This window comes from Sphingomonas sp. GV3 (assembly GCF_031082075.1).
GTDB classification, from domain to species: domain Bacteria; phylum Pseudomonadota; class Alphaproteobacteria; order Sphingomonadales; family Sphingomonadaceae; genus Sphingomonas; species Sphingomonas beigongshangi.
In genome coordinates, this window is record NZ_JARWLE010000001.1 from 2480850 (window position 1) to 2535721 (window position 54872).

The window sequence follows — 54872 nt, forward strand, 5'->3', positions numbered from 1 at the left end:
GACGGATCCGCGTCATAGCCCGTCACGCGCACGGTCGGGCTGTAGGCGCGCAGGGCCCGCGCGATCGACGAGCCGATCAGCCCCAGACCGATGACGGTGACCCGCGCGAACGGCACCATGGTTATGCCTTGCCAGCCTCGGCGCGCAGCACCTCGACCACCGCGCGCATGTCCTCCTCCGAACCGATCGTGATGCGCAGGGCGTCCGGAAGGCCCTGACCGGGCAGCCAGCGCGTCGCATAGCCCGCGGCCATCAACGCCTGATAAGCCGTCTCGGCGCGCAGCGGCCCCGCGAAGGTCACCAGGACGAAGTTCGCCTTGGACGGTACGGCGCGCAGGCCGGGAATGCTCTCGACTGCATGCGCGAACCAGCCGCGCCATTCGCGATTGTGCTCGCGGCTGCGCGTCACGAAATCGGTGTCGGCGAGCGCAGCGATGGCGGCGCGCTGCGCGCCGATACCGAACGAGAAGGGCGCGCGGATGCGATGCATCGCGTCGATAATGGCGGGGGCGGCATAGCCCCAGCCGATCCGCTCCGCAGCAAGGCCGAAGATCTTCGAGAAGGTTCGCGTGACGAGGACGTTCGGCTCGATACGCGCCAGGTCGAGGCCGCCGTCGTCGTCCTCCGACTCCAGATATTCGGTATAGGCCTGGTCGAGCACCAGCAGGATGTCCTTGCGCAGGCCCGCGTGCAGCCGCGCGATGTCCGCCCTTGGCGTGTAGGTGCCGGTCGGATTGTTGGGATTGGCCACGAACACGACGCGCGTTCGGTCGGTCACCGCGGCCAGGATCGCGTCGACGTCGGTCGCATAGTCTGCGTCGGGCGCGATCACCGGCGTCGCGCCGACGCGACGCGTGGCGATCTCGTAGACCGCGAAGCCGTACCGGACGTGGATGATCTCGTCGCCGACCCCGGCGAAGGCGCCAGCCGCGAGGTGCAGCACCTCGTCCGAACCGGTACCATAGACGATCCGATCCGCTTCGATGCCATAATGCGCCGCGATCTTGGCGCGCAGTTCGACGGCGGCGGCGTCCGGGTAGCGTTCCAGCTCGGTCGCGGCGCTGCGATAGGCGTCGCGCGCGGACTCGGGCGTGCCGAGCGGATTCTCGTTGGAGGACAGCTTGATGACGCGGCGCCCATCGTCCGCGGTGGCGCGGCCGGGCACATAGGGAGCGATGCCGAGGATCCAGGGCTTGGGAGCAGGTGCGGTCATGGCCGCGTGCTCTAGGCGGGATTGCGGGGCAAGCCAATCCTCGCGGGGCGTTCGCAGGCGCGGCGCGACGCGTCTTGTATTGCCCCGCGCGCCGCCGTAGCGAACCGTCCATGTCTGACGATCAGCGCTTCGGGCTGTCCCGCCGTGCGACGCTGCCCGGGCCGCTGCGGCTCGACGGGGGCGCACTGCTGTCGCCCGTCGACATCGGCTACGAGACCTATGGCACGCTTGCGCCCGACGGCGGGAATGCGGTGCTCGTCTGCCATGCGCTGACGGGCGACCAGCATGTCGCCTCCGTCCACCCGCGGACCGGCAAGCCGGGCTGGTGGACGCGGCTGATCGGCCCCGGCAGGCCGATCGATCCGGCGCGAGATTTCGTCATATGCACCAACGTCATCGGCAGCTGCATGGGCTCGTCCGGCCCGGCGACGGACAATCCCGCGACCGGCCGGCCATGGGCGATGGGCTTCCCGGTCATCACGATCCGCGACATGGTGCGGGCGCAGGCGCTGCTGCTCGATCACCTCGGGGTCGCTACGCTCAAGGCGGTCGTCGGCGGTTCGATGGGCGGGATGCAGGCGCTCAGCTGGGCCGCGACCTTCCCCGATCGCGTGCGCGCCGCGGTGGTGATCGCCTCGACCGCCCGGCACTCGGCGCAGAACATCGCCTTCCACGAAGTGGGCCGGCAGGCGATCATGGCCGACCCCAAATGGAACGGTGGCGACTATTATGGCGGCGAACCGCCCGCGGCGGGCCTCGCCGTGGCACGGATGGCGGCGCATATCACCTACCTGTCCGAGGCGGGACTGACGGAGAAGTTCGGACGGCGGTTGCAGGCGCGCGACGCGAAGAGCTTCGGGTTCGACGCGGATTTCCAGGTGGAAAGCTATCTGCGGCATCAGGGGCTCGCCTTCGTCGACCGCTTCGATGCGAACAGCTACCTCTATATCACGCGCGCGCTCGACTATTTCGACCTGGCGGAGGAACACGGCGGACTGCTCGCCAACGCCTTTCGCCGCACGGCGACGCGGTTCTGCGTGATCAGCTTCGATACGGACTGGCTGTATCCGACGCTGGAATCGCGCAACATCGTGCAGGCGCTCAATGCCGCCGGCGCGGCGGTGAGCTTCGTCGAACTGTCCAGTCCCTATGGCCATGACGCCTTCCTGCTCGACGCGCCGGAGATGAACCGCGTCGTCGACGGCTTCCTGAGGGGCGGCCGCGCATGAGCCTGCGTCCCGATCTCGCGGTGATCGCCGGCCATGTCGCGCGCGGCACGCGGGTCCTGGACGTCGGCTGCGGCGACGGTGCGCTGATGGCGGCGCTTCGCGACGAACGCGGGTGCGACGCGCGGGGGCTGGAGATCGACGCCCGCAACGTCGCCGCCGCCGTGGCGCGCGGACTCTCGGTGATCCAGGGCGACGCGGACGTGGACCTCGCAGGCTATCCCGACGACAGCTTCGACTATGCGATCCTCAGCCAGACGCTGCAGACCGCCCGCGCGCCCGACGTGGTGCTCGACCATCTGTTGCGGATCGGGCGCCGTGCCTTCGTCAGCTTCCCCAATTTCGCGCAATGGCGCGTGCGGCTGTCATTGCTGTGGGGAGGGCGGATGCCGGTGACGCGGCAGCTGCCGCAGCAATGGTACGATACCCCCAATATCCACCATCTGACGATCGACGATTTTCGCGCCTTCCTGCAGGATCGCGGCATGCGGGTGGAGGGCGCGTGGTTCCTCTCGGGGGATCGGCAGCGCAGCTCGGCCGCCGCCAACCTGCTCGCCCAGCACGCCGTGTTCCTGCTGCAACGCCCGCCGGGGAATTGACCGACATTTCCGACCGGCTCGGAACAAAGCGTGCGTCGCGTGGTTTGGCCATGCCAAAGCCGGAAAGATTGATGACCAAGACTGCCCTGATCGTCGAAGATGAGATTTTCGTCGCGCTCGATCTGGAGCGGATTCTGCTCGATGCCGGCTATCGTGTCGCGGCAATAGCGGCGGACAGCGAGAGCGCGATCGAGGCTGCGCCCGAATGCGGTTTCGCGTTCGTCGACGTCAACCTGCGCGACGGAGCCACCGGGCCGGAGATCGCACGCCGCATCGCGCAGGACTATGGCGTGAAGGTGGTGTTCGTCACCGCCAATCCCGCGCAGATCGACGGCGCGGCCGAATGCGCACTAGGCTATATCCGCAAGCCGTTTAGCGAGGCAGCGATCCTTGCCGCGGCGGCGCTGGCGACGGACGATCACGAATCGCACGACGCGGTCAACGACGACGTCGTAATGCTGAGATCTAGTGTGTAATCCAGCAACGCTGGATCGGCGCGGTACCGCTTCCACGCACGCGGATCAGCCTCTAGCCACGGCTGAAGGACGGCAGCGGCACCGTCACCGTCGCCGCCAGCCCGTCTTCGTTCCAGCGCCGCGCGACCGTCCCGCCAAGCTGGCGGACGGCCGATAGTTCAATCAGCTGGCTGCCGAAACCGTCCGACCGCTCTGGCGCTGCGACGGGTGGGCCGCCATGCTCGACCCATTCCAGCGTCACCTCGTCATCGGAACGCGCGATGGTGACGATCACCTCGCCGTCGTCCGCCGACAGCGCGCCATATTTGCTCGCGTTGGTGGCGAGCTCGTGGAACAGCAGCGCAAGCGGCGTCGTGGATCGGTCGTCGATGACGATGTCGTCGCCTGCAATCCGGATCGGCAGGCGGTCGCCACGCCGGTAGGGCTCGAACAGCTCCCCCAGCAGGCCGTGCAGGCTGTCCTGCTGCACCGCGGCCCGCGCGCTCGTCGCGCTGTGCGGGCGGACGAAGTCATGGGCACGGCCGAGCGCGGTGATCCGTTCGCGAAGGTCCGCCGCGGTCGCGGCGAATTCCGGCTTGCCGCGGGCGGCGAAAGAGATGAGGCCGGAGACGACCGCGAAGATGTTCTTGATGCGGTGCGACAGCTCCTGGCTGACGATCTCCCGCTCTTCCAGCGCGAGTTTCTGCTCGTGGATGTCGGTGCAGGTACCGAACCAGCGCGTGATGCGGCCCTCCGCATCGCGGATCGGCAGCGCGCGCCCCAGCACCCAGCGGTAGGTGCCGTCGTGGTGGCGCAGGCGATATTCGATCTGATACGGCGCGCCCGTCTCCAGGCTGTGCCGCCAGATCGTCCAGGCGCGGTCCTGGTCGTCGGGATGGAACATGTCGTTCCAGCCCTCGCCATCGGTCGACCCCGGCGGCGTGCCGGTGAATTCATACCAGCGCGCGTTGTAATAATCGTGATAGCCGTCGGGCAGCGTCGACCATACCATCTGCGGCATCGTGTCGGCGAGCGTGCGGAAGCGATCCTCGCTGTCGGTCAGCGCGCGCGCGGCGACGTCCGCTTCGTCACGCCGCTGCGTCGCATCGCGATGATCCGAAAGGCGCGCCATCACATTGGCGGCGAGCACCTCCAGCCCCTGCATCTGCAACGGGGTGAGTCCGTCGCGCGGCTTGTCGTCGAGGACGCACAGCGCGCCCAGCGGTACGTCATTGTCTCCGCGCAGCGGCACGCCCGCGTAGAACCGGACGAAGGGAGCATCCGTGACGAGCGGGTTGGCGACGAACCTGAGATCGTCGTGCGTATCGGGTACGATCAACGCGCGCTCGGTCCGGATCGTATGGTCGCAAAAGGAGATGGCGCGCGACGTCCCTTCCAGCGCCAGTCCCGTTCTGGCGAGGAAGAGCTGTTCCTGATCCTCGACCAGGGTGACCAATGCGATCGGCGCGTCGCACAGCGCCGCCGCGAAATCCGTGATCTGCTTGAGCGCGACGGATTCACGCAGCGCGCGCGGCTGGTAGCTGGCGAGCATCGCCAGGCGCGCGCGTTCGTCGATCCGCCAGCCGGGCGCCGTTGGCGCGGGAACCGTGTCCACGATCAGAACGGCACGTCATCGTCGAGATCGTCGGCGAATCCACCCGGCTGGCCCCCGCCGAACCCGCCGCCGCCACGGTTGCCGCCGGACTGGCCGCCGCCGCGGCTTCCGCCGCCACCGCCACCAAAGCCACCCGACGAGCCGCCGCCGAAATCATCGCCGCAGCCCCATTCGTCGCCGCCGCTACGGCCGCCACCGCCTCCGCCCTGGCCGCCACCGGGGCCGTCGAGCATCGTCAGCACGGAGTTGAATCCCTGCAGCACGATCTCGGTGGAATATTTGTCGTTGCCCTGCTGATCCTGCCATTTGCGGGTCTGCAGTTGGCCCTCGATATAGACCTTGGAGCCCTTGCGCAGGAACCGCTCGGCGACGTTGGCGAGACCCTCGTTGAAGATCGCCACCGAATGCCATTCGGTCTTTTCCTTGCGCTCGCCGGTGTTGCGGTCCTTCCACGATTCGGACGTCGCGATCCGCAGGTTCACAACCTTGCCGCCGTTCTGGAACGAACGCGACTCGGGGTCGCGCCCCAGGTTGCCGACGAGAATGACCTTGTTGACGCTGCCTGCCATGAGATCCTCTTAGAGGCCGGCAAACGTCGCCAGCCAGAATGTGATCCCCGCCATGACATAGGCCGCCGCAAAAAGGTAGCCGACCATGAACAACGGCCATTTCCAGCCGTTGGTTTCACGGCGTGTCACCGCGATCGTCGAAATGCACTGCGGCGCGAAGACGAACCACATCAGAAAAGCAAGCGCGGTCGGCAGGCTCCAGCGCCCGCGGATCTGGTCGGTGATCCGGTCGGTGCCCTTCCCGTCGCTGTCGTCGATCGCATAGACGGTGCCGATCGCGGAGACCGCCACCTCGCGCGCCGCCATCGCCGGCAGCAGGGCAAGCGCGATGTCGCGGTTGAAGCCGATCGGCTTCACGACCTGCTCGATGCCATGGCCGATCCGGCCGGCGATCGAATAGTCGACCGGGCTGATGCCGCTGCCGACCGGCGGCTTCGGGAACGAGAGCAGCAGCCACAGCACCATCGTCGTCGCGGCGATGGTCGTGCCCGCGCGCTTGAGGAAGACGAGCGCGCGCTGCCACAGACCGAGCGCGATGTCGCCGAGGCGCGGCATCTGATATTTGGGCATCTCCATCATGAAGCCCGACGACGCGCCCTTGGTCACCGTCCGTCGCAGCACGAGGGCGGCGACATAGGCGCCGACGATGCCGATGAGCAGCAGCCCGAACATGACGAGGCCCTGCAGCCGGACGAAGGGAAGCACCTGCGTGTCGGGGATCATTGCGCCGATGATCAGCGTGTAGACGGGCCAGCGCGCGCTGCACGTCATCAGCGGCGCGATCAGGATCGTGGTCAGCCGGTCCTTCTCGTCCTCGATCGTCCGCGTCGCCATGATCCCGGGCACCGCACAGGCGAAGCTGGAGAGGAGCGGGATGAAGGCGCGGCCCGACAGGCCCACGGTCGCCATCAGCCGGTCCATCAGAAAGGCCGCCCGCACCATGTAGCCCGAGGATTCGAGCACGAGGATGAACAGGAACAGGATCAGGATCTGCGGCAGGAACACGACAACCGCGCCGACGCCCGCGATCAGGCCGTCCGCGAGCAGCGAGCGCAGGAAGCCGTCGGGCAGGTGCGCGGCGACCAGCCCCTGCAGCCCGGCGAAGCCGGCGTCGATCGCATCGGCCGGGATCTTGGCCCAGGTGAAGACCGCCTGGAACATGACGAAGAGGATCGTCGCCAGCAGCAGCGGACCGCCGATGGGGTGCAAGGCAACCGCGTCGAGCAGATGCATCCAGCGCCGGCCGCTCGTCTCCGCCACCGTCGCCGCGGTGGCGATGCGCCGTGCGCGGCGCTGCAGGGTGACGATGTCGTCCTGCACGCTGCCGTCGGAGGGTCGAAGCGGCACGACGCCCGTCACCGGCACGACGGCGCGTGCGAGCGCCTCGCGCAAATCCTCAAGCCCGCGTCGGCGCACCGCCACGGTGGGGATGACCGGCACGCCCAGTTCGCGCTCGAGCACCGCCGCATCGAGCGTCAGGCCGTCGCGTTCCGCGAGGTCGATCATGTTGAGCGCGACGACCACCGGCAGGCCGAGCGCGATCAGCTGGAGTGTGAAGCGCAGGTGATTGTCGAGATTGGCGGCGTCGACGACGACGATCAGCGCATCGGGGAGCCGCTCCAGCCCGCTCTTGCCGGTGACCACGTCGCGCGTGACCCGTTCGTCTGGGCTCGACGGGTCGAGGCTGTAGGCGCCGGGCAGGTCGATCAATTCGACGGGGCGGCCGTCCGCGAGGGCGAGTCGGCCCGAATGGCGCTCCACCGTCACGCCGGGATAATTGCCGACCTTCTGCCGCGCGCCGGTCAGGGCGTTGAACAGCGCGCTCTTGCCGGCATTGGGGTTGCCGACCAGCGCGACCAGCGGCGGATGTTCCATCGCGGGGTGAGGCTTATTCGGCAGGCAGCGGGATCGTCACCTGGATCGCGGCGGCGACCGCACGGCGCAGCGCCACCGTCATCCGGCCGATGCGGCAGGCGATCGGCCCGCCGCCCAGGCGCGCGCGGTGCAGCACCTCCACCGGCACGCCCTCGTCAAAGCCCAGTTCGCGCAGGCGGCGCGCTTCCGGCGGCGAAAGACGGGTCCAGTCGATGGCATCGACCGTGGCGGCGTGATGGCGCGGCAGCGTCTCGAGGTTCAGCTTGGACAACACCAGGCCTGTATAAGCACAATGAGATTGATTATCAATTACCGTCCGTCGCATCGTACCCGGCCGTGCGGGACGGGGCGCCCGGGATCATACGACCGGATACCGCAGCCGTCCGATGAAGCGGGACAGGCTGGGGCGATGGTCGGCGCGACGGATCATGCCCGCCTTCGCTTTTTCGAACCGCATGATCCCCTCGATCCGCCGGCCGAGGAACGCGCGCGTCTCGGCGAAGCCGTCGCTCTCGTCGTCGAGAAACACCGTCACCGTCGCGGCATAGACGCCGAGCAGGATCGTCCGCTTGGTATAGTGATTATAGTCGGTGGCCGTGTCGCCCGCCTGGCGCCATATCGCGTCGACGCTGCGCCAGCCGAGTCGGGCTGCGCGCGCGACGTTCTGCGGCATCGCCAGGATCGCGAGCGCGCGGCGCAGCGCCTCGCGGTCCTGCGCCATGGCGGTCAGGCGCGCGGTGACGAGTTCGCTGATCCGGGCACGGATCGGCATCGCCTTCAGCGATTCCGGCGGCAGGGCGCGCGTCATTTCCGCGTCGACATGCGCGAACCAGGCGTCGATCATGCCGACCGCGCCGTCCCGGAACGCGAGTCGCGCGATGTCGCGGTCGATGCCCGCCGCGTCCGCCGCCATGTCGCGCGCGGCATCGCCCCAGCCATCGAACGCCGCATTGGCGGCGATGCCCGGCGCGAGCGCCAGGCGGATTTCGTCGAGCGTCAGATCCTCGGTCATGCCAGTTCCTCCTGCGCCTCCAGCGCGCGCGGCGCAACCTCGCCCCGGCGGACGAGCACCAGTGCCGCCGCCACCAAACCGACGCCGATCCAGTCGGCTCCGTGCAGCCGCTCGCCATAGGCGATCCAGCCGACGGTGCCGGCGACGATCGGCTGGAGCAACAGGGCTATGCCGACGACGAGCGGCGACAATTGGCCGATCGCGAAGATCATCAGTCCCTGGCCGATCACCTGACTGACCAAGGCGAGGCCGATCAGCGGGGTCCAGGCGTGCGGCATGATCGCCTCGCCGAGCACGGCGGCATAGATGAAGAGCGGCAGCACGCTGGCCATGGAGGCGAGGGCGAGCGCGGGGAGCGACGCCATGGTTTCGCGGATGCGCGCCATCAGCGCGATATAGATCGTGTAGAGCAGGCCTGCGAGGATGCAGAGCAGGTCGCCGGCCAGATTGCGCGGATCGAGCTGGTACGAGCGGCCGAGCAGCAGGGCGGCGCCGGCGGCGGCGAGCGCGAGCGCGAAGGCCTGTCCGCGCGTCGGCCAGGCGCGCGCGACGAGAAAGCCGTACAGCGGATAGACCAGGATCGCGCAATTGCCGAACAGGGTCGCATTGGCGAGCGTCGTGCGGACGATGCCGAGGTGCCAGCTGCCGAGGTCGCCGGCGAATCCGATCCCGGCGATGACGAGCAAGGCGACCAGGCCGCGCGGCAGCCGCATCGGCCGCGCGCCGCCGGCGAGGGCGAGCATCGCCAGGAACGGCACCGCCAGCGTGATCCGCCAGAAGGCCGCCGCGACGGGGCCGACGTCGGCGATCCGCACGAACCACGGACCGAAGGCGAGCATCACGTTCGCCATGACGAGAGCGGCGAAGGCGAGTGGATGCGCGACCGGGCTCGCCGCTGGCACGACCGTCCCCCCGTCGGCCCGAGACGACAATGCGGACCCGCTTCCCCTGATCTGCGTTACCCGGCTAACAGTTTTTCTTTGCCACCGATCCTGATGCATGCCTTGCTGTAGCGTCCTATCTGCCGTGCGTCAGGCAACAAAAGGGAATGTCCGATGCCAACCCTCTTCGATCCTATCCAATTGGGCGATATCGCCGCTGCCAATCGCGTCGTCATGGCGCCGCTGACCCGCGGCCGTGCGACCGATGATCACGTGCCGACCGAAGTCATGATCGACTATTACCGCCAGCGCGCGGGCGCGGGGCTGATCATCACCGAGGGAACGGGCGTCAGCCGGCTTGGCCTCGGCTGGCCCAATGCGCCGGGCCTTTGGACCGACGCGCAGGTCGAGGCGTGGAAGCCGGTGACCGAGGCGGTGCACCAGGCGGGCGGCAAGATCGTCGCGCAGATCTGGCACATGGGCCGGTTGGCGCGCCCGGACGTGACCGGCCAGCAGCCGCTGTCGTCGTCCGCGACGCGCGCGCCCTATCACAAGCCCGAGAATCCCTATGCCGAGGCGAAGGCGGCGACGCTCGACGACATCCGCCGCGCGCAGGACGAATATGCCGATGCCGCCCGTGCCGCGATTCGCGCCGGTTTCGACGGCGTGCAGCTGCATGGCGCGAATGGCTATCTGATCGACCAGTTCCTGCGCGACGGGACCAACCAGCGCGACGACGATTACGGCGGCAGCCCCGAAAACCGCATCCGCTTCATGCAGGAGGCCGTGGCGCGCGTCATCGACGCGATCGGCGCCGGCCGCACCGGCATCCGTCTGTCGCCCAACGGCGAGACGCAGGGCGCGGACGACAGCGATCCCGCCAGCGTCTTCATCCCCGCGGCGAAGGCGCTCGACGCGCTCGGCATCGCCTTCCTCGAATTGCGCGAGCAGGGTCCGGACGGCACGTTCGGCAAGACCGACGTGCCCAAGCTGAGCCCGCAGATCCGCAAGGTGTTCGGCGGCCCGCTCATCCTCAACCAGGATTACGAGAAGGACAGCGCGCAGGCGGATCTCGACTCGGGCGTCGCGGACGCGATCGCCTTCGGTCGCAAGTTCATCGCCAACCCCGATCTGGTCGAGCGCCTGCGCCGGGACGCGCCGTTGAACCAGGACGATCCGAAGACCTGGTATACAAAGGGGCCGGAGGGGTACACCGACTATCCGGCGCTCGAAACCGAAGCGGCCTGACGCAGTCCCCCCTTCCGCGCGCGGGAGGGGGATCAGCCTGCCTGGCGGGCGCGATCGTCCAGCCAGGCGGTGACGGGGCGACGGATCGCTGCGCGCGGCTTGTCCTGGGCCAGCACCGGCAGGATCAGCAGGATCGCGGGCCAGAAGATGGCCGTGACGATCAGGGCGGTCGCGGCGAGCACGGTGGCCGCCGCCGCGATCCCCGCAATCCGCGCGCTTGCCGGGTCGAGCTGCACCGTCCTCGGGCCGTGGTCATCATAGAGCCGGTGCGTGGTCAGTTCGCTCGACCCGTCGAAACTGATCTTGCGAAGCCCGGTCAGGGACGTCTTCGTAACTGGGGCCGAACCGCGCGCGGCAGGCGGTTTGGCTAGCCTGCGCTCATCCGCGCCCGCGCGCAGGTCGATGACCTCCAGCCGCCGGCCGCGCTCCACCACCTTCCAGCGGGAGGGCGGCGGCGTCATCATGCGCGGCGCCGCGCCCGCCAGTCTGCCGCATCCTGCCCCCAGGCGTCGACGCGATACGCCTCGAGCGGCGGCGGCAGCGTCACCGGGCCGCCGTTGGTCGACCCCAGCCGCTTGGCCAGCGCGATCGAGCCGTGGTTGTCGGGATCGATCGTGTGGATGATCCGCGTCCAGCCGAGCACGTCGACGGCATAGTCCATCGCCGCGCAGGCCGCCTCATGCGCATAGCCGCGACCGGCGAAGCGGCCGAGGATGCCCCAGCCGATCTCTGTGCCCGGCCAGCCTTCGGGTTGGTGCGGACCGACGCGGCCCACCCAAGCACCGCTGTCGCGCTCGATGACCGAGAACATCGAGAAGCCGCGCACCATCCAGGCACCGGCCATGGTACACAGATGGCGCCACGCCACCTCGCGCGGCTGGACGCCGCCCAGAAAGCGCATGGTTTCCGGTTCGCCGTAGAAGGCGACATAGCCCTCAAGATCCTCGCCGTTCAGCGGCCGCAGCATCAGCCGCGGCGTAAAGAGGACGGGGCCGAGCACCGTTCAGGCGAGCCGGTGCTTGAGGGCGAGCATCGCCAGCGCCGCCAGCGCCGCGCCGCCGCCCTTGTCGAGCTGCGCCGGATCGGCGCGGCGGATCGCCTGCTCCTCGTTCTCGGTGGTCAGGATGCCGTTGCCGATCGGCAGCCCGTCCATCGTCAGGGCCATGATGCCGCGCGCGCTCTCATTCGAGACGATTTCGAAATGATAGGTTTCGCCGCGGATGACGACGCCGAGCGCGACATAGGCGTCATATTGCCCGGTCTCCGCCGCCATCGCGAGCGCGCCGGGCACCTCGAGCGCGCCGGGGACGGTGACGGTGGCGTGGCTGTGTCCCGCCGCCTCGATCGCCGCGCGGGCGCCGGCGAGCAGCATGTCGTTCAGATGGTCGTAGAAGCGCGCTTCCACGATGAGCACATGGGCCATGAGAATTCCTTCGGTCAGTCGATCGGCCGTTCGCCGACAATCGACAGGCCATAGCCGTCGAGCCCGACGAGCGTGTGATGCGTGTTGGTCAGCAGCACCATCTCCTCGACCCCGAGTTCGGTCAGGATCATCGCGCCGACACCGTAATCGCGCAGTTCGTCCATCTCCGCGGGCGCAAGCGTCCCCGCCTTCGCCTGCAGCGCGACGGTGAACTGGTCGGGCCGGGGGCGATTGATGACGACGACGACGCCGGCACCTTCCTCGCCGATGATCTCCATTGATCGGCGCAGCAGCTCGGCGCGACCGCCGCGCTCGCCGAAGATGTCGGCGAAAGGCGACAGGGCGTGCATGCGCACCAGCGTCGGCCTGGCAGGATCGACCTTGCCCTTGACCAGCGCGATCTGTTCGGAGCCGGTCGCCTTGTTCCAGAAGGTCATCGCGGTCCACTCGCCGCCCCAGTCGCTGACGAACCGGGCCTCGGCGCGCTTCTCCACCAGATGATCGTGGCGGCGACGATAGGCGATCAGGTCGCGGATCGTGCCGATCTTCAGGTTGTGGCGCTGCGCGAACGCGACCAGGTCGTCGAGCCGCGCCATCGTCCCGTCCTCGTTCATGATCTCGCAGATCACGCCCGACGGATTGAGGCCGGCGAGCCGCGAGACGTCGACCGCCGCCTCCGTATGACCCGTGCGGACGAGGACGCCGCCGTCGCGCGCGACGAGTGGAAAGACGTGTCCGGGCGTCACGATCTCGTCGCGCCCCTTGGACGCGTCGATCGCGACCGCGATCGTGCGTGCGCGGTCCGCGGCGGAGATTCCCGTCGTCACACCGTCACGCGCCTCGATCGAGGTGGTGAAGGCGGTCTCGTAGCGCGTGCCGTTGTTGCGGCTCATCAGCGACAGGCCGAGTTCCTCGACGCGACGCTTGGTCAGTGCAAGGCAGACAAGGCCGCGGCCGTGCATCGCCATGAAGTTGATCTTCTCCGGCGTCGCCATCTGCGCCGGGATGACGAGATCGCCCTCGTTCTCGCGGTCCTCGTCGTCGACCAGGATGAACATCCGGCCGTTTCGGGCCTCGTCGATGATCTCCTCCGGCGAGGAGAGGAAGGCGTGGCGCAGCGACGCCACCTTAGCGGGACTGGCCACGGTAATGCTCCATGCGTTGCAGATAGCGGGCGAGAACGTCGATCTCGATGTTGACGCGCTGGCCCGCCGCCAGCGTGCCGAGCGTCGTGACCGCCTGGGTGTGCGGGATCACGTTGACCGCGAAATGCGTCGAGTCGTCCCTGTCCTCCACCGCATTGACGGTGAGGGAGACGCCGTCGACGGCGATCGACCCCTTGGTGGCGATGAACGGCGCAAGCTCGGCGGGCACCGCGAAGCCGATGCGATGCGAATCGCCGTCCGGGCAAATGCCGATCACGGTCGCGACACCGTCGACATGGCCGGTGACGATATGGCCGCCGAGTTCGTCGCCCAGCTTCATCGCGCGTTCGAGGTTGAGGCGCCGACCCTCCTGCCACTGATCGGCCGTGCGCGCGATCGTCTCTCCAGAGACGTCGACCGCGAACCAGCCTTTGCCGTCGGGGCCCAGGCCCTTGTCGACCACGGTCAGGCAGACGCCGGAACAGGCGATGGACGCGCCGAGGTCAATCCTCGCCGTGTCATAGGACGTGGAGATGCGGAAACGGGCGTCGCCGCGGTGCTCCACCGCCTCGATCGTTCCGATGTCGCTGACTATGCCGGTGAACATGGGATGCGCTCGTAGACCTCGAGCCGATCGCTGCCAAGCGCGCGCGCATCCTGGCATCGCCAGCGGCCGTGCGCCCCTGCCAGATCGGCAAGACCGATGTCGCCGATCGCCGGCAGCCCGGCGCCGATGACGATCGGCGCGCGGTACAGGAGCAGACGGTCGACGAGGTCCGCCGCGAGGAAGGCGGCCGCGGTGGCCGCGCCGCCCTCGACCAGAAGATGATCGCCCGGCAGGTCGGCTATCGCGGTCGGATCGGCGATGACGAGGGGGCCGGGTGCGTCCCCCGCTGCGTCGAAGGCGAGATGCGGCGAAGCCGTCACCGACTCGGCACGCGACGTGAGGACCACCCGCCGGGGGCTGCGTCGCTCCAGCCCGGGCAACCGCACGTCGAGGACCGGCCGATCGGCCTGCCAGGTGCCGCGACCGACGAGGATCGTCTCATGCCGGCTGCGTTCGAGATGCGCGTGCGCGCGTGCCGCCGACCCCGTGATCCAGCGGCTGGTGCCGTCCGGCAGCGCGATCCGCCCGTCGAGCGAGGTGGCAAGCTTGAGCGTCACATACGGACGGCCGAGCCGCCGGCGCGTCAGGAACCCCACCATGCTGCGCGCCGCATCGTTCGCGCCGATCCCATGTTCGACCGCAATGCCGGCCTGCGACAACAGGACGAAACCGGCGCCGTCCGTGCGCGGATCCGGGTCTCGCAGCGCGGCGACGACCCGCGCCACCCCCGCCGCGACGAGCAGCGCCGCGCAGGCGGGGCCACGGTGGCTGGCATGCGCGCAAGGTTCCAGCGTGACGAAGGCCGTGGCGCCACGGGCGTCGTCGCCGGCCTCGGCAAGCGCCATCGCCTCGGCATGGGGACGGCCGCCCGGCTGCGTCCAGCCACGCCCGACGACGCGGCCGCCACGCACGAGGACACAGCCGACATTGGGATTGGGCGCCGTCGCCCCGCGAGTCCGCTCGGCCAGCGCGAGTGCTGCCGCCATCCATCGCGAATCGCCTTGGGCGGTCGTGGTGTCGCCCGCCCTTACAGCCCCCATTTGTTCATGGCGTCATCCGCCTTCTTGAACTGCGCGCGCATCTTGTCGACGCGGGCATTATATTCGTCGATGCGCTTGTCCTGCGCGACCTTGTCGATCGCCTGCTGGGCGCGGATCTGCGCGTCGGTGCGATCGGCGGTCCACTGCTGGACATAGATGATCTGCGGCGGCTTGGGCGGGATATCGTAATCGTTGCGCGCGAAGGCGTAGACGAAGAATCCGGTGATCGCGACCGCTGCGGCAAGGAAGCCGAGCTCGTGCCGCTCGCGGCCGGCCAGGAACAGGCGCAGGTCCTTATAGGCACGAACCGGCGAAAAGCGGCTGAAGAACTGCATGGCACCAAGATAGGAGGACCGGCGCGCCGCGACCAGCCCTCCCGCGTCTGGTCAGGATTCCTCGAGGACGAAGCGCAACGTCATCGTCCGCCACGCCTCTTCGGGCACGCCGCCGCGCGTCGCCGGCCGGAACCGCCAGCGCGACAGCGCCTGCGTCCGGGCCGCGTTCCAGAATGCGTCGCTCGTCGCGTCGACGCGTTCGATCTGCTTGACGCGGCCATCGACGCCGATCAGCACGCGCACCGTCACGCGGCCCTCGCGCCCGGCGCGTCGTTCCGCAGCGGGATAGGGCGGCTGGAGCGCATCGGCGTAGCGCGGATCGACACTCGGCGCGATCAGCGGCGGCAGCGGCGCCGCGGTCGGGCCGGGATCGGGCTTCGCGACGGTGTCGGTGCCGATCCGGTCGGTGAACGGCTGCGGCACGACCGGCGGGTCGACGACGGGCATCACGGGGTCGGTAATCGTCTGCACGATCTGCTTGGGCGCGACGATCGTCTCGTCCGGTACGCGCGCCCGAACATCGTGCGGCTTGGGCTTCGATTCGGGCGGCGGCGGTGGCGGGTCGGTCGGCACGGTGAAGATGTCGATCGGCGCGCCCTTGGGCGGCGCGGTCATGACGTGCGGGGCGGCGAAGATCAGCGCGGCGACGAGGCCGGCATTGATCGCGACGGCGGCGGTGAGTCCCGAAGGACTGAAGCGGGTCGGCTTGGCGTAGCGGTCGGCGTACATGAACCCTCTCCTCGATTGACAATGGTATGCGTCGTCCAATCTCCTGCAGGAAATGAAATGTTACATCATCACGCTTAGAGGTCAAGCGGCGTCGGACCGGCCCTCGGCGGCTGCTTGCGGCCGCCCGGCGGACTGTCAGCGGGCGATGCGGGCGGCGGCCGCGTCGAGGGCGCGGGTATGACCCGCACGCTCGGCGGCGCTGAGGAATCCTTGCATGCGGACTTCGTCGGCGATCGCCTGGCGGACGCGACGCAGATCCCGGTGCAGCATGGCCGCGCGATGCGGCGGCAGATATCGCGCGTCGATCGTGCGCGACAGGCTGGCGATCCGCTGGCCAAAGCGATCCTGCTGCGCGCGGTCGACCTGCCAGGCGTTGCGGGTCCTGTTCGCCTCTAGCCCGGTTCCGCGGACCGAGTGAACCAACAGCGCGTCCGTGGCCAGGCGGCCGCGCAGGCGCGGTGCGGGCAGCGCGCCGAACCGCGCGGGATCGAACCGGACGAAACACCCTGTCGTATGCGCCAGCGCCTGCAGTCGCTCGTCCATCCGCTGCGCCGGCCAATCGACCGTGAATGGACCGGACGTGCACGCCGCGGCGGCCGGCGCGGCGACGAGCAGGCCGGCGGACGAAAGCGCGAGGGCAAGCAGGTGGCGCATGGGCGGACTCCGCATCACGAATGGATATCAGGTCGAACGTGTCGGCGGCGTGAGCGCTCCATTAGGCTCCCGTCATGAAGCGGCACGGCGCAGGCGCTCCACGCTGCGCCCCGCGCCGATCAACGGCAGCAGCGCGGCCATGTCCGGACCCTGGTCGCGACCGGTAAGCGCCTGCCGCAGCGGAAGGAACAGCGCCTTGCCCTTTCTGCCCGTCGTCTCCTTGAGGCTGTTGGTCAGGGCGTGCCAGGGGTCGCCCGCCCAGTCGATCGTCTCCGCCGCCTTCGCGGCCGCGGCCAGATAGTCCCGCGTCTCCGCGTCGAATGCCGGTGCGTCGACGGGACCCTCGATGACCTGCCACCAGTCGTCCGCATCGGCGATGCGCGTCAGATTGGGGCGCACGGCGTTCCACTCCGCCGACCCCATTCCGGCGGGCAGACGCGATCGCACCGATTCATAAGGCAACTGATGGACGATGCGTGCGCTGATCTGCGCGAGTTCCGCTTCGTCGAAACGGGCGGGCGCGCGGCCGTACCGCGCGAAATCCAGCGTCGCGATCAGCGGCGCGGGATCGACCATCGGCTCGACCGGATCACTGGTGCCCAGCCGCGCCAGCAGGGCGATGACCGCCTGCGGCTCGATGCCTTCGTCGCGGAAATGATCGACCCCGAGCGAGCCGAGCCGCTTGGACAATTTGCCTTCCGCGCCTGTCAGCAGCGCGGCATGCCCGAAGCGCGGCGGCGCGACGCCCATCGCGGCGAACATCTGCAGCTGCAATGCCGTGTTCGAGACATGATCCTCCCCGCGCACGACATGGGTGATGCCGAGGTCGGCGTCGTCGATCGCCGACGGCAGCATGTAGAGCCAGGACCCGTCCGCGCGGCGGATGACCGGATCGCTCATCGTCGCAGGCTCGAACCGTTGGGTCCCGCGGATCAGGTCGTCCCAGACGATCGACGCGTCGTGATCCAGCCGGAACCGCCAGTGCGGCCGGACGCCGTCGGCCTCCAGCCTCGCCCGGTCGGCATCGCTCAGGCGGAGCGCCGCGCGGTCGTAGACCGGCGGCAGGCCGCGACCCAGCAGCACCTTGCGCTTGAGGTCGAGTTCCTGCGCGCTTTCATAGGCCGGATAGATGCGCCCGGCGCTCACGAGCGCATCGAAGCGCGTCTGGTACAGGGCGAACCGCTCCGACTGCCGCACCTCCAGGTCCGGTGTCAGCCCGAGCCAGGCCAGGTCGGCGCGGATCGCCTCGACATACCGCTCCTCCGAACGCTCCGCGTCGGTATCGTCGATCCGCAGCACGAAGCGGCCGCGGTCGCGCCTCGCGAGCATCCAGTTCTGGAGCGCGGCGCGGATGTTGCCGACGTGAAGCAGGCCGGTGGGGGAGGGCGCGAAGCGGGTGACCGTCATGCCCGTCCGCCTAGTCAGCCCGGGCGACGCGAACAAGCATGCTTCCGCTTCGCGGCGGGGACGCCTAAGGGACCTCGCCATCCGAACGGGTGGAGCGACGCATGAAACTGATGACCGGCAATTCGAACCTTCCGCTGGCGAAGGCGATCGCGGGCTATCTGGAGCTGCCGCTGACCGAGGCGCTGGTGCGCCGCTTCGCCGACGAGGAAATCTTCGTCGAGATCCAGGAGAACGTGCGCGGCGAGGACGTTTTCGTCATCCAGTCGACCGGTTTTCCCGCGAACGACAATCTGATGGAGCTGCTGATCATCATCGACGCGCTGAAGCGCGCGTCGGCGAAGCGGATTACTGCGGTCATCCCGTACATGGGCTATGCGCGCCAGGACCGCAAACCCGGCCCCCGCACGCCGATCTCGGCAAAGCTGGTCGCCAATCTGATCACCGTCGCCGGCGCGGACCGCGTGCTGTCGGTCGACCTGCATGCCGGCCAGATCCAGGGATTCTTCGATATCCCGACGGACAACCTCTATGCCGCGCCAGTGATGAGCGCCGATATCCATGCGCGGTTCGCGGGGCGGAACCTGATGGTCGTCTCGCCCGACGTCGGCGGCGTGGTGCGGGCGCGCCAGCTCGCCAAGCGGCTCGACAACGCGCCGCTCGCCATCGTCGACAAGCGGCGCGAGCGCGCCGGCGAGTCGGAGGTGATGAACATCATCGGTGACGTCGAGGGACGCTTCTGCATCCTGATCGACGATATCGTCGACTCGGCGGGTACCCTGTGCAACGCCGCCGCGGCGCTGCGCGAAGCGGGGGCGGAGGATGTCGTCGCCTATGTGACGCACGGCGTGCTGTCCGGTGGCGCCGTCGCGCGGGTGGAAGGATCGGCGCTGCGCGAGCTGGTCATCACCGATTCGATCGGCAACCACGATTCGATCGGCAAGGTGGACAGGATCCGTCATCTTCCTATCGCGCCGCTGCTGGGCGAGGCGATCAAGCGGATCGCGGACGAGACGAGCGTGTCGTCGCTGTTCGACTGAGGGCGTCGTTTCCCGGCTTCCGCGCCGGGTCTCGGCTCAGCGCTGCGACAGGGCGATGATGTGCTCGAAAACCGCCGGGTGCAGTGGCTTGGCGAAGGCGCACCCATATTGGAACTTGTCGCGCCACGCGACCACGGCTTCCAGTCCTGCCAGCCCGGGAAGCGTCAGCCACACGACGGTGCCGGGCCATAGCGTGAAGCTGGTTTCTGCGCGGAAGCCGGACAGCGAGAGGTCGCTGACGTCGATCTCGAACCGCGTCTGGCCGCGATCGCGCAGGTGCGCGCGCATTCGGACGACCTTGCGCAGCGATTGGCGATGGTCGCCGCCATCCAGCGATTCGATCGGCCCGGTGAAGCTCGGCTGTTCCATAGCCGCCGGCATAACCCGCTGAAGGTTACTTTTCTGCCAACGGTCTTTCGAGCCGCGCGGCGGCGGGCGCCCGTACCCCCGCGCGGTGCCGGCGCTTCAGTTCCGCCTTGAGCGACTCGGGTTTCGGGGCGACGAGAAAGCCGAAGCTCACCGTGCCGTGCTTCGTCTCCACGACGTGATGCAGGCGGTGCGCCTGGATGATTCGCTTCATATAGGCGGATTTCGGCAGGTAGCGGGTCGGCAGCCGCTTGTGGACGATGACGTCGTGGAAACTGAAATAGATCGCGCCATAAGCGGCGATGCCCGCGCCGATCCAGGTAAAGCCCGGCCACCAGCCGAGCTGCACGCCGCCCAGAATCATGACGAACGACGGCACCGCGAAGATCGCGGCATACAGGTCGTTGAGCTCCCAGTTGCCGTGACGCGGTCGGTGATGGCTCTCGTGCAGGAACCAGCCGGGACCGTGCATGATCCAACGGTGTGCGGCATAGGCGAAGGCCTCCATGCCTATCACGGTCGCGAGGAATAAGAGGAGGCCGACGACCCAGGACATAGGTGTTCCAACTACTGCGATGCACTTGCAATAAGACGGGCAATGCCCGAAAATGCGGGGTGGATTCGAGTGGCCGCCTGTGCGAAGGGCGTGCGCAACTCTCCATATAGTAGCATGAGGCGAGGCAGGCCATGAACATTCACGAATATCAAGCCAAGGAACTGCTGGCGAAGTTCGGCGTGCCCGTTCCGGCCGGCTTCGCCGCGATGAGCGTCGAGGAGGCGGTCGAGGCCTCGAAGAAGCTGCCCGGGCCGCTCTACGTGGTGAAGGCGCAGATCCACGCCGGCGGCCGCGGCAAGGGCAAGTTCAAGGAACTGCCCGCCGAGGCCAAGGGCGGCGTCCGCCTCGCCAAGACCGAGGACGAGGTCCGCCACGCGGCGACCGAGATGCTGGGCAACACGCTGGTCACCATCCAGACCGGCGAGGCCGGCAAGCAGGTCAACCGCCTGTACGTCACCGACGGCGTCGACATCGCCAAGGAATTCTACCTCGCGCTGCTGGTCGATCGCGCCACCGGCCGCGTCGCCTTCGTCGTGTCGACCGAGGGCGGCATGGACATCGAGGAGGTCGCGCATTCGACCCCCGAGAAGATCCACACCTTCGCCGTCGATCCCGCGACCGGTTTCCAGCCGCACCACGGCCGCGCGGTCGCGAAGGCGCTTGGCCTGACCGGCGACCTCGCCAAGCAGGCGCAGAGCCTGGCGTCGAAGGTCTATGACGCCTTCCTCGGCACCGACGCCGCCCAGATCGAGATCAATCCGCTCGCCGTCACCGATGACAACAAGCTGATGGTGCTCGACGCCAAGGTCGGCTTCGACTCGAACGCGATGTTCCGCCACAAGGACCTCGCCGCGCTGCGCGACGAGACCGAGGAGGATCCGGCCGAGATCGAGGCGTCGAAGTACGACCTCGCCTATATCAAGCTCGACGGCGACATCGGCTGCATGGTCAACGGCGCCGGCCTCGCCATGGCGACGATGGACATCATCAAGCTGAACGGCATGTTCCCGGCCAACTTCCTTGACGTCGGCGGCGGCGCCAACAAGGAGAAGGTCACCGCGGCGTTCAAGATCATCCTCAAGGATCCGAACGTGAAGGGCATCCTGGTCAACATCTTCGGTGGCATCATGCGCTGCGACATCATCGCCGACGGCATCGTCGCGGCGGCGAAGGAAGTGAACTTGCAGGTTCCGCTGGTCGTCCGCCTCGAGGGGACGAACGTCGAGAAGGGCAAGGAAATCCTCGCCAATTCGGGGCTCGCCATCGTGCCGGCCAACGATCTCGGCGACGCGGCGAAGAAGATCGTCGCGGAGGTCCAGAAGGCGGCGTGATGCTTCCCGTCTCCTGACCGATCAAATTGCACGGGCTCGGACACCATGTCCGGGCCCGATGCGTTTGGCGGGCAAGGATGCCGTAGCGGCAGCCACGCTTTTCCGTACTGAACTTGCGAAAACGGCGGAAAACCGCCATATACGCCGCCGATACGGAGCCTTCGAACGGCTCCGGCGGCCAAGACTGGAAGGACGCTGATGAAGGTGCTGGTCCCGGTCAAGCGCGTGCTTGACTATAACGTGAAGCCCCGGGTGAAGGCGGACGGGACGGGGGTCGACCTCGCCAACGTCAAGATGAGCATGAACCCGTTCGACGAGATCGCCGTCGAGGAAGCGATCCGTCTGAAGGAAGGCAAGAACGGGGGAGGCGTAACCGAGATCGTCGTCGTGTCGATCGGCGAGCAGAAGGCGCAGGAGACGATCCGTACCGCGCTGGCGATGGGCGCCGATCGCGGCATCCTGGTCACCAGCGACGAGAAGGTCGAGCCGCTCGGTGTCGCCAAGATCCTGGCGAAGATCGTCGAGGAGGAACAGCCCAGCCTCGTCATCCTCGGCAAGCAGGCGATCGACGACGACAACAACCAGACCGGCCAGATGCTCGCCGGCCTGCTCGGCTGGGGACAGGGGACGTTCGCGTCCAAGGTCGAGCTGGCCGCCGACAGCGTCACCGTCACGCGCGAGGTCGACGGCGGCCTCGAGACGGACCGGTTCACGCTGCCCGCGATCGTCACCACCGACCTGCGCCTCAACGAGCCGCGCTACGCCTCGCTGCCCAACATCATGAAGGCCAAGTCGAAGCCGCTCGCAACGAAGACGGCGGCCGATTACGGCGTCGACGTCACCCCGCGCATCAAGACGCTCAAGGTCGTCGAGCCGGCCAAGCGCAGCGCCGGTGTCAAGGTCGCCGACGTCGACGAACTGGTCATGAAGCTGCAAGCGATGGGGATTGCCAAGTGAAGACGCTCGTCTGGGTCGAACACGACGGCACGGCCGTCAAGGATGCCACGCTCGCCGCGGTCACCGCCGCGTCGAAGCTGGGCGAGGTGCATCTGCTCGTCGCCGGCCAGGGCGTCGACGGCGTCGCGCAGGCGGCGGCGAAGATCGCCGGGGTGGGCAAGGTCCATGTCGCCGACGACGCGGCCTATGCGCACCAGATCGCGGAGAATGTCGCGCCGCTCGTCGTCCAGCTGATGGGCGATCACGACGCGTTCGTGGCCGCTGCGACGACCACCGCCAAGAACCTGTGCCCGCGCGTCGCCGCGATGCTCGACGTCATGCAGATCAGCGACATCCTGTCGGTCGAGGGTGAGGACACGTTCACGCGTCCGATCTATGCCGGCAACGCGATCGCGACGGTGCAGACGTCGGACACCAAGAAGGTGATCACCGTGCGCGGCACCGCCTTCGAAAAGGCGGCGGCGGAAGGTGGCAGCGCGACGATCGAGGCGGTGTCCTCGACCGGTGACAAGGGCATCGCGACCTTCGTCGATGCGGAGATCGCGCAGAATGCGCGTCCCGAACTGACCAGCGCCAAGATCATCGTGTCGGGCGGCCGGGCGCTGCAGAACGGCGAAAACTTCCACGCGCTGATCGAGCCGTTGGCCGACAAGCTCGGCGCGGGTGTGGGCGCCAGCCGCGCCGCGGTCGACGCGGGCTTCGTCCCCAACGATTATCAGGTCGGCCAGACCGGCAAGATCGTCGCGCCCGAGGTCTATATCGCAGTCGGCATTTCCGGCGCGATCCAGCATCTGGCCGGCATGAAGGATTCCAAGACGATCATCGCGATCAACAAGGACGAGGATGCGCCCATCTTCCAGGTCGCCGACATCGGCCTCGTCGGCGACCTGTTCAAGGTCGTCCCCGAGCTGACCGAAAAGCTCTGATCGGGGCCGGCGGCGGGTGCGGCTGTGCCGCCGCCCGCCGATGCCGGGATGCGACGGACATCATGCGGCGCGGGGCAATCCCCGCGCCGTTTTTTTTACGCGCTCCCGGCGGGCCGAACCGATCGCCCCTTTGTCGGAACAGCTTGGGCGCAGTGCATCGATTCGCCCGACGCGATCCTGCCCGGACAAGCCACGACGCCTGGCTTGCCTTTGTTAGCGGATAAGCTTATTAGTCTATCGGCTAACGAGTCGCCGTCGATATGGACAACCTGTTCGAAGCCCTGGCGCATCCGACGCGCCGCCGAATCCTGGAGCTGCTGAAAGGCGGCGGTATGAGCGCGGGCGCGATCGCCGAGCGGTTCGACGTGTCCAAGCCGACGATGTCGGGTCATTTCGCAAAGCTGCGCGCCGCGGGGCTGGTGCAGGCGGAGATACGCGGCACGAGCACGATCTACACGCTCAACCTGTCGACGCTGGAGGAGGTGATGATGGCCTTCATGGCGCGGCTCGGCGTGGGCGATGACGCGACGGAGCCGAGGAAGGAGAGCGCATGACATTCCGGGATTTGAAGATCGCATCTGTGCTGGTCGTCGTCGGCATGGCGCTGGTCGCCGTGCTCGCGCTCCAGCGGCTGCCGTCAGGCGCACAGTTGGCGACACATTGGGATATCGACGGCAACGTCAACGGCACCATGCCCGCTGCGGTGGCATTGTTCTTCGGCGTGGGCGTCACCGCCGCCGTCAGCCTCGTGCTGGCCGCCGTCCCCGCGCTGGAGCCGCTGCAGGACAGGATGGCTGCGAGCGCGCCGGTCTATCGCGCGGCGTGGATGGGCACGCTGATTCTGATGGCCGTCGTCGAGGCGAAGATCGCCGCCCCGGCATTCGGTTGGGCGCTTCCGGCGATGCTGCCGCTGGCGGGCGCAGGACTGTTGCTGATCGTGATCGGCAACGTCCTGCCGAAGTCGCGGCCCAGCTTCTTCGTCGGCATCCGCACGCCATGGACGTTGACTGACACGGACAATTGGGTCGCGACGCACCGCCTGGGCGGCAGGACGATGATGCTGGGTGGGCTGTTGCTCGTCACGGCAGGGCTGCTGCCGCTGTCCGCCGCAGCCCGGATGGCGGTGCTCGTCTCGGCGCTCGGCGTGGCGATCGTGCCGCCGATCGTCTTTTCCTGGTGGTTCTGGCGGCGACACGGTGTGCGCGGCTGATCGACATTCTTGAGGGGGAGCTTGGATCATGTTGCTTTTCGCTGCGGCGCTTGCCGCTTCGGTCAATGGCGGGGATATCGCGGCGGCGGGACCGCTGGGGCCGCTGAAGGGTAGCTATGTCGACGCCGGCAAGGGGACACCCGTCGTTCTGATCCTTCCTGGCTCCGGCCCGACCGATCGCGACGGCAACAATCCGATGGGCGTCAAGGCCGCACCCTACCGCCTTCTTGCGGAAGGTTTGGCGGCACGCGGCGTGTCGAGCGTCAGGATCGACAAGCGCGGCCTGTTCGCTAGTGCCGGTGCCGTGACGGATGGGAATGCGGTGACACTGGACAATTATGTCCATGATACCGCCGCCTGGATCGCCGCGATCCGCGCCCGGACCGGTGCGGGTTGCGTCTGGCTGCTCGGCCATAGCGAGGGCGGTCTGATCGCGCTCGCGGCAGCGGCCGGCGGGACGAAGGACGTCTGCGGATTGGTGCTGGTCGCCGCGCCGGGGCGGCCGCTCGCGGCGATCATGCGCGAGCAATTGCATGCCAATCCCGCCAACGCGCCGCTGCTGCCCGCCGCCGACGGCGCGCTCGACGCGCTGGCGGCCGGCCGGCGCGTCGATCCGGCAACCCTGCCCGCGCCGCTGCAAGGACTGTTCCGCGCCGACATCCAGGGATTCCTGATCAGCCTGTTCCGTGCCGATCCGGCAAAGCTCGCGGCGAAGGTGCGGCAGCCGATGCTGATCGTGCAGGGCGCGCGCGACCTGCAGGTGACGGAGGCGGACGCACAGGCGCTGAAGGCCGCATCGCCCCGCGCGAAGCTGGCGCTGCTGCCCGGCGTCAACCATGTGCTGAAACAGGTCGACGGCGACGCGCGTGCGGCGAACCTGGCGACCTACGCCGATCCCGAACTGCCGCTCGCTGCGGGCGTGGTACCGACCATCGCGGACTTCATCGTCGCACCGAATCGGCCTTAATTCCGCCACCGAAACGACATCGGGTTCCTCCATTCTGCGCGGGCAACGCAGGGGAGAGCGCGTGGTGGCACGGCGGATGGCGGTGGCGGGGGAAATTCGGTTGAGCTGCGCCTAGGTCCGGACGCCCCCGATTTCTTTCATCGGGCCACGCCGTCAGCCACCTACCTTCAGGCAACCGTGAATGCCACGGGGCGTTGCACGACCATGATAGACGTCATCGACAATGCCGCGGCGCATCGCTTCGAACTTCCTGTCGATGGCGGAACCGCCTTCGCCGCCTATCGGCGCGAGGGCGATACGATCGTCTTCACGCATACCGAAGTGCCGCCGGCGCTAGAGGGGCAGGGCATCGGGAGCAGCCTGATCGCTGGGGCGCTGGCCCAGGCGCGCGCACGCGGCCTGAAGGTCGTGCCGGCCTGCGCCTTCGTCGCCGCTTATGTGCGCCGGCATCCGGAGGCGGCGGAGCTCGCCTAGAGTTTGATCCACGTGTGTGGAAGCGGTACCGCGCCGATCCAGCGTTGCTGGATCGGCGCACTAGGGCCTATTCCGCCGCCATGTCCTGCGCCCGGCGTTCCTGCGCCTGCCGTGCCCACATCTCCGCATAGAGCCCGTTCCGGCGTAGCAGTTCGGCGTGCGTGCCCATTTCCGCGACGCGGCCGCCATCGAGCACGACGATGCGATCCGCATGGACGATCGTCGACAGGCGATGCGCGATCACGATCGTCGTACGCCCCTGCTCGATCGCCTCCAGCGTTCCGAGAATCTCGTCCTCCGTGCGGCTGTCGAGCGCGCTCGTCGCTTCGTCGAGGATCAGGATCGGCGGGTTCTTGAGCAGGGTCCGGGCGATCGCGACGCGCTGCTTCTCGCCGCCGGACAGCTTGAGGCCGCGCTCCCCGACGCGGGTGGCATAGCCGTCGGGCTGGCGGTCGATGAAGCCGGCGATGGCGGCGCCGCGCGCGGCGGCGGCGACGTCGGTCTCGCTGGCGCCCTCGCGGCCGTAGGCGATGTTGTAGCCGATCGTCTCGTTGAACAGCACCGTGTCCTGCGGCACGATGCCGATCGCCGCGCGTAAGGAGGCCTGGGTCACGCCGCGGATATCCTGGCCGTCGATCGTGATGCTGCCCTCGCCGACGTCGTAGAAGCGGTAGAGCAGCCGCGCGAGCGTCGACTTGCCCGCGCCGGACGGTCCCACCACCGCGACGGTCGCCCCCGCGGGCACGTCGAGGTCGAGGCCGTTCAGGATGGTCCGGTCGGGATCATAGCCGAAGCGCACGCCTGCGAACCGCACATGTCCCTTGGTCACCACCAGGGGTGCGGCATCCGGTGCGTCTACGACGTCGGCGGGGGTGTCGATCAGCTCGAACATCGCCGCCATGTCGATCACGCCCTGGCGGATCGTGCGGTAGACCATGCCGAGCAGGTCGAGCGGCCGGAACAGCTGGCTGAGCAGGGTGGAGACGAGCACGACGTCGCCCGACGATGCCTGACCCTGCCACCAGCGCCATGCGACGAACGCCATGCCGGCGCCCATCATCAGGTTGGTGATCAAGGCCTGGCCGATGTTGAGCCAGGCGAGGCTGTTCTCCGACTTGGTGGCGGCCTGCGCATAGGCACTGATCGCGGCGTCGTAGCGGCGCGCCTCGCGCTCCTCCGCGCCGAAATATTTCACCGTTTCGAAATTGAGCAGCGAATCGACCGCATGCGCGACCGCGCCGGTGTCGAGATCGTTCATCCGCGCGCGCAGGGCGTTGCGCCAGTCGGTGACCAGCCGCGTGAAGACGATGTAGCCCGCGACCATCACCACCGTCGCGACGACGAGCTGCCAGCCGAAGCTCTTGCCGAAGATGCCCAGGACGAGGGCAAGCTCGAGGATCGTCGGCGCGATGTTGAACAGGATGAAATAGAGCATCGTATCGATGCTCTTGGTGCCGCGCTCGACGACCTTGGTGACCGCGCCGGTGCGCCGCTCCAGATGGAAGCGCAGCGACAGGCCGTGCAGATGGCGGAAGACGGCGGCCGCCAGCCGGCGCGTCGCGTCCTGGCCGACGCGCTCGAACACCGCGTTGCGCAGATTGTCGAACAGCGTCGTGCCGAACCGCGCCGCGGCATAGCCGCAGACGAGAAGCACGATCAGCGTGATCGCGCCGCGATCGCCCGCCGACAGGCGATCGACCGCATATTTCAACGAATAGGAGACGCCGAAGACCTGGACGAACTTGCTGACCACGACGAGCATCATCGCCCCGACGATGCGCGCCCTCAGCCCCGGCTGGCCGACGGGCCAGAGGTAGGGGAGGAAGCGGCGGAGCGTGGGGAGCAGCGGCTGGTCGGCGCGCGTCTGGACGGTGGGATCGGGCGGCATCGCCACGACATGTAGGGGCCCGAGCCCGCCCACGGAAGCGCACCGGGAACATAACAAGCCTCTCGCTGGTTTTTCCCAACGAGTGGAGGCGGTTATGCAGGCTGTATTCTACGTCATGGCAATCATGGGCTGCGGCGACGGCAACGTCCAGTGCAGCGAGGCACGGGTCGTCCCGGTGCAATATCATTCCATGGCGGAATGCCGCGCCGCATTGCCGGTCCAGCTGTCCCGCAACACGGACATCGATTTTCCGGAGATCAGCGCGCTCTGCCGCTCGGCCAGCGCACAGATGGCCAAGGCCGACACCAGGCCGGCGCGCTCCTGACCAACCCTCCTCGCGATCTGCCGCCGAAGCAAAAGCGCGACGTCAGCGGGGCCGCAGCCACAATCCCGGCGGCCGCGGGGTGTCCGGGATGTCCTTGCGTCGTGCTGCCTCGCCCTTGGCCCGCACCATGAACGCGAGCTTGTCCGCCGTCGAGGTCGTGACCCGCGCATCCCACGCGGCCGCGCCGCGTGACGCGACCGTTCGGCCGATCGCGCCATAGATGTGTGCCGCCGCGAGGACAGCCCATGCCGACCGGCGCGACAGCGCGCGGGTGCCGACGCGCGCGCTCGCCTCGAAGGCGGCGGCCGCGTCGGTCATCCGCCGCGCCATCGCTACCAGCGCGGGGCGATGCTCGGGCGCCATGTAGCGATCCGCCGGCACGCGCAATTCGTCCAGCCAATCCTGCGGCAGGTAGCATCGCCCTGCCTCGGCGTCCTCGGCGAGGTCGCGCGCGATATTGGCGAGCTGGAAGGCAAGGCCGAGATCGCAGGCGCGGTCGAGCACCGCGTCGTCATCCGGCGACACGCCCATGATCACCGCCATCATGCAGCCGACGACGCCGGCGACGTGATAACAATAGCGGTACAGGTCGTCCTCGGAACGGGGTCGCCAGCCGTCCCCGTCGAGGCGGAAGCCCGCGATCAGGTCGTGCGCGAAGCCTGGCGGCAGCCGCGTCTCCGCCGCCACGATGCGAAGCGCGTCGAAGGCGGGAATGCCGATCGTTTCGCCCGCCAGTGCCGCGTCCGTCAGCGTCGCCATCGCGGCGATCCGGCGCGGTGCGTCGTCGATCGCGGTCATGCCATGGCCGTGGTCCTGACCGTCGGCGATGTCGTCGCAGGCGCGGCACCAGGCGTAGAGCAGCCAGGCCCGCTCGCGTGTCGGACGATCGAACAACAGGCTGGCGGCGGCGAAACTCTTCGACCCGCGTGCGATCGACTCACGCGCCGTCGCGACGATGGCGTCGCGGCTGGGGCCGCCGGCGGAGCTCAAAGGTCGCTGTGGCTCATGCGCACGATCGGCTGGGTCGGGACGTGCGCGGCCATGCCGTCGAGCAGGGCTTCGAGCGTGTCGCCGACGATCAGCAGGTCGCGGTGCTGCGGGCGCAGGAAGCCGACCTCCGCCATCTTTTCCCAGAAGGCAATGAGGTGATCGTAATAGCCCGTGGTGTTGAGCAGCCCGACGGGCTTGGCATGGTAGCCGAGTTGCGCCCAGCTCAGCGCCTCCCACAGTTCGTCCATCGTCCCGGTGCCGCCGGGGATGGTGACGAAGCCGTCGGACAGGTCGGTGAACGCCTGCTTGCGCTGGTGCATGCCGGTGACGACATGCAGTTCGGTCAGGCCGCGATGCGCGACCTCGGCGTCGACCAGCGCCTGGGGGATGATGCCGATCACCTCGCCGCCCGCGGCCAGTGCGCCGTCGGCGACCGCGCCCATCAGACCGAGCCTTCCACCGCCATAGACGACGCCGATGCCGCGGTCGGCCAGGGTCGCGCCGACGGCGCGTGCGGTGTCGATGTAGAGCGGGTCGGCGGGGGTGGCGGAGCCGCAGTAGATGGCGAGGCGCTTCATGGCTGCGGCGCTAGGCCATGGGACGGCAGGGGGCAAGCGGCCGGTGGCCCGATCGCTGGCACGGATATCTGGCTCCCGTCACAGGCCGCGTGCCTAGGATTGCCCGACTGCCCGTATCGCCAGGGCACGCCTCGCGGAACAGAAGCGTCACGGGCTCCGGCTAGGGCTTGGGTTGCCACAATTCGATCTTCGTCCCGTCCGGATCGACGATCCACGCGAACTTGCCGCTGGGATCGTCGTCGTCGCGCTTCAGGATGGGAACATTCTTCGCCTTCAGCCGGTCGAGGAAGGCGGCAAGATCGTCGACGGCGAAATTCAGCATGAACTCCCGCTTCGACGGCTCCATATAGGCGGATCCGTGCTTGAGGACGTTGAACGTCAGCACCGGGGGATGACCGGGTGCGTCATAGCGCAACATCGCGCCGCCCCAGGCCTCGACCCTGATGCCCAGGACGTCGCGGTACCAGGCCATCAATGCCTTGGGGTCCTTGCTTCGGATGAAGATCCCGCCGACGCCAGTGATCCTGCCCTGCGGTTCCGCAGAGGCGGTCACGGGCGCCAGAGCGGCGACGAGGAAGAGAGCAAGCGATAGCTCGGGACGAATGGGCACGGCATCGGCTCCCCCGCATTGGTGGCTGGATGCTATGGCGGGGCCGAGAAGCTGGCAAGCCGGCCGCTGCCCCCTCCCGCATTCAATCGTGGGTCTGCACGTCCCAGGTCGCGTGGTCGATGCCGTGGTGCGCGGCGAGATGCGCGACGATCGCGTCGAGATCGGCGTCGATCGCGGCGGTGCTGACGAGCGTGGCGACGATGTCAACATGCTCCGCCGTCCGCTCGACGAGGTCGGTGTCCGCGACGGGGTAGCGCATCAATTCCAGATGATCGACCAGCAGGTCGCGCACGGCGGGCGCGCGGTCCGGATCGGTGCTGACCGTTACCGAATAGGTCGCCTCGAGGACGCCGCCGACCAGCGGGATGCGGTTGATCGCGTTGACGACGGGACGCAGCAGCGTGTTGCCCGCGACCACGAAGACGGTCAGCGTCGCCGCCTCCGCGAGCATGTCGGTCCCCGCCGCCGCGCCGACCGCGGCGGAGCACCAGAGCGTGGCGGCGGTGTTGAGGCCGCGCACGTTCATTCCCTCCTTCATGATCACGCCCGCGCCCAGGAAGCCGATGCCGGAGACGACATAGGCGATGACGCGGATCGCCTCCGCATTGCCGGCGAGCCGCTGGGCGAGATCGACGAAGGCGGCGGCGCCGAGCGCGACGAGCGCGTTGGTGCGCAGCCCCGCATTGCGCTGGCGATATTGCCGTTCCGCCCCGATCAGCGCGCCGAGAATCAACGCCGCGGCATAGCTGACCAGCGTGTCGAGATAGGCGTGGAGGTCGAACGTCTGGGTGAAATGCATCTGGGCCGCCCCGGCAGAACCGCGGCGGCCCTATAGCGGGGCGGCGCTAGCCGGTCACCCCTCCAGCATCAGGGCGGCGGTCGCCTTGGCACTGCCGACGACACCCGGGATGCCCGCACCCGGATGCGTGCCCGCGCCGACGAAATAGAGGTTCGGAATGGCATCGTCGCGATTGTGGACGCGGAAATAGGCGCTCTGGGTCAGGATCGGCTCGAGGCTGAAGGCGGATCCCATATGCGCGTTGAGATCCTGCGCGAAATCCTTGGGCGCGTAGCTGAACTTGGTGACGATCCGCTCGTGGATGTCGGGGATCAGGCGCCGGCCGACCTCGTCCAAGATGCGCTTTTCCAGGATCGGCCCGATCTCGTCCCAGTCGACCGGGAACTTGCCCATGTGCGGCACGGGTGCGAGTGCGTAGAAGGTCGAATGCCCCTCCGGCGCGAGCGCGGGGTCGGTGACGGTCGGGTGGTGGAGGTAAAGCGAGAAATCCTCCGCCAGCACGCCGTGGTCGTATATGTCCTCGAGCAGCCCCTTATAGCGCGGCCCGAACAGGATCATGTGGTGCGGGATGCCCGGCCAGGTGCCCTTGATGCCGAAATGGACGACGAACAGCGACGGCGAATAGCGCTTGCGCTCCAGCCGTCCGCGCGTGCGCTGGGCGCTGCGCGAGCCGGACAGGAGATCGCGATAGGCATGCATGATGTCGCCGTTGCATGCCACCGCATCGGCGTCGCTGCGCCAGCCGCTGGCGCAGGCGACGCCGGTCGCGCGGTCGCCCAAAGTCTCGATCTGTACGACCGGATCGCCCAGGCGGAGCGTGCCGCCGATCCGCTCGAAATGCGCGACCATGCCGGCGACCAGCCGGTTGGTGCCTCCGCGCGCGAACCAGACGCCGCCGTCGCGCTCGAGCTTGTGGATGAGCGCGTAGATCGCGCTGGTCGTCATCGGATTGCCGCCGACGAGCAGCGTATGGAAGCTGAGCGCCTGGCGCAGTCGTTCGTCCGCGACGAACTTCGACACGATGGAATAGACTGAGCGCCACGCCTGGTATTTCGCCAGCGCCGGCGCCGCCTTCACCATCGAGGCGAAGTCGAGGAAGGCGACATGGCCGAGCTTCTCATAGCCTTCGTGGTAGACGCCCGCCGCATAGTCGAGGAAATGCGCATAGCCCGACACGTCGGCGGGGTTGAGGCGCGCGATCTCCTGCCGCAACGCGACGTCGTCGTTCGAATAGTCGAAGTTGGTGCCGTCAGGCCAGTTGAGCCGGTAGAAGGGGGTCACGGGCTCCAGCGTCACGTCGTCGGCGATGTCGCGGCCGGTTAGCGCCCAGAGTTCCGCGAGGCAGGCGGGATCGGTGATCACCGTCGGGCCGGCGTCAAAGGTGAAGCCGTCCTTCTCCCAATAATAGGCACGGCCGCCGGGCTTGTCGCGTGCCTCGACGATCGTGGTCTCGACCCCGGCGGATTGCAGGCGGATGGCAAGCGCGAGGCCGCCGAAGCCTGCTCCGACGACGATGGCGCGGCGCGGCTTGGCCATCAGCGGCCTCCCGCCAGCGCGCGCACCGCCCGCGCGATCGGCACCGGCGGCTTCCCGATAAGTACCCTGGCCTTGTCCGTCATCGTCGATCGTCCCGCATAGAATCGGCCTATAAGTCCCGCATCGAGGCGGTAGAAGCGCTCCAGCACACGGTAGCGTTCCTGGGGTTCGGCAGCCTTGAACAGCATGGCGTCGAGCATGCGGTAGAAGCCGCGCCCGCGCCAGAGGGCCTTGGCATGATCGTGCGTCGTCGCGTGCAGCGCGGGGCCAGACAGATCGCGGCGCGTCGCGATCATCGCCGCGGTCCGCACCGCATCGGGCAGCGAATAGCCGGTGGTCGGATGGAACAGGCCGGCACGCATGCCGACCTTCGCCACGCCCGTGCCGCTGGACCGCCAATAAGCGTCGAAATCGCCGCCGATCGCGACGGGCAGCACGCCCGTTTCCTCATGGCCGTCGTCGGTGTCGCCGTGCCAGCCGTGCGCGGTGGCATAGGCGCTGATCCGGTCGCGGATCGACGGCACGTCGAGGTCGGGCGTATCGCTGTAATAGGTATCCTCGACGAACATCCGCGTCGGCGAGAAGGGCAGGCAATAGACGAAGCGGTAGCCATCGATCTGGGGCACGGTGGCGTCCATCACCACGGGACGTTCCACATCGTGCGGTTCGGCGAGGGACAGCGTGCGTCCCACGAACTTCTGCCAGCCGAGATCGAGGCGTGACAGGTCGCCGGGGCCGCGCGCGTCGATGACGCCGCGCGCCTCCACCCGGTCGCCATCGCCGAGCACGACCGCAGTCGCGGAACAGGCGAGCACGCGCCGCCCGGTCATCAGCGCATGCGCGGGGAGCCGTTCGCGCACGACCGCGTCGAGCCGGGCGCTGGTGAGCGAGTAATAGGTCTCGTCGAGCGTGCGAGCATGCGCGGGGAAAGCGATGTCATAGCCGCGCCAGGCGTGGACGACGAGCGGCGCGAGCAGCCAGCGATCCTCGGCCGCGACATCGCTGCCGAAGAAGGACCAGACGTGGTTGCCGCCCAGCGTGTCCGCTTCCTCGACGATTCGCACGTCGAGCGTCGGATGCCTGGCCGCCAGCGCGAGCGCGACCAGCGACCCCGCCAGCCCGCCGCCGACGACCGCCACGTCGCAAGGGATCGTCCTACCCATCGCCGATCCGCCTAACGCAAGATGCGCTGGCCGAGAACCGTCTTATCGCGCGTCATCGTCGCGGCCATCGGCATGGACGGCAAGCCAGGCCGGGCCCAGGCCGCAGGTGTCCCCGTCATGCCGAAATGGTTGGGTATGACAGGCGGCTCTGGCCGCCGAGCGGGTGACGGCGCCTGTCCGCTGTGGGCCAGGGTTCCGCAGGCGCTCGACAGGGCGGCAATGCCGACGCATCTTCGGTGACATGCTTCCCGCCGTGCTCCCTGTCATGCTCCATGCCCCCATGCTGTCGACCGACCGTCTGGTGCTCGATCGCCACCGCCCCGACGATCTCGACGCGCTTGCCGCCCTATGGGCCGATCCGGCGGTCTACGGCCCGATCGGGGTCGCCGCGCGATCGCGGGAGGAGGTATGGATACGCCTGCTGCGGCATGTCGGCATGTGGGCGACGTTCGGCTATGGATCGTGGGTAGTGCGCGCGAGCCGCGACGGGCCGGCGGTCGGCGAACTGGGCCTGATCGAGGCGCGACGCGCGCTCGATCCGCCACTGACCCTGCCGGAGATGGGCTGGATGATCGCACCCGACCTGCACGGACGCGGGTTCGCGGGCGAGGCGATGGGCGCGGCGCTCGCCTGGAGCGACGCGAACGGCATCGCGCGCACGACCTGCATCATCGGCACCGACAACGCGCCGTCGCTGCGACTCGCGGCGCGGCTCGGCTATCGGCCGCTGCGCGAGTCGCCCTATCACGGCAAGACGGTGGCCGTGCTCGAACGATGACGCGGCGCCCACCTCGCCGCGGCGCGATCTGACGCTGGGCGCGGCGGGGCGCGATCTTGCCGACCCATGCGACGGACGGAGGCGACTTTTACGCCCCGATCGGCTAGACGGCGCGACGCAATGGTGCTGCTTCTCCTCTCCGCGCTGGCGATGACGGCGATCGTCGGCGTCCGCTACCTCATCGTCTCGGGCGCCTTCGCGGCGGCGACGCGGGTACGGCATCCCGGCCTCTATCGCGGGCTGGACGCGCAGATGCGGCGCGAGATCGGCTGGAGCCTCGCCTCCGCCGCCATCTATGGCATTCCCGCCGGCGTGCTGGCCTGGGGATGGCAGCATCATGGCTGGACGCGCGTCTACGCGGACGTGCATGCCTATCCGATCTGGTACCTGCCGGTGTCGGTGCTGCTCTACCTGTTCCTGCACGACAGCTGGTTCTACTGGACGCACCGCTGGATGCACCGGCCGGCGGTGTTCCGCGTCGCCCATGCGGTCCATCACGACAGCCGCCCGCCGACCGCCTGGGCAGCCATGGCCTTCCACCCGATCGAGGCGGTGACGGGTGCTGTGGCCATTCCGCTACTGGTCCTCGCAATTCCGATCCATGTCAGTGCTTTGGGTTTCGTGCTCACGGTGATGACGGTAATGGGGGTAACCAATCACATGGGTTGGGAAATCTTTCCCAAGTTCATGTGGCATGGGCGGCTGGGGGGCTGGCTCATCACCGCAAGTCATCATCAGCGCCACCATGAGCAATATGGGTGCAATTATGGTCTCTATTTCCGCTTCTGGGATCGTCTGTGCGGCACGGACCGCGGCATCGGCGATTTCGCGCGGGCGCATGCGAAGGCAGCGCGGCGCGGCGGCGCTGGGACTGTCGGCGGCGTCGGTGCTGCTGCTCGGCGCGACACCGGTCGCGCGGCTTGACGTCGCGGTCGACCAGGTACGGTCTGCGAAGGGCATGCTGCGCGTCTGCCTGACCGCCGATCCGGACAATTTCCCCGCCTGCGTCGACGATGCCGACGCGGTGACGCGCTCGATCCCGGCCGGGACGCATGCGCTGTCGTTCGCGGGACTGCCGCACGGTACCTATGCCATCGCGGTGATCCACGACGAGAACAACAACGCGAAGCTCGATACCTTCGCCGGCATCCCGCGCGAGGGCTTCGGCTTTTCGCGCAATCCGCCGATCCGCTTCGGCGCGCCGCGCTTCACGGCGGCGCGCTTCGCGCTTCAGGGTGATGCAGATCGGCAACAGATTCGCATGCGCTACATCCTCTGACCGCAAGGGCCGGATCGTTTCGCGTAAACGGGGCGTTGCGGGACCGTAACAGGTTGGAGCCAGGTTCGTGTCCCGTAAGCTTTCCGCGCCGCTGGCGTTTTCGCTCGCCCTGATCGCCGCGCCCGCGGCGGCGCAGGTCGCCACTCCCGACGCCGGCGGCACGCAGAAGCCGGCTGCCGATATGAACACCGGTGGCGACAGCATCACCGTCGGCTTGGGCGCCGCCTACCTGCCCGACTATGAAGGGTCGGAACACTATAGCTTCACCCCCGCGCCCGGCGCGATCGGCACGGTGAAGGGGCACGATTTCGTACTGGCAGGCAATCGCGTCAGCTTCGACCTGGTCCCCAATCGCAACGACAATGGCATCGAACTGCAGGCGGGGCCGATCGCGGTGCTCAACCTCAATCGTGCCAGCCTGCGCGGTATCGACGATCCACGCGTGCGCGCGCTGGGCAAGGTCGGCACCGCGGTCGAGCTCGGCGGCTACGTCGGCGTCGGCAAGACGGGCATCGTCACCAGCCCCTACGACCGCTTGTCCGTGTCCGTCAGCTATCGCCACGACGTCGCGGGCGTGCACGACAGCGGCATCTGGCAGCCGTCGGTCAATTATTTCACGCCGCTCAGCCTCAAGGCCGCCGTCGGTCTGTTCGCGACGGCGGAACATGCCGACAGCGGCTATGCGCGCAGCTATTTCGGCGTCACCCCGGCGCAGAGCGTGCGCAGCGGCTTCGTCGCGTATCGCCCGCGCGGCGGGTGGAAGGACTGGTCGATCGGCGGGCTCGGCACCTATGCGCTGACCGGCAACCTGCTGCACGGCTTCAAGCTGGTCGGCGGGGTCACCTATGGCCGGATGCTGGGCGACTTCGCCGACAGCCCGCTGGTGAGCGTCGCGGGATCGAAGACGCAGTGGCTGGGCGCCCTGGGCGTCGCCTATACCTTCTGACGGCGGTGCGGCGCTCTCCCCCGTGCCGGCCGGATGGCCTGCCCGGACGGGTCTCAAGGTGCCGCGCCAAAACGCGGATTTGCCGTGCTTTCGCTTGACGCGCGGCCTGTGATGCGGAACGGCTGACGGCCCATGCGGGGCCCGGCCTCGCGCGTGAAGGGGAGATCCCGAGTATGACCGACAGCCTGGATGTGACCGCGGCGCTGGACGCGCGCGCGCTGCGGCGCAACGATCGCCGCGCTTTCTTCAAATCGGCGCTGGGCGCGGTCGCGGTGGGCGCCGCGGGTGCCGCGACGCTGGGGCTGGCCGGCGAGGCCGCAGCGCAAACCGCGACGGTCACCGACGCCGACGTGCTTAACTTCGCGCTCAACCTCGAATATCTCGAGGCGCAATTCTACAGCTTCGCGGCGAACGGCGTCGGCCTGTCCAACAGCTTGCTGACCGGCACCGGCACGCAGGGCGCGGTATTGGGCGGTAGCGCGGTTAACTTCGGCGGCGACGCCACCGTCAGCGCCAGCGACGCGGCGATCATCGGTAACTTCGCGCGCGAAATCGCGGCCGACGAGGCGGCGCACGTCGCCTTCCTGCGCTCGGCGCTCGGCAGTTCGGCGATCGCGCAGCCGACCATCGACCTGTCGGCCTCGCCGACCAGTGCCTTTTCGAAGGCGGCCGCGGCCGCCGGTCTCATCGCGACCGGCGCGGTCTTCGATCCCTTCGCCAGCGTGCAGAATTTCCTCTACGCGGCCTTCCTGTTCGAGGATGTCGGCGTCACCGCCTACAAGGGCGCCTCGACGCTGCTGACCAGCAAGACCTATCTCGAGGCGGCGGCCGGCATCCTGGCGACAGAGGCCTATCACGCGGCGATCGTGCGCGAGGAACTGTATCGCCTCGGCCTCGGCAATGCGGCGATCATCACCCAGGTCGGCCAGCTCAGCGATGCGCGCGACGCGCTCGACGGCCAGACCGACATCGACCAGGGCATCGCCGAGACCTCAACCACGATCACCAACGCCGATGCGTCGACCACGTCGGTTCAGGTCGCTCACATCGTGCCAGCCGACGCCAATGCGATCGCCTACAGCCGCACGCCGGGGCAGGTGCTCAACATCGCCTATCTGACCAGCGCGCAGGCTACATCGGGCGGCTTCTTCCCGAACGGCGTCAACGGCAACGTCAAGCAAAGCGCGGCCAGCGCGGCTTCGGCCTGATCCAGCGGAGTATCGTCCCATGACCGATTTTTCGAGCCATCAGGTCGTCGATGCGATCGCCGCGCGTCGCGCCGAACGCCGGACCTTCCTGCGTTATGCCGGCGGCGCCGCGGCCGCGAGCGGCGGCCTGGCGCTGCTGTCCGCGTGCGGCGGCAGCAACACCGGCAACACACCCGCGCCGTCGCCGAGCGCCTCTGCGACCGACCTGACCGCGGATTTTAACGTCCTCAACTTCGCGCTCAACCTCGAATATCTCGAGGCGCAGTTCTACAGCTATGCCGCTTACGGCACCGGCCTGTCGGCGGGGCTGACCGGCGGCGTCGGCACGCTCGGCACCGTCACTGGCGGTCAGAAGGCGACGCTGAGCGACACGGTCACCAAATATGCGCGTGAGATCGCGGCCGACGAGGCGGCGCACGTCGGCTTCCTGCGCGCGACGATCGGCTCGTCGGCGATCGCGATGCCCGCGATCAACATCGGCGGCGATGCGAACGGCGCGTTCACCGCGGCGGCGCTCGCGGCCGGCCTGATCCAGCAGGGTCAGACGTTCAATCCCTATGCCAGCGACGTCAATTTCCTGCTCGCCGCCTTCCTGCTCGAGGACGTCGGGGTCAGCGCCTACAAGGGCGCGGCGCCGCTGCTGCAGACCAAGGTCTATATCGAGGCGGCGGCAGGCATCCTGGCGACGGAGGCCTATCATGCCGGCCTGATCCGCACGTTGCTCTATCGCCAGGGGGTGTCGACCAACACGATCTTCGCGCAGGTCCAGCAGCTCAGCGACGCGCGCGACAGCCTCGACGGGTTGCCCGACATCGACCAGGGCATCGGCAATGCGACGACGTCGAACATCGTGCCGACCGACAGCAACGGCATCGTGTTCAGCCGCTCGACGGGGCAGGTGCTCAACATCGCCTATCTCAACAAGTCGCAGGTCAAGTCGGGCGGTTTCTTCCCGAGCGGGGTGAACGGCACGATCTTCAACTCGGCCAGCAACGGCTGACGCGCGACCCCTTGGCATTGTCACGGGCCGTTCCCCTTGCGGGAGCGGCCCTTTTCATTTGGCGTCCGAGGATAAGGCGCGTAGACAGGCGCAACCCCGGGGGAGCGCTGATCCTGCGCTTGAGAGGGAGGCCGGAGCCTCCGACCCGCCGAACCTGATCCGGCTGACACCGGCGTAGGGAGGGCGTCGCTGCCAGAAGTGCCGGTCCCATCGGTCGGCGTGCATGCGAGCCGCTCCTTGCGATAGCAAGGAGATGCGCGACATGGCCGATATTCCCGCCCGCACCGAACTCAAGGTCACCACCGGCCCGATCCGCGGCAGCCGCAAGATCCACGTGGGTCCGCTGGGCGTCGCGATGCGCGCGATCGACCTTGATCCTTCGTCGGGGGAGCCGCCCCTCAACGTCTATGACACGTCGGGGCCGTACAGCGATCCGGCGGCGCGCATCGACATCATGGCCGGCCTGCCGCAGCTGCGCCGGCAGTGGATCGAGGCGCGAGGCGATGTCGAGTCCTATGACGCGCGCGAGGTCCGGCCCGAGGACAATGGCCAGCTCGGCCCCGACCGCTCCGGCGGCGTGCCGCAATTCCCCAATACCGTCCGCCGCCCCCTGCGTGCCAAGGCGGGCGCCAACGTCAGCCAGATGCATTATGCGCGCCGCGGCATCGTGACGCCCGAGATGGAATATGTGGCGACGCGCGAGAATCTCGGTCGCGAGATGCTTCGCGACTATGCGCGCGACGGCAACAGCTTCGGCGCCGCGATCCCCGATTACGTGACGCCGGAATTCGTTCGCGACGAGGTCGCCCGAGGCCGCGCCATCATCCCCAACAACATCAACCATCCCGAAACCGAGCCGATGGCGATCGGTCGCAACTTCCTCGTCAAGATCAACGCCAACATCGGCAACAGCGCGGTCGCCAGCAACGTCGCGACCGAGGTGGACAAGCTCGTCTGGGCGATCCGCTGGGGCGCGGACACGGTGATGGACCTGTCGACCGGCCGCAACATCCACGACACGCGCGAATGGATCATCCGCAACAGCCCGGTGCCGATCGGCACGGTCCCCATCTATCAGGCGCTGGAAAAGGTCGGCGGCATCGCCGAGGACCTGACCTGGGAGATCTTCCGCGACACGCTGATCGAGCAGGCGGAGCAGGGCGTCGACTATTTCACCATCCACGCCGGCGTCCGCCTGCCCTACGTCCCGCTCACCGCGAAGCGCGTCACCGGCATCGTCAGCCGCGGCGGCAGCATCATGGCGAAATGGTGCCTCGCGCATCACAAGGAAAGCTTCCTCTACGAGCGTTTCGACGAGATCACCGAGATCATGAAGGCGTATGACATCGCCTATTCGCTCGGCGACGGCCTGCGCCCGGGCAGCATCGCCGATGCGAACGACGAGGCACAGTTCGCCGAACTCTACACGCTGGGCGAACTGACCAAGCGCGCGTGGCAGCAGGACGTGCAGGTGATGATCGAGGGCCCCGGCCACGTGCCGATGCACAAGATCAAGGAGAATATGGACAAGCAGCTGGAGGCGTGCGGCGAGGCGCCCTTCTATACATTGGGGCCGCTCACCACCGACATCGCGCCCGGCTATGACCATATCACCAGCGGCATCGGCGCGGCGATGATCGGCTGGTACGGCACGGCGATGCTCTGCTACGTCACGCCCAAGGAGCATCTCGGTCTGCCCGACCGCGACGACGTGAAGGTCGGCGTGGTGACCTACAAGCTCGCCGCCCATGCCGCCGATCTCGCCAAGGGCCATCCGGCCGCCAAGATGCGCGACGACGCGTTGAGCCGCGCCCGCTTCGAATTCCGCTGGCGCGACCAGTTCAATCTGAGCCTCGATCCGGAGACGGCGGAGCAGTACCACGACCAGACGCTGCCCGCGGAGGGTGCCAAGACGGCGCACTTCTGCTCGATGTGCGGCCCCAAGTTCTGCTCGATGAAGATCACGCAGGAGGTGCGGGACTTTGCCGCGAAGCAGAATGCGCCGGTCGAGACGTTCGTCGCCGCCGAAGACGCCGAAGCCGGCATGGCGAAGATGAGCGAGACGTTCCGGGAAAAGGGCGGGGAGGTCTACCTGCCGGCCGCCGAATAAGGCGGTCCGGCCATTGGAAGCGCGCCGGCCGCGGGCGGCATCGGGACGGGCACGCGGCCGCCGCATGCGTAGCGGCGGCGTGTCGCGTCCTCGGCCGGGACGCGGGTCCGGCGGCGCTCAGACCGGCGGCAGCGCCCAGTCGATGCGCCCGCGGCCATGGGCTTCGAGGAAGGCGTTGGCCTTGCTGAAGTGACCGGTACCGAACCACCCCGTATACGCGGAGAGGGGCGAGGGATGGGGTGCCTTCAGCACGAGATGCCGGCCGCCGCGCGACACATCCGCCACGAACGCCGCCTTTTTCTGCGCGTAGCTGCCCCAGAGCATGAAGACGACGGGCTCGTCCTTTGCCGCGACGAGCCGGACGATCGCATCAGTGAACGTCTCCCAGCCGCGCCCGCGGTGGGACGCGGCGCGCGCCTGCTCGACCGTCAGAACGCTGTTGAGCAGCAACACGCCCTGCCGGGCCCAATGTTCGAGGAAGCCGTGCGGTGCCGGCGCGATGCCGCAATCGGCCTGCAGTTCCTTGTAGATGTTGACGAGGCTGGGCGGCGTCTTGACGCCGGGGCGCACGGAGAAGCACAGGCCGTGCGCCTGGCCCGGCCCGTGATACGGGTCCTGCCCCAGGATGACGGCGCGGACGTCGGATAGCGGCGTCAGCTCCAACGCCCGAAACCGGTCCTCGCGGGGCGGGAAGACATGCTTGCCCGCCGCTTCCTCTGCCCGCAGATAGTCGCGCAACGCCGTCATCTCGGGCGTGTCCAAGGCGGTCCGGAGGGGCTCGAGCCAGCTTGCGTCCATGCGGGGATCGGTCATGCGCGCGGCCTTACCGTTGGCCCAGCGCCGTGATCAACCGGGTGGCGCGCCTCCCGACGCGCCATGCGCCAGACCTTTATCCACATGCGCGGAAGCGGCGCCCGAATTCGTCCCTCGCCCGATCCAGCCTTGCTGGATCATACATTAGTAAAGTCCCGGGACGTCGCGTTGCGCGGGCGAGAGCGTCTGCAGATCCTGGACGATCGGCTCACGACCGCCTGCCGCCTGCGGGGTGACGCCGGTACTCGCGCTCGCCGTGATCGGCGTGCAGCTCTTGCCCTGCAGGAAGTCGAGCGCGGCGCGCGTCGAGGCCTCGCGCGGATCGCCCATCGGATAGCGGATGTCGTCGCCGGCCCGGCAGCTCGCCTCTACCGTGCCGACCAGGCCGGTGTAGTAGCCACCCTGACGGTTGGCGTTCTGGATGGCGAGCGCGATCACGCGCAGCCGATCGTCGCATTGCGTCAGGTCGAGGCCGATCTGGCCGACGGGCTTGCCATAGGTGTTGCCGCCGATCAGCCCGACATTGGCGTGCAGATAGGGGATCATTGCGTTGATCACGAGCTCGCTGGCGGACGCCGTGCCGCTCGTGCCGATAAAGGCGAGGCGGGTCGGCGCGATCGACTGGGGCTGCGGATTGAAATAGCGCGTCGTGTTGTTGCTCGCCTTCTCCGGCCGGAAGCTTACATAGTCGAAGACTTCGGACGTTTGGCGATTGGCGCCGAGCAGATCGCCTATCAGTTCCGCCGTCGCCAGTGCGCCACCGCCGTTGTAGCGGAAGTCGATCACCACATTGGTGATCCCCGCCGCACGGAATTGCGCGAAGGCGTCGCGCAGCGACTGGTCGGCCGCCGGGATGAAGGTGCGCAGGTTGAGATAGCCATATTGCTGGCCGCCGTCCGTGATCACCTGCGCCCCATAGCGTGGGGAAATCGCCGGCAGGTTGAAGTCCGCCTTGGTCACCGCCACGGTGCGGGTGCCGCTGGCGTCGCGAACCTGCAGATAGCGCACCGTGCCCGCGGTCGACGGCCCCAGCGCGTCGTTGAGCGCGGTGCCGCCCTGCGCATACAGGTTGGTGACCGAGGTGAGGTTGCCGCTCGACGCGCCGATCGCGAGAATCTCCGCGCCGCGATCGATGCCGGCGGCGAGGCCAGGCGCGCCCTCGAACGCCTCGGTGACGTAGAGCCGCGCGCCTTGGCTGGTGTCCAGGCTGAAGCGCAGACCGAAACCGGCGGTCGCGCCCGATGCGTTATAGGCGTTCTCCTGCGCGATCGAGGTCAGGTAGGTGAAATAGCGGTCCTTGCCCTGCGCGCGCGCGGTCGCGGTCAGCGCGTCGAGATAGGCGCTGACGGTAGAGTAGGGCGAGGGATCGAGACTGGCGGGCAGGGTGTCGGGGAACAGATACCATTCGCGTACCTGCGAGGCGACCCAGTTCTGCCGATCGCGCAGCGAGCATCCCGCGACGCTCGCGGAGGACGTGCTGGCGGTCGTTCCGCCAGACGTATCGCCACCGCCTCCGCCACCACAGCCCGACAGCAAGGCCACCAACGCGATCGATCCTGCCCAACGCGATACCATGTCCGTCCCCTCCGGCCGGCGCGCACGCCCGGCCCTGACCAAGGTTAGGCAGATTTCCCCGCAACCGCCAAGCGCCAAAGTTCGTTGAAACCATCAAGTTGTCGCAATGACGCTGCAATCGTTTCAGCTCCGTCATGAAGATTTCATCCTGGAGTAAAGATCATGGGCCTATTCAGCAAAGACATCGCTTCGATGCAGGATCTGTACGTCCATCAGCTGCAGGACGTTTATTACGCAGAGCAGCAGATCACCAAGGCGCTGCCCAAGATGATTGAGAAGGCGACCGACACGCAGCTGCGGCAGGGGTTCGAACAGCATCTGCGTGAGACGGAGGGGCAGATCGAGCGGCTGCGTCGCGTGTTCGAGATCGAGGGTCTGCAGCCCAAGGGCGTCACGTGTCCGGCGATCGACGGCATCATCAAGGAGGCAGACGAGGTCGCGGGCGAGGTGTCGGACAAGGCGGTGCTGGATGCGGCGCTCACCGCGGCAGCGCAGGCGGTCGAACATTATGAGATCAGCCGGTACGGCACGCTCGTCACCTGGGCCGAACAACTGGGCCGTAGCGAATGCGCCGCGATCCTGCGCGAGACGCTCGAGGAAGAAAAGGCGACCGACGCCAAGCTGACCGAACTCGCCACCGCCAAGCTCAACGCACGCGCGGGGCTGGTAGAGGCCTGAAGTCTGATCCACGTGCATGGAAACGGCGCCTGCCCTCAGCCCCACCCGGCCGCCCATCCACGATTCGCTGTGTGGGCGGCCAGTGGGGTGGGGGCCGGCACCGCCCCCGATCCTGCCTCGCTGGATCGCATGGGGAGAACCGCCAGCCGCGACGCCTCCGGCCTTTCCGGGCGGAGCGTCGCGCGCGACGTTCAGCGTAGGCTGACCTGAAGGCCGTCCATCACGAACTGCACCGCGAGCGCGGCGAGCAAGACACCCAGCAGACGCGTGATCACCGCCTCGATGCGCGTGCCGAGCAGCCGCATCAGCGGGCCGGCGGCAAGGAGCGCAAGTAGCGTCAGCAGCAGCATGGTCGCCATCGCGGCGAGCACGACGAGCGAGGCCTCCAGCCCGTCGCTGCGCGCCATCAGCAGCATCACGGTGGCGATCGATCCCGGCCCGGCGATCATCGGCATCGCCATCGGGAAGATCGACACGTCGTCCGCCTCGGGGTCGTGCGCCACCTTTGCCGCGCGATCCTCTCGCCGCTGCGTGCGCTTTTCGAAGACCATCTCGAGTGCGATCAGGAACAGCATGATGCCGCCGGCGATCCGGAAGCTTGCCAGGCTGATGCCAAGGCCATGCAGCAGTTTCTCTCCGACGAGCGCGAAGACGAGCAGGATGATCGACGAGACGGTGACGGCGCGCACCGCCATCGCGCGGCGGTGCACCGGCGATGCGCCGGCGGACAGGCCGGCATAGATGGGCGCGCAGCCGAGTGGGTCGATGACGACGAAGAAGGTGATGACCGACGAGACGAAGAGCTCGATCACAGGCCCAGCCCCTCGTCCGCGATCCCTTCGCGGCGGCAGGCGGAAACGTAGGTGTTGCGGATGAGGCAGGCGATCGTCATCGGCCCGACACCGCCGGGCACGGGCGTGATCGCGCCCGCGACCTGACGGGCGGCCGCGAAGTCCACGTCGCCGACCAGGCCGGTATCGGTGCGGTTGATGCCGACGTCGATTACGCTCGCGCCGGGCTTGATCCAGTCGCCCTGGACGAAGCCGGGGATGCCCACCGCGGCGACCACGATGTCCGCGCGGCGGACGTGATCGGCGATGTCGCGCGTCCGGCTGTGCGTGACGGTGACGGTGCAGCTCTGCTGGAGCAGCAGTTGCGCCATCGGCTTGCCGACGATGTTCGACCGGCCGATGACCACCGCCTCCATCCCGGCGAGGCTGGTGTGGATGTCGCGGAGCAGCAACAGGCAGCCGAGCGGCGTGCAGGGCACGAATCCCTCGGCCCCGATCGCGAGCCTGCCGGCATTGACGGGATGGAAGCCGTCGACGTCCTTGTCCGGGTCGATCGCGAGCAATACCGCCTGGGTGTCGATATGCCCGGGCAGCGGTAGCTGGACCAGGATGCCGTCGACGGCGGGATCGGCGTTCAGCCGCACCACGAGGTCTAGCAGCGCGTCCGATGTCGTGTCGGCCGGCAGGCGATACTCGAAGCTCTCCATGCCTGCCTCGCGGGTCGCCTTGCCCTTCGACCGGACATAGACCGCACTGGCGGCATCCTCGCCGACAAGCACGACCGCCAGGCCGGGCGCGCGGCCGGTCGCGGCGCGGAAGGGCGCGACACGGGTGGCGATGTCGGCACGCAGGGCGGCGGCGCGCGCCTTGCCGTCGATAAGGGTCGCGGGGGCGGTGTCGGTCATGGCCCGGCCTCATAGAGCCGGGCGGCGGTTTCCGCCAGCACCGCGGCGTCGCCGGCGATCCGCAGCCGCTTCAACCGCGACGTGTCGCCCGCGACCAGCGTCACCGACCGGCGCGGCACGCCGAACGTCTCGGCGACGAGGGCGATCAGCGCCGCATTCGCCTTGCCGTCCACCGGTGCGGCCGCGAGCCTGGCGGCAAGATGCGCCTCGGTCCCGGCAGCCAGGCTGTCGCGGCCCCCGCGCGGCGTGACGCGTACCGCGATCTCCAGTTCGTTGCCGACGCGCCGCCACGCGGGCATGGCGGGCTTACACGGTGGCGGAAGAGACGACGCCGATCGCCAGGTTGCGCAGGATTATGTCGCCGATCGCGATCAGGATCAGCACCACCATCGGCGAGAAATCGATCCCGCCCGTGTTCGGCAGCAAGCGCCGGATCGGCCGGTACATCGGCTCCGTCAGCCGATCGAGCCCTTGGTAGAGCGAGCGGATGAAGTTGTTCGACGTGTTGATGACGTTGAACGCGATCAGCAGCGACAGGATGAACTGCACGAAGATGATCCACCAGACGACGTCGAGCAGCACCTGGAGGATCTGGATGAGGGTCAGCGCGAACACGCGGGGCCTTTCGTGGAAACGGTAGCGTTACGATGTAGCGTGCCGGACGCACGGGGAACAGGGGCGGTTCCGCGAAGGGCGGTCATCGCGCGCGTGCCCGCCGCCACGCCGCCTGGAGGCGGTCGCCGATCAACGTGCCCGTATCGGAGACGAGGCGCAGCCGGCCCCGGGCCGCGGATTGCTCCAGCCCCTCCGCCTGTCTCGCCCAGAGGGCGCGGAACGCGCCGTCGGGCCGCGCGAGCAGCGCCTGCGGCGGCCCGTCCTCGACGATCCGGCCTGCCTCGACGACGATGACACGGTCGAAGCCGGCGATCGTCGATAGCCGGTGCGCGACCGCGAGCACGGTCCTCCCGGCCATTAGCGCGTCAAGCCCGCGTTGCACCTCCAGTTCCGATTCGGTGTCGAGTGCGCTCGTCGCTTCGTCGAGGAGCACGATCCGCGCGTCCTTCAGGAAGGCGCGCGCGATGCCGATCCGCTGGCGCTGCCCGCCCGACAGGCTGGTTCCGCGCTCGCCGACGATGCTGTCGTAGCCGTGCGGGAGGTGGCGGATGAAATCGTCGCACCCCGCGGCCTCGGCGGCGCGGTACACCTCTTCGTCGCTGGCGTCCGGCCGCGCGAAGCGGATATTCTCCATGACGGTACGGTGGAAAAGCAGCACCTCCTGCGGCACCACCGCGAGTGCGTCGCTGAGACTGTCCAGCGTGACCCGGTCGATCCGCTGGCCGTCGACCGACACCGCGCCCGCCTGCGGATCGTAGAATCGCTGGACGAGCTGAAGGATCGACGACTTGCCGGCGCCCGACGGGCCGACGATGCCGACCGTCTGCCCGGCGGGTACCTCCAGCGACAGATCGTGCACCACGGGGCGGCGGGGATCGTAGCCGAACGTGACGTGGTCGAGCCGGACGCTGCCCTCGCCGGCGCGCAGTCGGACCGCGTCGGGCGCGTCGGCCAGTGCCTGTGGCACGCCGATGATGTCGAGCGTCTCGCGCAGGTAGCTGAACTGCTGGCTGGTATCGATCAGCGCCATGGCGAGATCGCGCGACCCGTGCAGGATGCGAAAGGTCATCGTGCTGATCACGACGACGTCACCGGTGGAAATGGCCCCCGCCGACCAGCGGCCTATCGCCCAGATCAAGGTGCCGCCGACCAGGATCGCCAGCGCGGCATCGTGCAGGCCGCGCATCTGCTCGATGAAGAACCAGCCACGTCGCTGCGCCGCCGCTTCCTCGTGCAGGAAGTCGCGCAGCCGGTCGAGCTCGCGGTCGCGCGCCGCGAAGGCCTTCACCACCCAGATGTTGCCGATCAGGTCGACCAGCTCGCCGCCGACCACGCCCGCCCGCTCCGCGAACTCGCGATGATGGATATGGCCCTTGAGCCCGAGCAGCACGAGCACGCCGGTGACGATCAGGAAGATCGCGCCCAGCACCGCCGCCATGCGCGGATCGATCGACACGAAGATCAGGATCGCGCCCGCGAAGGCGATCAACGGCGGCGTCACCTCTTGCAGCAGGCGGTGGATGAGCGCGCCGAAGATGCCGGCGAGGCCGGAAATGCGGTGCCCGAGCGATCCCGCGCGCTGGCTCTGGAAAAATTGCAGCTGATGGCCCGTCAGGTAATCGACCATGTCGAGCCGGATCCCGACGCCCGACACGACCGTCGCATGGCCCAGAGTTAGCGCGGCCGCGCGCTGCAACGCGCTTTCCAGCACGACCAGCCCGACGAAGGCGGCGAGCGCCTGATAGACATGGGTACGCGCCTCGCCGCCCGTCGTCATCGCGTCGACGAGCAGCTTCATCGCATATTGCACGCCGACCGATCCGGTCGACGCCGCCGCCACGAGGACGGCGAGGCCGAGGAACATCCACGGGCGCGCCGCGACATAATGCCTCAGGAAGCGGCCCGGACTGGCCAGGAAGGGCATCGTTTGCCACCTTGCTGTTGCTGCACTGCAACATAGGTGGGGCCAATCCGGGATCAAGTCGATCCCGCGACGGGCGGACGGAGCCGCCGGCGCGTTCAGGCGTGGACCAAGGTCCCCGCGCCCGCGCTCGTGAAGATCTCGAGCAGCATCGCATGCGGCACGCGGCCATCGAGGATCACGGCGGCATCGACGCCCGCCTCGACCGCCGCGACGCAGGTTTCGACCTTGGGGATCATGCCGCCGGAGATCGTGCCGTCGGCCTTCAGCCCGGCGATCCGGTCGGCGTCGAGGTCGGTCAGCAGCGTGCCGGCCTTGTCGAGCACGCCGGCGACGTCGGTGAGCAGGAAGAAGCGCGCCGCGCCGAGCGCACCGGCGATGGCGCCGGCCATCGTGTCGGCGTTGATGTTGTAGGTTTCGCCGTCCGCGCCCATCGCGATCGGCGCGACGACGGGGATGATCCCGCTCGCCGACAATTGATCGATGATGGTGCGGTCGACCGCCACCGGCTCTCCGACGAAGCCGAGATCGACGTGCCGCTCGATCCCCTGCAGCGGATCGGGCGCATCGCGGCCGACCTTGGCGGCGGTGACGAAGCCGGCATCCTTGCCGGAGATGCCGACCGCCCGGCCACCGGCCTTGCCGATCCAGGCGACGATTTCCTTGTTGATCGATCCGGCGAGCACCATCTCGGCGATGTCCGCGGTCTCGCGATCGGTGACGCGCAGGCCGTCGACGAAGCGGGATTCGACGCCCAGCCGCTTCAGCATCGCGCCGATCTGGGGACCGCCGCCGTGGACGACGACCGGATTGATGCCCACCGCCTTGAGCAGCACGACGTCCTCCGCGAAATCGCGCGCGAGTTCGGGGTCGCCCATCGCATGGCCGCCGTATTTCACGACGAACGTCTTGCCGGCGTAGCGCTGCAGATAGGGCAAGGCCTCGGTCAGCGTCTCGGCCTTGGCGAGCAGCGCCGCGCGGGAGGGGGAGTCGGTCATATCCGGCGCTTTAGCGGGCCACGGGGGGCGGGAACAGAGGCTTGTCCTCCTCGCTCCGGCGACCCCGCGAGGGTCATGCGCGTGCGTCGAGGCGCTTGCCAATCCCGACGAACAGATAGATCAGCGGCGGCACCAGGATCGCCGACAGCGTCACCTTGGCGATCATCTGGCCGATGATCAGCGGCCCGATCGGGAATTCGCCGTAGAAGGCGATCGTCACGAACAGCAACGTGTCGACGACCTGGCTGAGCATGCTGGCGATCGCGGCACGCAGCCAGAGCAGCCGACTGCCTTCCGACCCCTTCAGCGCGGCGAAGATCGTGACGTTGAGAGTCTGCGACACGCCATAAGCGACGATGCCGCCGAGCCAGATGCGCCAGGTGGATCCCAGGATCAGCTGGATCGCGTCGCGGTTGGCGGGCAGCATCGCCGGCGACGGCGGCAGCATCCACACGATCCACGACAGCAGCAGCGAGACGAGCAACGGCACGAAGCCGACGCGGACCAGGCGGTTGGCGACATGGCTGCCGTGCAGCTCGGCGACGGCACTCGACGTGACGACGAGTAGCAGGAAGGCAAAGATGCCGGCCTCGACCGCGAGCGGCCCCCCCAGGAACAGGCGGCCGATCTCCGAGATCGGCCAGGGCGCCACCTGTTTGTTGCCGAGCACGCCGGCGATGCACACCATCCCCCCGTAGAAGATCGAATAGGCGAAAAGCGAGGGGGCAATGCCGCGCGTGGGGGTGTCCATCGGCTCGACGCTAGCCGGTTTCGCGGGACGGGCAAAGACTTCCGCTGTCATCGACCCGCCGGGAGAGGGGCGCGCCCGCGCCGGTGCAGAGAGGGTGTCCGGGCGGCCCCGTCCCGATCCGGGCGACGTCCCCGCCCCCGCCCCCGCATCGGGGATCGGCATATGCACTTCCCCCTAGCCCCCGGAAAAAGCGCGTGTATGGTGGATCGACGCTGCCGGGGGGCCGCGTCCCCCTTTTCCACACCCGGACGCATCCATGAATCGTATCCTGATCGGCGTTGCCGGCATCCTCGTCATCCTCGGCATCGCCTTCGCGCTGTCGACCGATCGCCGCGCGATCCGGCTGCGCGTCGTCGGCGCGGCCTTTGCGTTGCAGGCGCTGATCGCGGTGATGGTGCTGTACTGGACTCCCGGCCGCGCCGCACTGGCGGGCGCATCGGCGGGCGTCGCCGCGTTGCTCGGCTATTCGCAGAAGGGCACCGAATTCCTGTTCGGCAATCTCGCCAGCCCGACCGTCGGCGGTCATTCCTTCGCCATCGCCGCGCTGCCGGTGATCATCTTCTTCGCCAGCCTGGTCTCGATCCTCTATTATCTGGGCATCATGCAGCTGATCGTGCGCTGGATCGGCGGCGCGATCGAGAAGGTGGTCGGCACCAGCAAGGTCGAGAGCCTGTGCGCCGCGGCCAATATCTTCGTCGGGCAGAGCGAGAGCCCGCTCGTCATCCGCCCCTATCTCGCCGGGCTGACCCCGCCGCAGGTGTTCACGGTGATGACCAGCGGCATGGCCGGTGTCGCCGGCACGATCCTGGCGGCCTATGCGTCGATGGGGATCAGCATCGACTATCTGCTCGCGGCGAGCTTCATGGCGGCGCCGGGCGGCATCCTGATGGCGAAGATCATCATGCCCGACCGCAGCGTTCCCCCCGAGGGCGAGCTGCCGCTGGGCGACCTGCCCGACGAGGACCGCCAGATCGCGCTCGCGGAAAGCCGGGTGAGCGGCAAGGGCCCCGCCGCCCTGCTGCCGGAGGGAACGCCCGGCGAGCCCTTGCCCGAGGCCACCCACGACGAAGAGAAGCCGGCGAACCTGATCATGGCGGCCGCGCAGGGCGCGCAGACGGGCGTGCGGCTCGCCGTCGCGGTCGGCGCGATGGTGCTGGCGTTCGTCGCGCTGGTCGCGCTGGCCAACGGCCTGCTCGGGGGCATCGGCAGCCTGTTCGGCCATCCCGAGCTGAGCTTCCAGGGGTTGCTCGGCTATGTCTTCCAGCCGGTGATGTTCCTGCTCAACGTGCCGTGGAACGAGGCGGGGATCGCCGGCGGCCTGTTCGGCGAGAAGATCGTGCTCAACGAGTTCGTCGCCTATATCGACCTCGGCAAGCAGGCTGCGCAGCTTAGCCCGCATACGATCGCGGTGGTGACCTTCGCATTGTGCGGTTTCGCGAATTTCTCGTCGATCGCGATCCAGATGGCGGTGACGGGCAGCCTCGCGCCGAACCAGCGGCCGACGATCGCGCGGCTGGGCATTCGCGCCCTGCTCGCCGGCAGTCTCGCCAATCTGATGTCGGCGGCGCTCGCCGGCCTGCTGATCGGCTGATCCGCTGACTGGGCCGATGTCTGCGGGACGGACGGAGGCGGGGCTGCGCCGTGCCCTTGGCGCGGGACAGCTCGCGATGATCGCGATCGGCGGCGCGGTCGGCACCGGCTTGTTCCTGGGCAGCGGGTTTGCCATCCAGCTCGCGGGACCGGCGGTCCTGTTGAGCTATGCGATTGGCGGCGCGATCACGCTCGCGCTGATGGGGTGCCTTGCCGAAATGACGGTGGCCGATCCGGCCACCGGCGCCTTCGGCTTGTTCGCGGAACGCCATCTCGGCGCCTACGCCGGCTTCCTCGTCCGCTATGCTTATCTCGCCGCCAATGTGCTCGCGGTGGGCACGGAGGTGACCGCCGTCGCCATCTACATGCGCTACTGGGCGCCGGACGTGCCGGGGCTGGTCTGGATCCTCGGCTTTTCCGCCGCCCTGCTCGCCGTCAACTTCGCCAGCGTGCGCGCGTTCGGCGCGGTCGAATACGTCTTCTCCGCGATCAAGGTCGTTGCGATCCTCGGCTTCGTCGCGGGCGGCCTGCTGGTGATCGCGCGCGCGGGCAGCGGCGCCGCGGTCGCCCATTATACCGCGCGCGGCGGACTCCTGCCCAACGGCTGGTGGGGGATGGCGCAGGCGGTGATCGTCGCGCTGTTCAGTTACATCAGCATCGAGATGATCGCGGTCGCCGCCGGCGAGGCGGCCGAGCCCGAGCGCGCGATCGTCCGCGCCTTCCGGGCGACGATGCTGCGACTCGCGCTCTTCTATCTCGGCAGCCTTGCGGTGATGCTCGCGATCGTGCCGTGGACCGAAGCCGGCACCGCGACGAGCCCCTTCGTCACGGTGATGGCGGCGACGGGCGTGCCCTATGCCGCGGGGGCGATCAATGCGGTGGTGCTGATCGCCGCGCTGTCGGCGATGAACAGCCAGATCTATACCGCCAGCCGGATGCTGTTCAGCCTGGCCGAAAGCGGCCTCGCACCGCGCGGGTTCGCAGCGGTCGACACGCGGGGCGTGCCGGCGCGCGCGCTGCTCGCCTCGGGCAGCGGCATCGCCGTCGCGGCCGTCGTCTATGCGGCGATGCCGGGGGCGGCGCTCAGCGTGATGATCGCGGTGTCGGTGTTCGGCGCGCTGTTCACCTGGGGCATGATCTTCGCGACGCATCTCGCCTTCCGCGCGCGCGTCGGGGCGCCGGCGGCGTTCCGCATGTGGGGCTACCCCTGGACGAGCCTCGCCGGCCTGGCGGGAATTGTCGGGGTGCTGGCGATCACGCCGTTCACGGCAGCGTTCGGCGCGACGCTGCTCTACGGTCTGCCCTTCGTGGCCCTGCTGTCGGGCATCTACGCGCTCTGGCTGCGCGGGCGCGGCTGAACGGGCCGAAGGGAGGGGGGCTTTCGCCCCTCACTCCCCCGTCCGCGTCTTGACCTTGTTGGGCAGGTCCTTGCCCTTGGTCCGCCGGGACGGCAGCTGGACCGGGTTCTTCTTTTTCCATTCGCGGAAGGTCATCGGCCCTTCCGGCGTGTCGACGATCGTGTCGTCGAGGCTCATGTCCCGTCTCCTCAGCGCGTCGGCACCGGCTCCGCGCCCGTGTAATCGTAAAAGCCGCGGCCGGTCTTCCGGCCGTACCAGCCTGCCTCGACATATTTCACGAGCAAGGGTGCCGGCCGGAATTTGGGGTCGCCCGTGCCCTCGAACAACACGCGCGTGATCTCGAGGCAGGTGTCGAGGCCGATGAAGTCGGCCAGCGTCAGCGGCCCCATCGGGTGATTCAGACCCAATTGGCAGCCGAGATCGATGTCACGGATCGTCGCGACGCCCTCTCCCAGCGCGAACACCGCCTCGTTGATGAAGGGCATGAGGACGCGATTGACGATGAAACCAGGTGCGTCGTTCGCGCGCACCACCTGCTTGCCCAGCCTCTGGGCATAGGCCTCGATCGCCGCGACGGTGACGTCGGAGGTGGCAAGGCCGCGGATAATCTCGATCAACCCCATGACGGGCACGGGATTGAAGAAGTGCACGCCGATGAACCGTGCGGGGTCGGGCGTCGCCTGCGCGAGTCGCGTGATGGGGATCGAGGAGGTGTTCGAGGCGAGGATCGCGCCGTCCTTCAACACCTTGCCCACGTCGGCGAAGATCGCGCGCTTGATCTCCTCGCGCTCCGTCGCCGCCTCGACGATCAGGTCGCAGTGACCCATGCCGCCGGTGCCCTCGACCGCTTCGATGCGCGCCAGGATCGCGTCGCGCGCCGCGGCGTCGATCTTTTCCTTGTCGACCTGGCGCTGCAGCTGCTTGGCGATCCCCGCCTTGCCAGCCTCGGCGCGGTCCTTGGTCACGTCGGTCAGGAGCACGTCATAGCCCGCCGTCGCGCTCACCTGCGCGATGCCCGCGCCCATCTGGCCCGCACCGATCACACCCACTGCCTGCATGCCTGCTCTCCTTTCGCGTTCCTCTAGCGGCTTTCGCGTTTGCCGCCACCCGGTTAGGCTCCGTCCCGCAAGGGGGAGCGGCATGAGGGCGACGATGATCTCGCTGGGCGACGCGGGGGTGCTGGCGCCCGGACGATGGCGCTGGGATGGATGGTGCTGCTGTTCGTCGCCGCATCGTTCCTTCTCTATCCCAACTGGCTGCGGCTGTCCGGCCTCGGCCGGGACGTGATCCGGCCGGTGATGACACTCGTCGCCTATCTGGCCTATGCCGCCGCGGTCCGCTGGGGCGAACGGCGCGACCCCGACGAGCTCGCGCCCCGCGCCGCGCTGCCCGAACTGGCGATCGGCCTTGCCGTCGGCACCGGCATGTTCGCACTCGTCTTCACGATCCTGCGGGTAGCGGGCGTCTATACGCTCGCCTCCGGCCAGTGGAGCGATTGGGCGAACGACCTTGCATCCATGCTGCGCGTCGGCTTTGCCGAGGAATTGCTGCTGCGGCTGATCGTCTTCCGGTTGCTGATGCGCGCGGTCGGCCTTTGGGCCGCGCTCGCGGCTTCGGCATTGCTCTTCGGCCTCATGCATCTCGGCAATCCCAATGCCAGCCTCGTCGCCGCCATCGCCATCGCGGTGGAGGCGGGGCTGATGCTCGCCGCTTTTTATCTGCTCACCGGCCGGATCTGGATGGCGGTCGGCGTCCATGCCGCATGGAATATCGCGCAGGGGTCGATCTTCGGCGCGCGCGTATCAGGGGT

The 54872-nt window shown here is 68.3% G+C and carries 62 protein-coding genes and 1 riboswitch (2 of these 63 cut by a window edge); of the genes, 24 read left to right on the forward strand and 38 right to left on the reverse strand.

What is annotated here, in order from left to right; all coding sequences use genetic code 11:
• Together RF701_RS11910 and hisC are read right to left on the reverse strand one after the other, a co-directional pair.
• On the reverse strand, nt 1–119 hold the beginning of the coding sequence (locus tag RF701_RS11910) for a prephenate/arogenate dehydrogenase family protein (RefSeq protein ID WP_210357407.1). 787 nt of this gene lie to the left of the window's left edge; the window shows 119 of its 906 coding nt (coding positions 1–119); it begins with the start codon at nt 117–119; its stop codon lies off the left edge, out of view.
• A 2-nt stretch (nt 120–121) separates the two neighbouring features.
• Nucleotides 122–1213, reverse strand: coding sequence for a histidinol-phosphate transaminase (gene hisC / locus RF701_RS11915; protein WP_210357406.1), 1092 nt, complete (start codon nt 1211–1213; stop codon nt 122–124).
• Between the two features lie 110 nt (nt 1214–1323).
• Here hisC and RF701_RS11920 point away from each other — a divergent pair, with 110 nt between their 5' ends.
• The 3 genes from RF701_RS11920 (at nt 1324) to RF701_RS11930 (ending at nt 3514) form a co-directional block, all read left to right on the forward strand.
• The gene (locus tag RF701_RS11920) at nt 1324–2442 is read left to right on the forward strand and encodes a homoserine O-acetyltransferase (RefSeq protein ID WP_210357405.1); all 1119 of its coding nucleotides are present in this window, start codon (nt 1324–1326) and stop codon (nt 2440–2442) included.
• The gene (metW, locus tag RF701_RS11925; RefSeq protein ID WP_308815066.1) at nt 2439–3038 is read left to right on the forward strand and encodes a methionine biosynthesis protein MetW; all 600 of its coding nucleotides are present in this window, start codon (nt 2439–2441) and stop codon (nt 3036–3038) included. Before RF701_RS11920 ends, metW begins: the two co-directional genes overlap by 4 nt.
• A 71-nt stretch (nt 3039–3109) precedes the next feature.
• Complete coding sequence (locus RF701_RS11930; RefSeq protein WP_210357403.1) at nt 3110–3514, forward strand: response regulator; 405 nt, start codon at nt 3110–3112, stop codon at nt 3512–3514.
• Between the two features lie 52 nt (nt 3515–3566).
• On the opposite strand, the gene RF701_RS11935 is transcribed toward RF701_RS11930, so the two are convergent.
• From RF701_RS11935 to RF701_RS11960, 6 genes are all read right to left on the reverse strand, one after another.
• Complete coding sequence (locus RF701_RS11935; protein ID WP_210357861.1) at nt 3567–5045, reverse strand: sensor histidine kinase; 1479 nt, start codon at nt 5043–5045, stop codon at nt 3567–3569.
• A gap of 65 nt (nt 5046–5110) precedes the next feature.
• A complete protein-coding gene (gene ssb / locus RF701_RS11940; protein WP_308815067.1) occupies nt 5111–5677 on the reverse strand; it encodes a single-stranded DNA-binding protein in 567 nt (188 codons plus the stop codon).
• 9 nt (nt 5678–5686) lie between these two features.
• On the reverse strand, nt 5687–7552 hold the full coding sequence (locus tag RF701_RS11945; RefSeq protein ID WP_308815068.1) for a ferrous iron transporter B: 1866 nt from the start codon (nt 7550–7552) through the stop codon (nt 5687–5689).
• A gap of 13 nt (nt 7553–7565) precedes the next feature.
• On the reverse strand, nt 7566–7826 hold the full coding sequence (locus tag RF701_RS11950) for a ferrous iron transport protein A (protein ID WP_374758622.1): 261 nt from the start codon (nt 7824–7826) through the stop codon (nt 7566–7568).
• 84 nt (nt 7827–7910) lie between these two features.
• Nucleotides 7911–8564 (reverse strand): COQ9 family protein, encoded by a 654-nt coding sequence (locus tag RF701_RS11955; RefSeq protein ID WP_308815069.1) that lies wholly within the window; start codon nt 8562–8564, stop codon nt 7911–7913.
• Entirely contained in the window at nt 8561–9415 is an 855-nt protein-coding gene (locus RF701_RS11960) for a DMT family transporter (protein WP_308815663.1), read from the reverse strand. Before RF701_RS11960 ends, RF701_RS11955 begins: the two co-directional genes overlap by 4 nt.
• A 204-nt stretch (nt 9416–9619) precedes the next feature.
• Between RF701_RS11960 and RF701_RS11965 the strand changes: the two genes are divergently transcribed.
• Nucleotides 9620–10693: an alkene reductase gene (locus RF701_RS11965; protein WP_308815070.1), complete on the forward strand. Its 1074-nt coding sequence runs from the start codon at nt 9620–9622 to the stop codon at nt 10691–10693.
• Nucleotides 10694–10725: 32 nt separating this feature from the next.
• Here the strand turns inward: RF701_RS11965 and RF701_RS11970 are convergent, their stop codons facing one another.
• The 10 genes from RF701_RS11970 to RF701_RS12015 all read right to left on the reverse strand — a co-directional run bounded on the left by RF701_RS11970 (nt 10726) and on the right by RF701_RS12015 (nt 18033).
• Nucleotides 10726–11157: a hypothetical protein gene (locus RF701_RS11970; RefSeq protein ID WP_308815071.1), complete on the reverse strand. Its 432-nt coding sequence runs from the start codon at nt 11155–11157 to the stop codon at nt 10726–10728.
• On the reverse strand, nt 11154–11693 hold the full coding sequence (locus RF701_RS11975) for a GNAT family N-acetyltransferase (protein ID WP_308815072.1): 540 nt from the start codon (nt 11691–11693) through the stop codon (nt 11154–11156). The genes RF701_RS11970 and RF701_RS11975 overlap by 4 nt, the downstream gene beginning before the upstream one ends.
• 3 nt (nt 11694–11696) lie before the next feature.
• Nucleotides 11697–12116 carry a 6,7-dimethyl-8-ribityllumazine synthase gene (gene ribH, locus RF701_RS11980; RefSeq protein ID WP_308815073.1) on the reverse strand — a complete coding sequence of 140 codons (420 nt, stop codon included), beginning with the start codon at nt 12114–12116 and terminating at the stop codon, nt 11697–11699.
• 14 nt (nt 12117–12130) lie between these two features.
• A complete protein-coding gene (ribB, locus tag RF701_RS11985; protein ID WP_210357395.1) occupies nt 12131–13261 on the reverse strand; it encodes a 3,4-dihydroxy-2-butanone-4-phosphate synthase in 1131 nt (376 codons plus the stop codon).
• Complete coding sequence (locus RF701_RS11990; RefSeq protein ID WP_308815074.1) at nt 13245–13868, reverse strand: riboflavin synthase; 624 nt, start codon at nt 13866–13868, stop codon at nt 13245–13247. The genes ribB and RF701_RS11990 overlap by 17 nt, the downstream gene beginning before the upstream one ends.
• Entirely contained in the window at nt 13853–14854 is a 1002-nt protein-coding gene (ribD, locus tag RF701_RS11995) for a bifunctional diaminohydroxyphosphoribosylaminopyrimidine deaminase/5-amino-6-(5-phosphoribosylamino)uracil reductase RibD (RefSeq protein WP_308815075.1), read from the reverse strand. Before ribD ends, RF701_RS11990 begins: the two co-directional genes overlap by 16 nt.
• A 41-nt stretch (nt 14855–14895) precedes the next feature.
• Nucleotides 14896–15243, reverse strand: coding sequence for a hypothetical protein (locus RF701_RS12000; protein ID WP_203308989.1), 348 nt, complete (start codon nt 15241–15243; stop codon nt 14896–14898).
• Between the two features lie 51 nt (nt 15244–15294).
• Nucleotides 15295–15972 (reverse strand): TonB family protein, encoded by a 678-nt coding sequence (locus RF701_RS12005; protein ID WP_308815076.1) that lies wholly within the window; start codon nt 15970–15972, stop codon nt 15295–15297.
• A 135-nt stretch (nt 15973–16107) separates the two neighbouring features.
• On the reverse strand, nt 16108–16626 hold the full coding sequence (locus RF701_RS12010; protein WP_308815077.1) for a hypothetical protein: 519 nt from the start codon (nt 16624–16626) through the stop codon (nt 16108–16110).
• A 72-nt stretch (nt 16627–16698) separates the two neighbouring features.
• The gene (locus RF701_RS12015) at nt 16699–18033 is read right to left on the reverse strand and encodes a glutamate--tRNA ligase (protein WP_308815078.1); all 1335 of its coding nucleotides are present in this window, start codon (nt 18031–18033) and stop codon (nt 16699–16701) included.
• Between the two features lie 101 nt (nt 18034–18134).
• On the opposite strand from RF701_RS12015, the gene RF701_RS12020 reads away from it, so the two are divergent.
• On the forward strand, nt 18135–19070 hold the full coding sequence (locus tag RF701_RS12020; RefSeq protein WP_203308985.1) for a ribose-phosphate pyrophosphokinase: 936 nt from the start codon (nt 18135–18137) through the stop codon (nt 19068–19070).
• Nucleotides 19071–19106: 36 nt separating this feature from the next.
• Here RF701_RS12020 and RF701_RS12025 read toward each other — a convergent pair whose 3' ends face one another.
• The gene (locus RF701_RS12025) at nt 19107–19439 is read right to left on the reverse strand and encodes a pilus assembly protein PilZ (protein WP_203308984.1); all 333 of its coding nucleotides are present in this window, start codon (nt 19437–19439) and stop codon (nt 19107–19109) included.
• 25 nt (nt 19440–19464) lie between these two features.
• Complete coding sequence (locus tag RF701_RS12030) at nt 19465–19992, reverse strand: sterol desaturase family protein (protein WP_308815079.1); 528 nt, start codon at nt 19990–19992, stop codon at nt 19465–19467.
• Between the two features lie 131 nt (nt 19993–20123).
• Between RF701_RS12030 and sucC the strand changes: the two genes are divergently transcribed.
• The 7 genes from sucC to RF701_RS12065 all read left to right on the forward strand — a co-directional run bounded on the left by sucC (nt 20124) and on the right by RF701_RS12065 (nt 25857).
• Nucleotides 20124–21323, forward strand: a complete 1200-nt coding sequence (gene sucC / locus RF701_RS12035; protein ID WP_203308982.1) for an ADP-forming succinate--CoA ligase subunit beta — start codon at nt 20124–20126, stop codon at nt 21321–21323.
• Nucleotides 21324–21521: 198 nt separating this feature from the next.
• Nucleotides 21522–22280, forward strand: a complete 759-nt coding sequence (locus RF701_RS12040) for an electron transfer flavoprotein subunit beta/FixA family protein (RefSeq protein ID WP_203308981.1) — start codon at nt 21522–21524, stop codon at nt 22278–22280.
• Nucleotides 22277–23206, forward strand: coding sequence for an FAD-binding protein (locus RF701_RS12045; protein WP_308815080.1), 930 nt, complete (start codon nt 22277–22279; stop codon nt 23204–23206). Before RF701_RS12040 ends, RF701_RS12045 begins: the two co-directional genes overlap by 4 nt.
• 260 nt (nt 23207–23466) lie before the next feature.
• Nucleotides 23467–23760, forward strand: coding sequence for a metalloregulator ArsR/SmtB family transcription factor (locus RF701_RS12050; protein ID WP_210357387.1), 294 nt, complete (start codon nt 23467–23469; stop codon nt 23758–23760).
• The gene (locus RF701_RS12055) at nt 23757–24416 is read left to right on the forward strand and encodes an SdpI family protein (RefSeq protein ID WP_308815081.1); all 660 of its coding nucleotides are present in this window, start codon (nt 23757–23759) and stop codon (nt 24414–24416) included. Before RF701_RS12050 ends, RF701_RS12055 begins: the two co-directional genes overlap by 4 nt.
• A gap of 28 nt (nt 24417–24444) precedes the next feature.
• On the forward strand, nt 24445–25383 hold the full coding sequence (locus tag RF701_RS12060; protein WP_308815082.1) for an alpha/beta hydrolase: 939 nt from the start codon (nt 24445–24447) through the stop codon (nt 25381–25383).
• Between the two features lie 204 nt (nt 25384–25587).
• Complete coding sequence (locus RF701_RS12065) at nt 25588–25857, forward strand: GNAT family N-acetyltransferase (protein ID WP_210357384.1); 270 nt, start codon at nt 25588–25590, stop codon at nt 25855–25857.
• A gap of 67 nt (nt 25858–25924) precedes the next feature.
• On the opposite strand, the gene RF701_RS12070 is transcribed toward RF701_RS12065, so the two are convergent.
• Entirely contained in the window at nt 25925–27745 is a 1821-nt protein-coding gene (locus RF701_RS12070) for an ABC transporter ATP-binding protein/permease (RefSeq protein ID WP_308815083.1), read from the reverse strand.
• A gap of 94 nt (nt 27746–27839) precedes the next feature.
• Here RF701_RS12070 and RF701_RS12075 point away from each other — a divergent pair, with 94 nt between their 5' ends.
• Nucleotides 27840–28070, forward strand: coding sequence for a hypothetical protein (locus tag RF701_RS12075; protein ID WP_203308973.1), 231 nt, complete (start codon nt 27840–27842; stop codon nt 28068–28070).
• Between the two features lie 42 nt (nt 28071–28112).
• Here RF701_RS12075 and RF701_RS12080 read toward each other — a convergent pair whose 3' ends face one another.
• From RF701_RS12080 to crtY, 6 genes are all read right to left on the reverse strand, one after another.
• Nucleotides 28113–29060: a phytoene/squalene synthase family protein gene (locus RF701_RS12080; RefSeq protein ID WP_308815084.1), complete on the reverse strand. Its 948-nt coding sequence runs from the start codon at nt 29058–29060 to the stop codon at nt 28113–28115.
• Nucleotides 29057–29638, reverse strand: a complete 582-nt coding sequence (locus tag RF701_RS12085) for a TIGR00730 family Rossman fold protein (protein WP_210357380.1) — start codon at nt 29636–29638, stop codon at nt 29057–29059. Before RF701_RS12085 ends, RF701_RS12080 begins: the two co-directional genes overlap by 4 nt.
• 160 nt (nt 29639–29798) lie before the next feature.
• Nucleotides 29799–30248: a VOC family protein gene (locus RF701_RS12090; RefSeq protein WP_308815085.1), complete on the reverse strand. Its 450-nt coding sequence runs from the start codon at nt 30246–30248 to the stop codon at nt 29799–29801.
• A gap of 82 nt (nt 30249–30330) precedes the next feature.
• Nucleotides 30331–31047, reverse strand: a complete 717-nt coding sequence (locus RF701_RS12095) for an MgtC/SapB family protein (RefSeq protein WP_210357379.1) — start codon at nt 31045–31047, stop codon at nt 30331–30333.
• Between the two features lie 54 nt (nt 31048–31101).
• Complete coding sequence (locus RF701_RS12100; RefSeq protein ID WP_203308969.1) at nt 31102–32583, reverse strand: phytoene desaturase; 1482 nt, start codon at nt 32581–32583, stop codon at nt 31102–31104.
• A complete protein-coding gene (crtY, locus tag RF701_RS12105; protein ID WP_210357378.1) occupies nt 32583–33746 on the reverse strand; it encodes a lycopene beta-cyclase CrtY in 1164 nt (387 codons plus the stop codon). The genes RF701_RS12100 and crtY overlap by 1 nt, the downstream gene beginning before the upstream one ends.
• Nucleotides 33747–34011: 265 nt before the next feature.
• On the opposite strand from crtY, the gene RF701_RS12110 reads away from it, so the two are divergent.
• From RF701_RS12110 to thiC, 7 genes are all read left to right on the forward strand, one after another.
• On the forward strand, nt 34012–34524 hold the full coding sequence (locus tag RF701_RS12110) for a GNAT family N-acetyltransferase (protein ID WP_308815086.1): 513 nt from the start codon (nt 34012–34014) through the stop codon (nt 34522–34524).
• Between the two features lie 120 nt (nt 34525–34644).
• Entirely contained in the window at nt 34645–35448 is an 804-nt protein-coding gene (locus RF701_RS12115) for a sterol desaturase family protein (RefSeq protein ID WP_308815087.1), read from the forward strand.
• Nucleotides 35417–35803, forward strand: a complete 387-nt coding sequence (locus RF701_RS12120) for a DUF2141 domain-containing protein (protein WP_246848130.1) — start codon at nt 35417–35419, stop codon at nt 35801–35803. The genes RF701_RS12115 and RF701_RS12120 overlap by 32 nt, the downstream gene beginning before the upstream one ends.
• A 67-nt stretch (nt 35804–35870) precedes the next feature.
• Nucleotides 35871–36749, forward strand: coding sequence for a MipA/OmpV family protein (locus RF701_RS12125; protein WP_308815088.1), 879 nt, complete (start codon nt 35871–35873; stop codon nt 36747–36749).
• A gap of 173 nt (nt 36750–36922) precedes the next feature.
• Nucleotides 36923–37957, forward strand: coding sequence for a ferritin-like domain-containing protein (locus RF701_RS12130; protein WP_308815089.1), 1035 nt, complete (start codon nt 36923–36925; stop codon nt 37955–37957).
• Between the two features lie 19 nt (nt 37958–37976).
• The gene (locus RF701_RS12135; RefSeq protein WP_308815090.1) at nt 37977–38957 is read left to right on the forward strand and encodes a ferritin-like domain-containing protein; all 981 of its coding nucleotides are present in this window, start codon (nt 37977–37979) and stop codon (nt 38955–38957) included.
• An 88-nt stretch (nt 38958–39045) separates the two neighbouring features.
• A riboswitch (TPP riboswitch) is annotated at nt 39046–39156 on the forward strand.
• 63 nt (nt 39157–39219) lie between these two features.
• The gene (gene thiC / locus RF701_RS12140) at nt 39220–41067 is read left to right on the forward strand and encodes a phosphomethylpyrimidine synthase ThiC (protein WP_308815091.1); all 1848 of its coding nucleotides are present in this window, start codon (nt 39220–39222) and stop codon (nt 41065–41067) included.
• 117 nt (nt 41068–41184) lie between these two features.
• Here the strand turns inward: thiC and ung are convergent, their stop codons facing one another.
• Complete coding sequence (ung, locus tag RF701_RS12145; RefSeq protein ID WP_308815092.1) at nt 41185–41880, reverse strand: uracil-DNA glycosylase; 696 nt, start codon at nt 41878–41880, stop codon at nt 41185–41187.
• Between the two features lie 144 nt (nt 41881–42024).
• On the reverse strand, nt 42025–43455 hold the full coding sequence (locus tag RF701_RS12150) for a S41 family peptidase (RefSeq protein ID WP_308815093.1): 1431 nt from the start codon (nt 43453–43455) through the stop codon (nt 42025–42027).
• A 192-nt stretch (nt 43456–43647) separates the two neighbouring features.
• On the opposite strand from RF701_RS12150, the gene RF701_RS12155 reads away from it, so the two are divergent.
• A complete protein-coding gene (locus RF701_RS12155; protein WP_308815094.1) occupies nt 43648–44133 on the forward strand; it encodes a ferritin-like domain-containing protein in 486 nt (161 codons plus the stop codon).
• 191 nt (nt 44134–44324) lie between these two features.
• Here RF701_RS12155 and RF701_RS12160 read toward each other — a convergent pair whose 3' ends face one another.
• The 7 genes from RF701_RS12160 to RF701_RS12190 form a co-directional block, all read right to left on the reverse strand.
• The gene (locus tag RF701_RS12160; RefSeq protein ID WP_203308957.1) at nt 44325–44945 is read right to left on the reverse strand and encodes a MarC family protein; all 621 of its coding nucleotides are present in this window, start codon (nt 44943–44945) and stop codon (nt 44325–44327) included.
• Nucleotides 44942–45829 carry a bifunctional methylenetetrahydrofolate dehydrogenase/methenyltetrahydrofolate cyclohydrolase FolD gene (gene folD, locus RF701_RS12165; RefSeq protein WP_308815095.1) on the reverse strand — a complete coding sequence of 296 codons (888 nt, stop codon included), beginning with the start codon at nt 45827–45829 and terminating at the stop codon, nt 44942–44944. Before folD ends, RF701_RS12160 begins: the two co-directional genes overlap by 4 nt.
• Entirely contained in the window at nt 45826–46128 is a 303-nt protein-coding gene (locus RF701_RS12170) for a DUF167 family protein (RefSeq protein WP_308815096.1), read from the reverse strand. Before RF701_RS12170 ends, folD begins: the two co-directional genes overlap by 4 nt.
• A gap of 7 nt (nt 46129–46135) precedes the next feature.
• Nucleotides 46136–46444: a YggT family protein gene (locus RF701_RS12175; RefSeq protein WP_203308954.1), complete on the reverse strand. Its 309-nt coding sequence runs from the start codon at nt 46442–46444 to the stop codon at nt 46136–46138.
• A gap of 82 nt (nt 46445–46526) precedes the next feature.
• A complete protein-coding gene (locus RF701_RS12180; RefSeq protein WP_308815097.1) occupies nt 46527–48368 on the reverse strand; it encodes an ABC transporter ATP-binding protein in 1842 nt (613 codons plus the stop codon).
• Between the two features lie 95 nt (nt 48369–48463).
• Nucleotides 48464–49363: an acetylglutamate kinase gene (argB, locus tag RF701_RS12185; protein WP_203308952.1), complete on the reverse strand. Its 900-nt coding sequence runs from the start codon at nt 49361–49363 to the stop codon at nt 48464–48466.
• 73 nt (nt 49364–49436) lie between these two features.
• On the reverse strand, nt 49437–50114 hold the full coding sequence (locus RF701_RS12190) for a queuosine precursor transporter (protein ID WP_308815098.1): 678 nt from the start codon (nt 50112–50114) through the stop codon (nt 49437–49439).
• Nucleotides 50115–50370: 256 nt separating this feature from the next.
• Between RF701_RS12190 and RF701_RS12195 the strand changes: the two genes are divergently transcribed.
• Together RF701_RS12195 and RF701_RS12200 are read left to right on the forward strand one after the other, a co-directional pair.
• Nucleotides 50371–51705 carry a NupC/NupG family nucleoside CNT transporter gene (locus RF701_RS12195; RefSeq protein WP_203308950.1) on the forward strand — a complete coding sequence of 445 codons (1335 nt, stop codon included), beginning with the start codon at nt 50371–50373 and terminating at the stop codon, nt 51703–51705.
• Nucleotides 51706–51721: 16 nt separating this feature from the next.
• Nucleotides 51722–53062, forward strand: coding sequence for an amino acid permease (locus RF701_RS12200; protein ID WP_308815099.1), 1341 nt, complete (start codon nt 51722–51724; stop codon nt 53060–53062).
• 30 nt (nt 53063–53092) lie between these two features.
• On the opposite strand, the gene RF701_RS12205 is transcribed toward RF701_RS12200, so the two are convergent.
• Nucleotides 53093–53239: a hypothetical protein gene (locus RF701_RS12205; RefSeq protein WP_198665907.1), complete on the reverse strand. Its 147-nt coding sequence runs from the start codon at nt 53237–53239 to the stop codon at nt 53093–53095.
• Nucleotides 53240–53250: 11 nt separating this feature from the next.
• Nucleotides 53251–54120: a 3-hydroxybutyryl-CoA dehydrogenase gene (locus RF701_RS12210; protein WP_210357364.1), complete on the reverse strand. Its 870-nt coding sequence runs from the start codon at nt 54118–54120 to the stop codon at nt 53251–53253.
• Nucleotides 54121–54255: 135 nt separating this feature from the next.
• Here RF701_RS12210 and RF701_RS12215 point away from each other — a divergent pair, with 135 nt between their 5' ends.
• Nucleotides 54256–54872, forward strand: partial view of a CPBP family intramembrane glutamic endopeptidase gene (locus RF701_RS12215; protein WP_308815100.1) — the 5' portion only. 196 nt of this gene lie beyond the right edge of the window; the window shows 617 of its 813 coding nt (coding positions 1–617); its start codon is at nt 54256–54258; its stop codon lies off the right edge, out of view.

Coding starts and splice junctions, on each gene's coding strand:
- RF701_RS11960 (WP_308815663.1), bottom strand. CDS start 9,415: ATGGCGAACGTGATGCTCGCCTTCGGTCCGTGGTTCGTGCGGATCGCC.
- RF701_RS12155 (WP_308815094.1), top strand. CDS start 43,648: ATGCAGGATCTGTACGTCCATCAGCTGCAGGACGTTTATTACGCAGAG.
- hisC (WP_210357406.1), bottom strand. CDS start 1,213: ATGACCGCACCTGCTCCCAAGCCCTGGATCCTCGGCATCGCTCCCTAT.
- RF701_RS12205 (WP_198665907.1), bottom strand. CDS start 53,239: ATGAGCCTCGACGACACGATCGTCGACACGCCGGAAGGGCCGATGACC.
- RF701_RS12000 (WP_203308989.1), bottom strand. CDS start 15,243: ATGCAGTTCTTCAGCCGCTTTTCGCCGGTTCGTGCCTATAAGGACCTG.
- RF701_RS11945 (WP_308815068.1), bottom strand. CDS start 7,552: ATGGAACATCCGCCGCTGGTCGCGCTGGTCGGCAACCCCAATGCCGGC.
- RF701_RS12115 (WP_308815087.1), top strand. CDS start 34,645: ATGGTGCTGCTTCTCCTCTCCGCGCTGGCGATGACGGCGATCGTCGGC.
- RF701_RS11990 (WP_308815074.1), bottom strand. CDS start 13,868: ATGTTCACCGGCATAGTCAGCGACATCGGAACGATCGAGGCGGTGGAG.
- RF701_RS11955 (WP_308815069.1), bottom strand. CDS start 8,564: ATGACCGAGGATCTGACGCTCGACGAAATCCGCCTGGCGCTCGCGCCG.
- RF701_RS12195 (WP_203308950.1), top strand. CDS start 50,371: ATGAATCGTATCCTGATCGGCGTTGCCGGCATCCTCGTCATCCTCGGC.
- RF701_RS12040 (WP_203308981.1), top strand. CDS start 21,522: ATGAAGGTGCTGGTCCCGGTCAAGCGCGTGCTTGACTATAACGTGAAG.
- RF701_RS12025 (WP_203308984.1), bottom strand. CDS start 19,439: ATGGAACAGCCGAGCTTCACCGGGCCGATCGAATCGCTGGATGGCGGC.
- RF701_RS12070 (WP_308815083.1), bottom strand. CDS start 27,745: ATGCCGCCCGATCCCACCGTCCAGACGCGCGCCGACCAGCCGCTGCTC.
- ung (WP_308815092.1), bottom strand. CDS start 41,880: ATGACCGATCCCCGCATGGACGCAAGCTGGCTCGAGCCCCTCCGGACC.
- ssb (WP_308815067.1), bottom strand. CDS start 5,677: ATGGCAGGCAGCGTCAACAAGGTCATTCTCGTCGGCAACCTGGGGCGC.
- RF701_RS12060 (WP_308815082.1), top strand. CDS start 24,445: ATGTTGCTTTTCGCTGCGGCGCTTGCCGCTTCGGTCAATGGCGGGGAT.
- RF701_RS12015 (WP_308815078.1), bottom strand. CDS start 18,033: ATGACGGTCACCCGCTTCGCGCCCTCCCCCACCGGCCTGCTTCACGTC.
- RF701_RS12100 (WP_203308969.1), bottom strand. CDS start 32,583: ATGGCCAAGCCGCGCCGCGCCATCGTCGTCGGAGCAGGCTTCGGCGGC.
- RF701_RS11935 (WP_210357861.1), bottom strand. CDS start 5,045: ATGCTCGCCAGCTACCAGCCGCGCGCGCTGCGTGAATCCGTCGCGCTC.
- thiC (WP_308815091.1), top strand. CDS start 39,220: ATGGCCGATATTCCCGCCCGCACCGAACTCAAGGTCACCACCGGCCCG.
- RF701_RS12020 (WP_203308985.1), top strand. CDS start 18,135: ATGAAACTGATGACCGGCAATTCGAACCTTCCGCTGGCGAAGGCGATC.
- RF701_RS11965 (WP_308815070.1), top strand. CDS start 9,620: ATGCCAACCCTCTTCGATCCTATCCAATTGGGCGATATCGCCGCTGCC.
- ribD (WP_308815075.1), bottom strand. CDS start 14,854: ATGGCGGCAGCACTCGCGCTGGCCGAGCGGACTCGCGGGGCGACGGCG.
- RF701_RS12190 (WP_308815098.1), bottom strand. CDS start 50,114: ATGGACACCCCCACGCGCGGCATTGCCCCCTCGCTTTTCGCCTATTCG.
- folD (WP_308815095.1), bottom strand. CDS start 45,829: ATGACCGACACCGCCCCCGCGACCCTTATCGACGGCAAGGCGCGCGCC.
- RF701_RS12170 (WP_308815096.1), bottom strand. CDS start 46,128: ATGCCCGCGTGGCGGCGCGTCGGCAACGAACTGGAGATCGCGGTACGC.
- RF701_RS12200 (WP_308815099.1), top strand. CDS start 51,722: ATGTCTGCGGGACGGACGGAGGCGGGGCTGCGCCGTGCCCTTGGCGCG.
- crtY (WP_210357378.1), bottom strand. CDS start 33,746: ATGGGTAGGACGATCCCTTGCGACGTGGCGGTCGTCGGCGGCGGGCTG.
- RF701_RS11970 (WP_308815071.1), bottom strand. CDS start 11,157: ATGATGACGCCGCCGCCCTCCCGCTGGAAGGTGGTGGAGCGCGGCCGG.
- RF701_RS12010 (WP_308815077.1), bottom strand. CDS start 16,626: ATGCGCCACCTGCTTGCCCTCGCGCTTTCGTCCGCCGGCCTGCTCGTC.
- RF701_RS12065 (WP_210357384.1), top strand. CDS start 25,588: ATGATAGACGTCATCGACAATGCCGCGGCGCATCGCTTCGAACTTCCT.
- metW (WP_308815066.1), top strand. CDS start 2,439: ATGAGCCTGCGTCCCGATCTCGCGGTGATCGCCGGCCATGTCGCGCGC.
- argB (WP_203308952.1), bottom strand. CDS start 49,363: ATGACCGACTCCCCCTCCCGCGCGGCGCTGCTCGCCAAGGCCGAGACG.
- RF701_RS12030 (WP_308815079.1), bottom strand. CDS start 19,992: ATGTCCTGGGTCGTCGGCCTCCTCTTATTCCTCGCGACCGTGATAGGC.
- RF701_RS12110 (WP_308815086.1), top strand. CDS start 34,012: ATGCTCCATGCCCCCATGCTGTCGACCGACCGTCTGGTGCTCGATCGC.
- RF701_RS12005 (WP_308815076.1), bottom strand. CDS start 15,972: ATGTACGCCGACCGCTACGCCAAGCCGACCCGCTTCAGTCCTTCGGGA.
- ribH (WP_308815073.1), bottom strand. CDS start 12,116: ATGGCCCATGTGCTCATCGTGGAAGCGCGCTTCTACGACCATCTGAAC.
- RF701_RS12050 (WP_210357387.1), top strand. CDS start 23,467: ATGGACAACCTGTTCGAAGCCCTGGCGCATCCGACGCGCCGCCGAATC.
- RF701_RS12180 (WP_308815097.1), bottom strand. CDS start 48,368: ATGCCCTTCCTGGCCAGTCCGGGCCGCTTCCTGAGGCATTATGTCGCG.
- RF701_RS12130 (WP_308815089.1), top strand. CDS start 36,923: ATGACCGACAGCCTGGATGTGACCGCGGCGCTGGACGCGCGCGCGCTG.
- RF701_RS11930 (WP_210357403.1), top strand. CDS start 3,110: ATGACCAAGACTGCCCTGATCGTCGAAGATGAGATTTTCGTCGCGCTC.
- RF701_RS12055 (WP_308815081.1), top strand. CDS start 23,757: ATGACATTCCGGGATTTGAAGATCGCATCTGTGCTGGTCGTCGTCGGC.
- RF701_RS12095 (WP_210357379.1), bottom strand. CDS start 31,047: ATGCATTTCACCCAGACGTTCGACCTCCACGCCTATCTCGACACGCTG.
- RF701_RS12075 (WP_203308973.1), top strand. CDS start 27,840: ATGCAGGCTGTATTCTACGTCATGGCAATCATGGGCTGCGGCGACGGC.
- RF701_RS11920 (WP_210357405.1), top strand. CDS start 1,324: ATGTCTGACGATCAGCGCTTCGGGCTGTCCCGCCGTGCGACGCTGCCC.
- RF701_RS12135 (WP_308815090.1), top strand. CDS start 37,977: ATGACCGATTTTTCGAGCCATCAGGTCGTCGATGCGATCGCCGCGCGT.
- RF701_RS12085 (WP_210357380.1), bottom strand. CDS start 29,638: ATGAAGCGCCTCGCCATCTACTGCGGCTCCGCCACCCCCGCCGACCCG.
- RF701_RS12150 (WP_308815093.1), bottom strand. CDS start 43,455: ATGGTATCGCGTTGGGCAGGATCGATCGCGTTGGTGGCCTTGCTGTCG.
- RF701_RS12210 (WP_210357364.1), bottom strand. CDS start 54,120: ATGCAGGCAGTGGGTGTGATCGGTGCGGGCCAGATGGGCGCGGGCATC.
- sucC (WP_203308982.1), top strand. CDS start 20,124: ATGAACATTCACGAATATCAAGCCAAGGAACTGCTGGCGAAGTTCGGC.